Origin of the sequence: Sphingomonas pruni NBRC 15498, from assembly GCF_001598455.1 — a bacterium.
GTDB classification, from domain to species: Bacteria; Pseudomonadota; Alphaproteobacteria; order Sphingomonadales; family Sphingomonadaceae; genus Sphingomonas; species Sphingomonas pruni.
This window is the reverse complement of the sequence record NZ_BCYZ01000020.1, coordinates 1-57,671: the sequence shown is the minus strand read 5'-3', so window position 1 is coordinate 57,671 and position 57,671 is coordinate 1. Positions and strand designations below refer to the sequence as shown.

The following is a 57,671-nucleotide window of genomic DNA, read 5'->3' as shown; positions in this document are numbered from 1 at the left end:
CCGTATGGCAGCTTGAACAGATTGCCGCCCAGGTTGAGCGATGCGACCTGCATCTCCTGCTTGGAGTCGCGCACCAGATTGGTCTGGAGGTATTTCGCCGCGGCCGCCGAAATCTTCGAGGAGCCATCCGGGTTGAGACCATAAATGTCGACCGGCACACACCCCGCCGCACGGGCATTGGCATCGACGCACACCGCTTCGGTGGTGTTGCCGTTCTTATTATAGTCGAAGATGTCCGGCATGACCTGGAGCGCGTTGGCGAGGTTGTAGAGGTTCGCCAGCCCGGTCATTTCCTGGTGCTGCTTGGTGTAGCTATACTGGTAATAGCCATCGAGGCTCCAGCTGCCGCCAATGTCCCAGGATCCGCCGGCGGCGATCCGGAAATTGTCGCGCTCGGTCGGCGTCTTGCGGGAGCCGAAGGCGGTCGTGCGGATCAGCATGCTCAGGTCTTTCGACCCGATCGCGTCGTTGTTCGAACGGTTGGTAGCGGCATTGAAGACGGCCGTCGGGACCAGCGGGTTGTTGACGATCACCGTCGCGCCGGTGTTCGGATCGGTCACCGCATATTGGATCGGATAGAAGCCGCCAGTCCCCGGGAACGCGCCCAACGCACTATCGGTCCGCATCGGCGATGCTTCGCGCTCGCCATTGGTGCGCACGTTCACATAGGTCGTTTCGAGGAAGACGTTGACCTTGTCGGTCACGTCGAAATTGGTGCGCTGAGCGAAGGTCAGGCGCTTCGTCGGCGGCGCGATCTGGCCGTATTGCGCAGCATTGAAGCCGTCGGTCGCTGCGTTGTAGCTATGGAACGAACCGTCCGGGCTGATGATCTGGTTCGACTTGCTGCCGATCACGAAGGCGCCGCCCGGGCCGACGCTCGACGGCACATAAGCGCGCTTGAAGATATCCTGCGCCGCCTTGAGATTGAGGTCGGACTTGCCGGCGACGCGTTCAGTCGTACCCAGGCTCAGGGCCGAAAGGCGGCTGAAATCGCGATCGGCGGCAAACACGGCGCTGGCCTGATTCCAGCCGACATAAGCCATGACATTGCCGCGGCCGCCGGCGAAATTGGACCCGAACGTGACGTTGGCGTCGAGTTCGTGGTCGTCGCCCTTTTCGGAGATGCCGTCCTGGACGTTGAGCTGAATGCCCTCGAACTTCTTCTTGTAGATGAAGTTCACCACGCCCGCGATCGCGTCCGATCCATAGACCGCCGACGCGCCGCCGGTCAGCACATCGACGCGATCGACGAAGGACGGCGGGATCATCGACACGTCGACCTGCGCGGTGCCGGGAACGCCCGCCACCGTGCGGCGTCCGTCGATCAGCACTAGCGTGCGATCGGGGCCGAGATTGCGAAGGTTGATGGTCGCAAGGCCGGGATCGGTGTCGTTGCCGGTCGTGTTACGGCTCTTGCCCGGAATGCCGACTGCGGGATTGATCTGCAGGATGTCCTGGACGTTGGTCGTGCCCTGCTTGCGCAAGTCTTCGCTGGTGATGACCTGAAGCGGCGACGGCGAGGTCAAGGTCGGGCTCTTGATGCGGCTGCCAGTGACGACGATCTCGCCCTGCGGCGCTGCGGCCGTATCCTGGGGAACGTCCGCAGTCGGGGCCGGCGCGGGGGTCTCCTGCGCGAAGGCCGGGACCGCGATCATCGTCATCAGGCTCGCACCAGCAAGCAATGCGGCATGCGCGGCACGCCGTTCGAGTCCCGGTTTCTTCAGATATACCTTCATTGTCCCACTCCCTTTTGGTCCGTGTTCTTCGCAATCACACCAGCTTCCCGGATCTCCGCCCGGCGTTACGTCTCGCTCGATCCGGCCGAGCGCACCGCGCCGGCCACCGCCTCACGCCAGCGAGCAAGCAGCTTTTCGCGCTGCTCCGCCGGCATCACGGGATCGAAAAATTCCTTTTGCTCCTGGTTACTTGCCGGCAGCGTCACGACGGTCCCGTCCGCCGCCAGCCGCGCCACGCCGAGCGCGCTCGCTTCGGGAATGGCGGATCTGACGATGCGCCGGCCCGTCACATCTGCGAGCATTTGCATCAACAACGCGTTGCGCGCGGCGCCGCCGTCGATCGACAATTCGGCTACCGGGGCGCCGAGATCGGCATCGAGCGCCGCCACGACATCGCCGATCTGGAGCGCGATCGCTTCCAACGTCGCGCGGGCGATATGCGCCGGTTGCGTCGCCAACGAGAGACCGGTGATCGTGCCGCGGGCATCGCTGCACCAATGCGGTGCGCCGAGGCCGGCCAGCGCAGGCACGAACACGACGCCGCCGCTATCCTCCACACTCCCAGCCAGCGCCGTCAGTGCCGCCTCGTCGGGCAGTCCCAACATGGTGGTAGCGAAAGCGGCGGCGTGGCCCGAGACCAGGATATTGCCCTCGAGCGCATATTGAACGCGGTCGCTGCGACTCCACGCGATCGTGCTCGACAGGCCATGTGCCGAGTGCAACCGCTCCCGGGTCGCCGCCATCAGCGAACTGCCGGTACCGATCGTCACCTTGACCCGTTGCGTTCCGTCGGCGCTGTGCTCGAACAAGGCAGCGTGGCTGTCGCCCATCACCGCCAGGATCGGCGTGCCGTCGGCGAGCGCGGTCAGTCCGGGAGCGACGGCGCCGAACCGGCTGTCGGACGGCATCACCCTGGGCAGCAAGCCGAGCGGAACGTCGAACAGGCGGGCCAGTTCGGCATCCCATTCGAGCGTGTCGATGTTGAAGAGTTGCGTGCGCGAGGCGTTGCCGTAATCGGTCGCGTGCACCGCGCCGCCGGTCAGGTTCCACAACAGCCAGCTGTCGACCGTGCCGCACCGGAGTTCACCGCGCTCCGCCCGCTCCCGCGCATTGGGGATCGTGTCGAGCAGCCAGGCGATCTTGGCGGCGGGGAACAAGGGATCGATCCCAAGCCCGCTGCGCGCGACGATCTCCGCTTCATGCCCAGCAGCGCGCAAGGCGGCGCAGCGATCGGCCGAACGCCGGCATTGCCAGATGACCGCCGGACCGATGGGGCGGCCGGTCTCGGCGTCCCACAGCACGATCGTCTCGCGCTGGTTGGAGATCGCGACGCCGGCAATGGTCGAAGGGTCGACCGCGGCGGCCAGTTCCGCGATCAGCGCGGCGACGCCTGCCCAGATGTCCGAGGCCGATTGCTCGGCCCAGCCCGATTGCGGATAATCGACGCGCATCGCCCGCGACCGCGACAGGCGCACCGAACCGTCAGGCGCGACAAGCAGCGCCTTGGTGTTGGTCGTGCCCTGGTCGATCGCGAGGATGAGCCGATCGTCCATCAGCTTTTCCCGGCGACCAGTTCTTGCGCGGCCGCGGCGATGCCGGCGGCGTTGAGCCCGGCATGGTCCATCAGCCAGCTCGCCGATCCGGTCGGCGCGAAACCCTGAAAGCCGAGCATCCGCATCGGCACCGGCTTATGCTGCGCACAATATTCGGCGACCGCGCCGCCCAGTCCGCCGCGCGCCAGCCCCTCTTCCGCGGTGACGATCGCGCCGGTCGCGGCGGCAGCGGCAACGGCATCGGTATCGAGCGGCGAGATGGTCGCCATGTTGATCACGCGTGCGGCGATGCCCTGCCCCGCCAGCGCGTTGGCCGCATCGATCGCGCGATGGACCAAGGTGCCGCTGGCGATGATCGCGACGTCGCCGCCGTCGCGCAGCATTTCCGCCTTGCCGATAGCGAACGACGCGCCCTCCGGCCGCTCGATCGCCGGCACCGGCATGCGGCTGATACGGATGAAGACCGGACCGTCATGCGCGGCCGCGGCCTTGACCGCTTCGGCCGTTTCCCACGGATCGGACGGCACGATCACCGTCAGCTTATCGATCGCGCGCAACCACGCGACATCCTCGATACTGTGATGCGTCGCGCCGAGCTCACCATAAGCGACGCCGCTCGAAATGCCGCACAGCTTCACATTCGCCTGGCTATAGGCGCAGTCGACCTTGATCTGCTCCATCGCGCGCGCGGTCAGGAAGCAGGCAGCGCCACTGACGAACGGCACCTTGCCGCCATTGGCGAGGCCGGCGCCGACACCGACCATATTCTGTTCGGCGATGCCGACATTGACCAGCCGCGTCGGAAAGCGCTCGCGGAACTTGCCGAGCTTGGACGATCCGACCGAATCGTTGCACACGGCGACGATACGGTCGTCGGCCGCAGCAAGCTCCTCCAGCGCCGCAACATAAGCGTCGCGGCAGTCGAACATGCCGGGAAGGTTGGCCGGGGCGTTCACGCGCTCTTCTCCGCTTCGAGTTCGGCGATCGCCTGGGCAAGCTGGTCCGCATTGGGGACGCCATGATGCCAGCCGGCCTGGTCGCGCATGTAGCTGACGCCGTTGCCCTTGAACGTATTGGCAATCAGCACGCGCGGCGTGTCGCGCGGCTGCGCGGCGTCGTCGAACGCCTTGAGCAAAGCGCCGACGTCATGCCCGTCGATCTCTACCACGTCCCAGCCGAACGCGCGCCATTTGTCGGCGAGCGGCTCGAGCGCGTTGGTGTCTTCGGTGCGCGCGCCCTGTTGCAGGCGGTTGCGGTCGACGATCACGGTGAGGTTGCCGAGCTTGCGGTGGCCGGCGAACATCGCCGCTTCCCACATGCTGCCTTCCTGCAACTCGCCGTCGCCGGTCAGCACGAACACGCGATAGCCGGCGCCGTCGATCTGCCCCGCCACCGCGACGCCGACGCCGACCGGAAAACCATGGCCCAACGGCCCGGTATTGGTCTCCACCCCCGGCAGATAGACGCGATTGGGATGGCCGTTGAGCCGCGATTCGGGCTTGAGATAGGTGTCGAGCTCGGCCTCTGGGAAGAAGCCCGCCCCCGCCAGCGCAGTATAGAGCGCACCGGTGCAATGCCCCTTGGACAGGATGAAGCGGTCACGATCGGGCGCGTTCGGATTGGCGCTGTCGATGCGCAGAATATCGAAATAGAGGGACGCGACGATGTCGCTGGCCGAAAGGTCACCGCCGGGATGGCCCTGGCCGGCATCGACGATCATCTTGAGCAGCCGCTGACGCATCCAATTGGCGCGCGCACGGACGTGCGCGGCGCGCTCTTCCAGCGTATGAGCGTTCGCATCGGAAGACCGAAGCGCCTGATGATCCATTGATTAACCTCTCCTGCGAAGGGCTATAAGTGTGATTATATCCGAACACAAGCCATTTGCTTACGTTTGCTTTCGCTTTTACCGCCAAAAGACGAGGAGATTGACAAAAAGCGAAAACTCGACCTATCGAACTCGAAACTGGAAGCGAGCCAGCAGAAGACCATGGAGAGCCATGCCGATAAGGTCGCGTCGGGTGTCGAGCCCGGCGACAACAAGGAAGACCGGCCAGTGAGCGGGGGCTCGCGGTCGCGGCTGCTCGGCGAGGCGCGGCGCGCCCGGATTCTCGACTGGCTGCAGGAGGAAGGAAGCGCGCGCGTGCGCACCCTGGCCGAAGCATTCGAGGTGTCCGAGGTGACGATGCGCCAGGATCTCGAGAAGCTCGAGGCCGACGGATATATCGTGCGCGAACATGGCGGCGCCTTCCTCAAGTCGGTGACGCAGCAGGTGCGCTCGATGGCGCTCCAGCATCTCGACAATATGGACGCCAAACGCCGCATCGGCCGCGCCGCCGCGGCGCTGGCGAACGATGGCGAGACGATCATCCTCGATTCCGGATCGACCACGACCGAGGTGGCGGCGCAGTTGATCGGCAAGCGCGACATGACGGTGATCACCAACGCGCTCAACATCGCGCTGATGCTGGGCGCCGAGCCGGGATTCGAGGTCCATATGACCGGCGGCCATTTCAAGGCCCCTACCCTGTCGCTCTCGGGCGAGCGGTCGGCCGACTATTTCCGCGGCCTGTTCGTCCAGAAACTCTTCCTGGCGACCGCCGCCCTCGATCTCGAGGCAGGCCTGACCTATCCGGCGATGTCCGACATCGCGGTGAAGCGCGCGATGATCGACGCCGCGCAGACCGTCATCCTCGTCGCCGATTCGAGCAAGATCGGGCAGCGTTCGTTCACGGCGCTGGGCGGACTGGAACTGGTTCGCACGCTGGTGACCGACGACGCGATCCGCGACGAGGATCGCGCGGCAATCGAAGGCATTGGTGTGGAAGTGATCGTCGCATGAACTTTCGGGCGAGTGGTATTCGTAAGTTTTCGTAACAATTGGGTGAGGATCTGACGTGAGCAAGCAACGGTACGGCGCCGGCATCTGGCATTTCGCGACCTATGTCGACCGTTACGCGACCGACGGCTACGGGCCGCCACGCTCGCTGATCGAGATGATCGATCTCGCCGGCCAGGTCGACGATCTCTCGGTGGTCGACATCAACTACCCTTTTCCCGGCGGCGAAACGTCGTTCGACAAGGTCGAGGAAGCGCTCAAGCGCAATAACCTGTCGGTGATCGGCATCACCCCGGAAATCTACACGCGCCAATTCGCCAAGGGCGCCTTCACCAATCCCGATCCAGGCATACGCAAGCTGGCCAATGAGATGGTCAACGACGCCGCCAATGTCGTCCGCCGGTTTGGCGCCGATTACGTCAAGCTCTGGCCCGGCCAGGACGGCTGGGACTATCCGTTCCAGGTCGACCACAAGGCGCTGTGGCGGCACAGTATCGACGGCATCGGCGAACTCGCGTCGCAGAATCCCGACCTCAAGTTCGTTATCGAATACAAACCGCGCGAGCCGCGCGTGCACATGAGCTATGACAGCGTGGCGCGCACGCTGCTCGGGATCGAGAAGATGGGCGTGCCCAATGTCGGCATCCTGCTCGATTTCGGCCATTCGCTTTACGGCGGCGAGTCGCCGGCCGATGCGGCGCAACTTGCGATCGATCATGGCCGGCTGTTCGGCATGGACGTGAACGACAATTTCCGCAGCTGGGACGACGATCTGATCGCCGGGTCGGTCCACCCGATCGAGCTGTTCGAATTCTTCTACACGCTGCGCAAGAACAAATGGGAAGGCGTGTGGCAGCTCGACCAATTCCCCTTCCGTGAGGATTGCGTCGCCGTCGCCAATACGGCGATCGACTTCCTCAAGGTCGTCGAACGCGCCCTCGACAAGCTCGATTTCGCGGCGATGCAGAAGGCACAGGAAGAGCATGACGCTGTGACAGCGCTCAAGCTTGCGCGCGAGGCGCTGTTCACTTCTTATTGAGGGGGTGACGGCGCGGCGCATCGCCGCTAGGGAAATAATATGATTATTTCATCGGCCACCGATTTTCGAGAGGCGGCGCGGCGACGCTTGCCGCGCTTCCTGTTCGATTATGCCGATGGCGGCGCCTATGCCGAGGTGACGTTACGCCGCAACGTCGTTGATCTGGCCGGCATCGCGCTGCGCCAGCGCGTGCTCAAGGACGTCGCGACGATTGATCTGACCACCAGCCTGTTCGGGCGACAGCTCGGCCTGCCGGTCGCCTTGGGGCCGGTCGGGATCAGCGGCATGTATGCCCGGCGCGGCGAGATCCAGGCAGCGCGTGCCGCCCGTTCCGCGGGCATCCCGGCGTGTCTCTCGACCGTGTCGATCTGCTCGATCGAAGAAGTCGCGCGGGTCGCCGATCCATTCTGGTTCCAGCTCTACGTCATCCGCGACCGCGCCTTCATGAAGGACCTGATCGCGCGGGCAAAGGCAGCCGGCGCGAGCGCAATGGTGTTCACCGTCGACATGCCGGTGCCTGGCGCACGCTATCGCGATGCGCATTCGGGCATGTCGGGACCCAACGCACCGCTGCGCCGCGTACTGCAGGCGATGGGCAAGCCGGCCTGGTCATGGGACGTGGGCTTGCGCGGCCGGCCGCATACGCTCGGCAACCTGCTGCCGGTGCTGGGCAAGGATAGCGGGCTCAACGACTATATGGGCTGGCTCGGTGCCAATTTCGATCCGTCGATCCAGTGGCGCGACCTCGACTGGATCCGCGCCGAATGGGACGGACCGCTGATCATCAAGGGCATCCTCGACCCTGAGGATGCGCGCGAAGCGGCGGCGATCGGCGCCAATGGCATCGTCGTCTCCAATCATGGCGGACGCCAGCTCGACGGCGTGCTGTCGAGCGCACGCGCGCTTCCCGCGATCGCCGATGCGGTGGGCGACGCGCTGACCGTTCTGGCCGATGGCGGCGTGCGCAACGGGCTCGACGTCGTGCGGATGCTGGCGCTGGGCGCGAAGGGCGTGCTGCTCGGGCGCGCCTGGGTCTACGCGCTGGCGGCGCAAGGCGAGGCCGGCGTCGCCAAATTGCTGGAACTGATCGCCAGGGAAATGACGGTCGCGATGACCCTGACCGGGGTCAACCGGATCGATGCGATCGACCGGTCTATCCTGGCCGAGCCGGTCAAATAACGAGGAAACAGATGAAGCTTCTCGAGGGAAAGACGGTGCTGGTCACCGGCGGATCGACCGGTATCGGCCGCGCCGCGGCGATCGGTGCTGCGCAGCATGGCGCGAACGTCGCGATCAACTACGTGTCGAGCGACGACAAGGCGCATTCCTGCATCGCCGAGATCGAGGCGCTCGGGCAGCGCGGGATCGCGATCAAGGGCGATGTCGCGCTTCCCGAGACCGCGACCGATTTCGTCGCCCGCGCGGTCGCCGAGTTCGGCCGCGTCGACGTGATGGTGTCGAACGCCGGCATCTGCCCGTTCCACGCCTTTCTCGACATGCCGGTCGAGACGGTCGAGCGTACGTTCCGCGTCAATCTGCACGGCGCCTATTTCATGGTCCAGGCCGCCGCCAACCAGATGGTGAAGCAGGGCGATGGCGGCGCGATCGTCGCGGTGTCGTCGATCTCCGCATTGGTCGGCGGCGAGTTTCAGACGCATTACACCCCGACCAAGGCAGGCGTGCATTCGCTGATGCAATCCGCCGCGATAGCGCTCGGCAAGCACGGTATTCGCTGCAATTCGGTGCTGCCCGGCACGATCCTGACCGAGATCAACAAGGACGACCTCGCCGACGAGGAAAAGCGCAAGTACATGGAAGCGCGCACGCCACTCGGCCGGCTCGGCATGCCCGAGGATCTGGCCGGTCCGATCGTCTTCCTGGCGTCGGACATGGCGGCTTATGTCACCGGCGCGGCGCTGCTCGTCGATGGTGGCATGTACGTGAACCTGCAATAAGATCGGCAGCGATGTCGATCAAAATGCCTGCCCCCGACGAAACGGTGCTCGCGCGCCGCGGGGAGATCGTTGCCGCAATGCGCGCGATCGTGCCGGGCGAAGGGGTGATCGATAAGGCAGACGAACTGCGTCCGTACGAATCCGACGCGCTGACCGCCTATCGCCAGCCGCCGATGGTCGTGGTGCTGCCCGAGACGACCGGGCAGGTCGCCGCGATCCTGCGCTGGTGCCACGCCAATCGCGTCAAGGTCGTGCCTCGCGGAGCGGGCACCTCCCTGTCGGGCGGCGCGCTGCCGCTGGCCGACGGCGTGCTGCTCGGCATGGCGCGGTTCAACCGCATCCTCGATGTGGATTATGCCGACCGCCTGGTGGTGGTGCAGCCGGGTGTCACCAACCTGGCGATCACCCGCGCGGTCGAGGATGACGGCTTCTATTACGCGCCCGATCCGTCGAGCCAGATCGCCTGCACGATCGGCGGCAATGTCGCCGAGAATTCCGGTGGCGTGCATTGCCTCAAATACGGCCTCACCACCAACAACGTGCTCGGCGTCGAGTTCGTCACGATCGAAGGCGAGGTGCTGCGGGTCGGCGGGCGCGGGTTGGAGCCGGCGGGACTCGATCTGCTCGGCGTGATCGTCGGGTCGGAAGGACTGCTTGGCGTGGTGACCGAAGTGACGGTGCGCATCCTGCCTCGCCCCGAAACGGCGCGTGCGTTGCTGATCGGCTTCCCCGAGGTCGAAGGCGCCGGACGCTGCGTCGCCGACGTCATCGCCGCGGGGATCATCCCGGCCGGGATGGAGATGATGGACAAGCCCGCGGTCCATGCCGCCGAGGCCTTCGTCCAGGTCGGCTATCCGCTCGACGTCGAGGCGCTGCTGATCGTCGAGCTCGATGGCCCTGCCGCCGAATGCAGCCATTTGCTCGAGGAGGTCGAGACGATCGCGCGTGCCAATGGCGCGGTGTCGATCCGCATTTCGACCGACGATGCCGAACGCGTCGCCTTCTGGGCAGGGCGCAAGGCCGCCTTTCCCGCCGCCGGGCGGCTGGCACCCGATTATCTCTGCATGGACGGCACGATCCCGCGCCGCCGCCTGCCCGACGTTTTGGCGCGGATGCGGGCCCTGTCCGAGCAATATGGCCTGGGCGTGATCAACGTCTTCCATGCCGGTGACGGCAATCTGCACCCGCTGATCCTCTATGACGCCAACAAGCCCGGCGAGCTCGAGCAAGCCGAGGCGTTCGGCGCCGACATCTTGAGATTGTGCGTCGAGGTTGGCGGCGTGCTGACGGGCGAGCATGGCGTTGGCGTCGAGAAGCGCGACCTGATGCCCGTGATGTTCTCCGAAATCGATCTCGCACAACAGCAGCGCGTCAAATGCGCGTTCGACCCCGAATTGCTGCTCAACCCCGGCAAGATGTTCCCCGAACTGCATCGCTGCGCCGAACTCGGCCGGATGCATGTCCATCGCGGCGCCCTGCCCTTCCCCGATCTGCCGCGCTTCTGACCATGGCCGACCCGATCCGTCCCGACAGCGCCGATGCGCTCGCCACGATCATCGCCGATGCGGCAAGCGACGGTACGCGGTTACGTCTGCGTGGCGGCGGCAGCAAGGACGCGATCGGCGCGCCGACGCCCGAGGCGCGGATCGTCGACATGCGCGGCTTTTCCGGCGTGGTCGATTACGATCCGCCGGAACTGGTGCTGACGGTCAAGGCCGGGACGCCGCTCGCCGAAATCCAGGCTTTGGTCGCGGACCATGGCCAGATGCTGGCGTTCGACCCGTTCGATCACGGTGCGATGCTCGGCTGCGCCGACGGCGAGGCGACGATCGGCGGCATCGTCGCGGCGGGCGTGGCGGGACCGACCCGCGTCAGCCGCGGGGCTGCGCGCGACCATCTGCTCGGCTTCGTCGGCGTATCGGGACGCGGCGAACGCTTCGTCGCGGGTGCGAAAGTCGTCAAGAACGTCACCGGCTACGACCTCTCCAAGCTGGTCACAGGCAGCTGGGGCCGGCTCGTCGCGATCACCGAAGTGACGCTGAAGGTGCTGCCGGCGCCGCGCCTGCAACGCACGCTCGGCGTCGCCGGGCTGGATCCTGCCGCCGCCATCTCGGCGATGGCCCGCGCTATGGGATCGGCCGCCGAAGTGTCCGCGGCGGCACATCTGCAGGACTGGAACGGCGCCCCGCTCACCGCGATCCGGCTCGACGGTTTTCCGAGCTCGGTCGAAGCGCGCGCGGCGATCATCACGGCACTGATCGACGGCGTCGCGCCGGTCGCCGATGAGGAAGCCGCGCGCCTCTGGCCCGCGATCACGACCGCTGCACCATTGCCCACGGACGTGCCGCTGTGGCGGATCGTTGCCCCCGCCGCCCGGATGCCGGACGTGATCGCCGCGGTCGGCGGCAGGTGGCTGCTCGACTGGGCCGGCGGCCTGCTCTGGCTGGCGAGCACGGACGATGCGCAGGCCATCCGCGCCGCTGCCATGCAAGCGGGCGGACATGCCATGCTCGTTCGCGCTGACGCCGAAACCCGCGCTGCCGTGCCGGCGCTGCACCCCCAACCCAAAGCGCTCGCAACGCTGGAAGAGCGCGTACGCCGCGCCTTCGATCCGGCGGGTGTGTTCGAGACGGGACGCTTCTAGTGCAGACTCACTTCTCCCCCGCGCAATTGGCCGATCCGGCGATGGCGTCGTCCGAAGGCGTGATCCGCAAATGCGTCCATTGCGGCTTCTGCACTGCGACCTGTCCGACCTATGTCCTGCTCGGCGACGAGCTCGATAGCCCGCGCGGGCGGATCTACATGATCAAGGACATGCTCGAGAACGAGCGCGCGCCGAGCGCCGAGGTCGTCAAGCATGTCGATCGCTGCCTGTCCTGCCTGTCCTGCATGACGACCTGCCCGTCGGGCGTGAACTATATGCACCTGGTCGACCATGCCCGGGCCTATATCAACGAGCATTACGACCGCCCGTGGCACGAGCGAATGCTGCGCAGCATTCTGGCCTGGGTGCTCCCCTGCCCGGCCCGCTTCCGGACCGCCTTGCGGCTGGCGCAGGTCGGTCGACCGCTGGCGCCGCTGTTCGCCAAGGCCAGCGCATTGCGCCCTCTGGCGGCGATGCTCGCACTCGCACCGCGTCGTATTCCAGCCGCGCCGCCCACAGCCGCGCCGGGCACCGGAACGCGCCCACGGGTCGCGCTTCTGCAAGGGTGCGCGGAGCCGGTGCTGCGCCCCGAATTCCGCGCCGCGGCGATCCGCTTGCTCGATCGCGCGGGCTACGATGTCGTGCTGACGCCCGGCGAGCAATGCTGCGGGGCGTTGGTGCACCATATGGGGCGCGAGAAGGCCAGCCTTGAGGCCGCCCGACGCAATGTCGATGCGTGGACACGCGAGATCGAAATGGGCGGGCTCGCGGCGATCGTCGTCACCGCATCGGGCTGCGGCACAACGATCAAGGACTATGGGTTCATGCTGCGCGACGATACCGACTATGCCGCAAAGGCGGCGCGGGTCTCCGGCCTGGCGCGCGACATCAGCGAGGTGTTGATCGATGCCGAACTGCCGCTTGGCGACGGCCGCGGCCTGACGGTCGCCTATCACGCCGCCTGCTCGCTGCAGCATGGGCAGAAAGTGACCGACGCGCCGAAGCGCTTGCTGGCCGGCGCCGGCTATATCGTGCGCACGCCGATCGAGGCGCATCTCTGCTGCGGGTCGGCGGGCACCTACAATATCCTGCAGCCCGAAATCGCCGGCAAGCTCGGTGACCGCAAGGCGGCCAATCTGGCGCGGCTCGACGCCGACGTTATTGCCACGGGCAATATCGGCTGCGCGATGCAGCTCGCGCCGCGGCTCGGCATTCCGGTCGTCCATACGATCGAGCTGCTCGACTGGGCCACCGGCGGCCCCGTTCCGTCGCAACTTGCAGGGCGCGACATCGCCAAGACCGGTTGACTTCAATAGTCATATTATACAATCAGGCTCAGGCGATGCCGCTCAAGACGTCGCGGGGGAAGGATTCGGATGGGCCTGCCGAAGATCAAGCATGTTCGCGCGTTCACCGTCAGGGGCGGTGGCGCCGATTATCACGACCAGGGTGATGGTCACTGGATCGACGACCATATTTCGACGCCGATGGCGCGCTATCCCGAATATCGCCAGTCGCGTCAGAGCTTCGGCATCAATGTGCTCGGCACGTTGCTGGTCGAGCTCGAGGCCGATGACGGCACGATCGGCTTCGCGGTGACGACCGGCGGCGAGCCCGCCGCGTTCATCGTCGAGAAGCACCTCAGCCGTTTCCTGATCGGCCGCAGCCCGGCCGATTACGAGAAGATCTGGGACCAGATGTACTTCGCGACCCAATATTATGGGCGCAAGGGACTGGTGGTAAACGCCATTTCGGGCGTCGACCTCGCGCTCTGGGATCTGCTCGGCAAATTGCGTGGCGAGCCGGTCTATCACATGCTCGGCGGCGCGGTGCGCGACGAACTGCAATTCTACGCCACCGGTTCACGGCCCGACGTCGCCAAGGAACTCGGCTTCATCGGCGGCAAGCTCCCGCTCCATCACGGCCCGGCCGAAGGGCTGGAAGGCATGGAAAAGAACATCGCCTTGCTCACCGATATGCGCAGCAAGTGCGGCGACGATTTCTGGCTGATGTACGATTGCTGGATGAGCCTCGACCTCGATTACGCGACCCGGCTTGCGCAGCGCGCCTGGCACGAATGCGGGCTCAAGTGGATCGAGGAGGCGCTCAGCCCCGACGATTATTGGGGCTATGCCCAGCTCAAGAAGAACGCGCCCAAGGGCCTGCTCGTCACCACCGGCGAGCATGAGGCAACGCGCTGGGGCTTCCGCATGCTGATGGACATGGAATGCTGCGACATCATCCAGCCCGACGTCGGCTGGTGCGGCGGCGTCACCGAACTGATCAAGATCGCCAATTACGCCGACAGCCGCGGGGTGATGATGGTGCCGCACGGATCGTCGGTCTACAGCTACCACTTCGTGATCACGCGGCACAATTCGCCGTTCGCCGAGTTCCTGATGATGCATCCCGGCCCGACCGAAGTGGTGCCGATGTTCGCGCCGCAATTGCTCGGTGAGCCGGTACCGGTGAACGGCCGCATCCGTGCGAGCGAACTCGATAAACCGGGTTTTGGCGTGGAGCTCAATCGCGATATCGCGCTGCACCGTCCCTATTCAAACTGAGGAATAACCATGAAGCTCTGCCGTTATGGTGCCATGGGCGCCGAAAAGCCCGGCCTGATCGACGCCGAGGGTCGCATTCGCGACCTGTCGGGCCATGTCGCGGACATTGGTCCGGCCGAGCTGGGCAAGGACGCATTGGCCAAGCTGGCGGCGATCGACCCCGCCTCACTGCCGCTGGTCGAAGGTGACGTGCGCTACGGCGCCTGCGTGACCGGCACGCGCCAGTTCATCGCGATCGGCACCAACTTCGCCGACCACGCGGCGGAATCAAACCTGCCGGTGCCCGAGGAACCGGTCGTGTTCCAGAAGTGGGTGAGCTGCATCCAGGGGCCGAACGATCCCGTCACCATTCCCAAGGATTCCAAGAAGACCGACTGGGAAGTCGAGCTGGGCGTCGTAATCGGCACCGCCGCTTCGTACGTCAGCGAGGCCGATGCTCTCGATTACGTAGCCGGCTATTGCGTGGTCAACGACGTGTCCGAACGCCACTGGCAGATCGAGCGCGGCCTGACCTGGGACAAGGGTAAGGGCTTCCCGACCTTCGGCCCGATCGGCCCGTGGATGGTCACCGCCGACGAAGTGGGCGATCCGCAGAACCTCGCCATGTGGCTGTCGGTCAACGGCAAGAAGATGCAGAACGGCAGCAGCAAGACGATGATCTTCACCGTCGCGCAGATCGTGGCCTATTGCTCGCAGTTCATGACCTTGCTGCCCGGCGACGTCATCACCACCGGCACCCCCCCGGGCGTCGGTCTCGGCCAGAAGCCCGAGCCCTGGTATCTCAAGGCCGGCGACGTGGTCGAGCTCGGCATCGAGAAACTGGGCGAGCAGCGCCAGCAATTCGTCGCTTGGGACGCTGCGAAGTGAGCGTCTATGCGGGCCGCTTCGCCGGACGCGCGGCGATCGTCACCGGCGGCGCATCGGGTCTCGGCAAGGCCGTCGCCAAGCGCATCGTCGCCGAGGGCGGTACGGTAGCGTTGTGGGACCTCAACCCTGACGCACTGGCCGCCGCGAAGGACGAGGTCGGCGCGACCGACACGCAGGCGCTCGATGTCTCCGATCCTGCCGCGGTCGAGGCCGCGGCCAAGGCCAGCGCCGCCGCGCTCGGCAAGGTCGACGTGCTGGTCTGTTCGGCGGGCATCACCGGCGCGACCGTTCCAGTCCACGAATTCCCGATCGATAGCTGGCAGCGGGTGATCGACATCAACCTCAACGGCCTGTTCTACTGCAACCGCGCGGTCGTGCCGCTGATGCTGGCCAACGGCTATGGTCGCATCGTCAACATCGCGTCGGTCGCGGGCAAGGAAGGCAATCCCAATGCCAGCGCCTATTCGGCGTCCAAGGCAGGCGTGATCGGCTTCACCAAGAGCCTGGGCAAGGAACTCGCCGAGAAGGGCGTGATCGCCAACGCGCTGACCCCCGCCACCTTCGAAAGCCCGATCCTGGCGCAGTTGCCGCAGAGTCAGGTCGACTACATGCGCTCGAAGATTCCGATGGGACGACTGGGCGAAGTGAGCGAGTCCGCCGCAATGGTCTGTTTCATGGCGAGCGAGGAATGCAGCTTCACCACCGCATCCACCTTTGACACGTCCGGCGGCCGCACGACCTTCTGACATGACCGAGCGGCCGCCCTTCGTCGACGCGCACGTCCATCTGTGGGATCTGTCCCACATCCGCTATCCGTGGCTGATGCCGCCGTTCGCGGAAGGCGGCCCGAACGGCAGCGTCGAGCCGATCGCCAAGGATTACGGCCTCGACGACTATCTTGCCGACGCGCGCGGCTGGGACGTTCGCGGCATTGTCCATATCGATGCCGGCGCCGATCCGGCCGACGCGCTGAAGGAAACCGACTGGCTGCAGGCGATGGCCGACGCGCGCGGCATGCCCAACGCCATCATCGGTTTCGCCGCGCTCGACGATCCGAAGGTCGAAAGCCTGCTCGCTGCGCATGCGGAGCGACGGTCGGTGCGGGGCATCCGACATATCGTCAACTGGCACCCCGATCCGGCGCGCGCCTATACGCCGCGCGATGTAACCGGGGACGAAGCCTGGGCAGCAGGCTTCGCGTTGCTCGGCAAATATGGCTTGAGCTTCGATCTCCAGGCCTATCCCGGCCAGTTTCCCGCTCTAGCGCCGCTGCTCGAGCGCCATCCCGAGGTGCCGGTAATGATCAACCATGCCGGCATGATGGTCGGCGAGGCAGGCCGGGCCGAGTGGCGAACGGGAATGCGGGCGCTCGCAGCTATCCCGCATGTCGCGGTCAAGATCTCGGGCATCGGTTTCGCCTTCCGCCCGTGGACGATCGAGCAAATGCGCGCCTATGTGCTCGAGACGATCGAGCTGTTCGGCACCGATCGCGCGATGTTCGCCAGCGATTTTCCGACCGACAAATTGTTCGGCGGGTTCGATCAGCATCTCGACGCCTATAACGCCATCGTCGCCGATTTCAGCGACGACGAGCGCCGCGCCATGTTCGCGGGCAACGCCAATCGGCTCTACCGCCTCGGCCTGACGCTGTGATCATGCGCGTCGTCGACCTGCGCGCCGAATATACGAGTGACCTGCTCGGCACGGATGTCCAGCGTCCGCGCCTTTCGTGGCGGATCGAGAGCGACCGGGCGGGCGCGCGCCAGGCGCGTTATCGCGTCCGTGCCGCGGCCAATGCCGAGGCACTCGATGGCGGCGCACTGCTGTGGGACAGTGGCGAGATCGCCGGCGATACCAGCTTCGATATCGCTTATGGCGGCCCTGCCCTTGCCCCGATGCAGCGCATCTGGTGGTCGGTCGAAGCGACAGACGATATCGGCACCACCGCACGCTCGGCGCCGGCCTGGTTCGAGGCTGGACTGACCGCGCCCGATTCCTGGCACGCCGATTGGATCGAGGCGGAAGACGACAATGCCGCCGCCGACCGCGCCGCCGGGCTCGCCTGGGTGTGGAGCGAGACCGCACTCGACGATCGCCCCCACGCTTTCCGCATCGATTTCGATGCTCCCGAAGACCTGGTCCGAGCGGAAGTACTTCTGGCAGGCAAGGATCATTTGCGCGGCGTGTGGATCAACGGCGAAGCCTCGCCGCTCGACCGGCACTTCGATTGGGATACCTATCTTCCGTTCTGGGGCACGCTGGCGCCGTATCAGGGCGAGATACGTCCGGGCCGAAACAGCGTGTGCGCCTTGGTAGAGGCAGACACGACCGGCTTCTTCCCGGTCGATGGCGGCGCCTTCGCCGCGCTGATCCGGCTCCATCGCGCCGACGGCAGCGTCGAGCGACTGGTCAGCGGACCGTCGTGGAAAGTACGGCCCAGCCCGCCGGCCGACTGGACGTCACCCCAAGCCGATACTGCGGATTGGGCACCCGCTCGGCCAAGCGGCGCCAACGTCCACAACGATCCGCGCCCATCCGAACCGGCGATGCTGCTGCGCACCGAGTTCGACGCACGCGGACCGGTCGTTGCCGCGCGACTCTATGCCACCGCACTCGGCGCCTATGACGCGCGGATCAACGGCCGGAAAGTATCGGACGCGCTGCTCGCACCCGAGATGACGGTCGCCCGCGATCATATCCTGTACCAAACGTACGACGTGACCGACCTGATCGCGCCCGGCGCCAACGCCCTCGCCGCAACGGTCGGCGACGGCTGGTATGCGAGCCCGTTCGGGTGGCGGATCGAGCGTTATGGCTTCGGTCCCGCGCCGCGCCGGCTGCGCGCGCAGCTCCGGCTCGATTATGCCGACGGCAGCAGCGAGTGGATCGCAACGGGCTCCGATTGGCGGATCGCACAGTCGCCGATCCTGAAGTCGGAAATCTATGACGGCGAAACCTATGACGCTCGGCTGGAGCGCGCCGGTTGGGATCGGCCCGGATTCGACGACAGCGGCTGGGCACAGGCGAAAGTCGGTGGTGCGCCCAAAGCGCGGCTCGTCGCCCAGACATCGCCCGCACTGAAAGCCACCGGCACGTGCCGCGCGGTCGCGATCAGCGAGCCCAAGCCCGGTCGCTACATTTTCGATTTCGGCCAGAATTTCTCCGGCTGGGTGCGCATCCGCGCGGCCGGTCCTGCGGGCACCACGATCACCGCCAAATTCGCCGAATTGCTCAATCCCGACGGCACCGCCGACTTGTCCAACTTGCGGCTGGCCAAGGCAACCGACAGCTTCACGCTGGCCGGGTCGGGCGAGGAGACGTTCGAGCCGCACTTCACCTATCACGGCTTTCGCTATGTCGAAGTCGCAGGCTATCCCGGCGTGCCCACGGCGGACAATATCGAGGGTGTGGTGGTCCACAGCGCGTGCCGCGAAACCGGCACGATGACCTTCGCCGACGCGCCGCTGCTCCAGACGATCTGGCAGAACGCGCTCTGGAGCCAGCGCTCCAATTTCTTCTCGGTGCCGACCGATTGCCCGCAACGCGACGAACGGATGGGCTGGATGGGCGACATCCAGGTGTTCCTCGACGCCGCCGCGTTCAACATGGAGGTCGATCCCTTCATCCGCCGCTTCCTGCTCGAAGCGCGCGCCGCGCAGCGGCCCGACGGCGCCTATCCGATCGTAGTGCCGCAGCCCCTCTCCTTTCCCGACGTGGTGACGGCGGGCTGGAGCGAAGCGGGCATCATCCTGCCGTGGCAGCTATGGCAGCGTTACGGCGACACCGCGGTGATCGACGAGAATTGGGACGCGATGCAGGGCTGGATGGCTTTCGTCGCGCGCGGCAATCCCGATCATATCTGGCGCAACGACCGCGGGCTCGACCTCGGCGATTGGCTGTCGGTCGATGCCATCAAGCCCGACGACGAGACGACGCCACGCGTGCTGTGCGCAACGGCTTACTGGGCTTGGTCGGCGGCGCTGATGGCCGAAATGGCTGAAGCGACCGGCCGCGCCGCCGAGGCCCAACATTATCGGGCGCTGCGCGAGCGGATCGGACAAGCCTTTGCCGCCGAATTCGTCACCGCCGATGGCACGGCCGGCAATGGCAGCCAAGCCAGCCAGGTGCTCGCCTTGTTCATGAATCTGGTGCCCATCGACCGCCGCGACGCTGCCGCCGATGTGCTGGCGGCGGATATCCGCCGGCGAGGTATGAAACTGTCGACCGGCTTTCTCGGCACACCGTACATCCTCGACGTACTGGCCGATGCCGGACGCCTGGAGGAAGTCGCCGGGCTGCTGCTCCAGACCGGCTATCCGAGCTGGGGCTATATGCCGAGCAAGGGCGCGACCACGATGTGGGAGCGGTGGAACGGCGACACCGGCGACCTGTCGATGAACAGCTATAACCATTACGCGTTTGGGGCGATCGTCGGCTTTTTCTACCGCCGCCTCGCCGGAATCGCACCCGCCGCGCCGGGCTTCCGCCGGATCGCCGCGCGCCCGCTATGGCTGCCGCAGATCGGCCGCGTGTCCGCCCGCTACGACTCGCTGGTCGGTCCCATCGAGACGAGCACCGAAGGCGATGCCGAGCGGTTGACCCGGTTCACGCTGTCGATCCCGGCCAACACGGTCGCGGAGGTCGAACTGCCCGCGGGCGAATGGCGCGACAGCGGCCAGACGCTCAACGCGCACCCCGCCATTCGCGCGCTCACCAATGACGGCGAAACGACCCGCTTCGAGGTCGGCGCCGGACGCTACGATTTCACGACATAAGCTCTCGAGAGGAACTACCCGTGGCCACGCTAGGACTCATCCACAATTCGCCGATGCTGGCACCCGTGTTCAACGAGATCGCCGCGCGGCTGATGCCCGACGTCCGGCTGCTCCACTTCGTCGATGAGAGCACGATCAAGAACACGATCGCGGCCGGCCACCTCCAGAAAGCGACGATGCGTCAGGTCATCCGCCTCGTCGGCTCGTCGTTCGACGCCGGGTGTGACGTGGCCCTGGTGACCTGTTCGTCGATCGGGCGTGCGGTCGACATGGCCGCCGAACTCTACGACCAGCCGGTTCTGCGCGTCGATCGCGCCATGGCGGAAAAAGCCGTCGCGACCGGCAAGCGGATCGGCGTGGTGGCAACCCTGTCGACCACGCTCGAACCCACCGCAGAGCTGGTCCGCCGTGTCGCCGCCGAGCAGGGCAAGCAGATCGAGATCGTCGAGCATCTCTGCCAGGGCGCGTTCGACGCGGTGATGGCGGGCGACGGCGCGACCCACGACCGTATCGTCGCCGAAGGGCTGACCGAGGGCATGAAAGGCGTCGACGCGATCGTCCTCGCCCAGGCGTCGATGGCGCGTGTCGTCGCCGCCTTGCCCGAAGGCGCGGTATCGGCGCCGGTCTATTCGAGTCCCGAACTCGGCATGGAGCGAGCGCGCGACGTGCTGGCGAGCTTGGGCCGTTGAAGAAGCGCTACGCGGTCGTCGGGTTGCTCGCGCTCCTGTCGATCATCACCTTTCTCGATCGGATGGCGATCGCGGTTACCGGCACGTCGATCCAGAAGGATCTGAACATCGGCGCCGAGCAATGGGGCTGGATCCTCGGCGCTTATGTCATCGCCTACGCCGTGTTCGAAATCCCGTCGGGAGCGATGGGCGACGCGCATGGTTATCGCCGGGAACTGACGCGGATAACGATCTGGTGGTCGGTGTTCACTGCGGCGACCGCGGTGTGCCGCAACTTCTGGCAGCTCATGGGCGCCCGCTTCCTGTTCGGACTGGGTGCGGCGGGCGCCTATCCCAATATGTCGGGTGTGCTCTATCGCTGGTTGCCGGCGCGCGAACGCGCGCGCGGGCAAGGGGTGATCTGGGCAGCAAGCCGGTTCGGTGGCGCGCTGGCGCCGCTGTTGCTCGTCCCGATCAACAAATATTTCGGCTGGCACGCCGTGTTCATCGCGCTGGGCGCGATCGGGTTCTGCTGGGCGATCGCGTGGCGAAGCTGGTTCCGCGACCGACCCGCCGACCAGCCCGGCATCGCGCCGGAGGAAGTGGCCGACATCGGCAGTGACGATAGCGGCAGTCACCTCGGCACCCCTTGGCGTCGGCTGCTCGGCTTGCCGCAGCTCTGGCTGATCACGGCCGCCTATTTCTTCTACGCCTTCGGCAGCTGGTTCTTCTTCGGCTGGTTTCCGACCTGGATGGTCAAGGGCGCCCATTTCACCGAAGCCGAAATGGGACTGTACGGCGCGATCCCGTTCCTGCTCGGCGTGGTCGGCAATCTCGCGGGCGGGGTATTGTGCGACCGGCTGGCGACGCGGATCGGTATCCGGCGCGCCTACAAGATCATCGCCAGTATCTGCCTTACGCTGACCGCGATCCTGCTGGTCGCGCTCAGCCTCGCTGCCACCAAGACGGCGGTCGTATTGCTGTCAGGCTCCGCCTTCATGGTCATGGACCTGATGCTGCCGAGCGCCTGGGCGATGTGCATGGCGATCGGCGGGCGCTACGGCGGCACCGCGAGCGGGGTGATGAATACGGCGGGCAATATCGGCGGCTTCGTCTGCTCGGTTGCGTTCGGCCATGTCGTGGCGTCGACCGGCAATTACGCGCTGCCGCTTCAGGGCGTGGCAGCAATGGTGCTCGTCGCTGCCGGTATCTTCACGCTTGTCGACTGCACCAAAGGGTTCGATCACAAGATCGCGCCCGAAAAGGATCCGGTGGCCGCATGATCCGCAAGCTCTCTATCGCCCTTGCCGGCGTCGCGTTGATCGCCGGCGCCGTTCCGGTCGCGCCATCATTCGCCAAGCCGCCGGCAGCCGCGCCTCTTCCCGTCGCCCAAGAACGGCTGTGGCTCGGATCGGCCTGGTATCCCGAGCAATGGCCCGAAAGCGCCTGGCCCGAGGATCTCCGGCTGATGAAGGCGAGCGGCGCCAATGTCGTCCGGATCGGCGAATATGCCTGGAGCCGGATGGAGCCGAGCGAAGGCGAATATGATTTCGACTGGCTGGTCCGCGCCGTCCGGCTCGCCGCCAAATACGATATCAAGGTCGTGGTCGGAACGCCGACCGATACGCCGCCGGCCTGGCTGACCGGGAAATATCCCGACACGCTGCAAGTCGACGGCAGCGGCAAGAGGCTGGGGCATGGCGGGCGGCGGCAATTCTCGATCTCGTCGCAGCGTTATCGCGCGCTCGCCCGCGACATCGTCACGCGCATGGCGCAGGCGCTGAAGGATGAGCCCAACGTTATCGGCTGGCAGGTCGGCAACGAGCCGACCGACGAAAGTTACGATCCCGAGGCGCGTGCCGCCTGGGTCGCGTGGCTCAGGACGCGTTACGGCACGCTCGACAAGCTCAACGATGCGTGGACCACCGCGTACTGGTCGCAGACCTATACGGCCTGGGATCAGGTGCCGTTCAACAGCGACAAGGGCAATCCGGGCTGGATGCTCGAGCTCAAGCGCTTCATCACCGAGCAATGGGGCGAGTTCCATCGCAACCAGCGCGACGCCATCCGCGCGGTGGTCGGGCCGAAGCCGTTCATCACCGTCAATCTGGGCGGACTGGGATGGGCCGATCGCTTCGACCGTTATGCGATCAACCGCGACCTCGACCTCGCCTCGTGGGACGATTATGTCGGCACCGGGCACCTCAAGCCCTATCGCAACGGCGCGACGCATGACCTGGTCCGCGGCTGGAAACGGCGCAATTTCTGGGTGATGGAAACGCAGCCCGGCTTCGTGAACTGGGCGCCGGTCAGTAACATCCTCTATCCCGGCGAGACGCGGGCGATGGCCTGGCAGGCGGTCGGGCATGGCGCGGACGCAGTGCTCTATTGGCAGTGGCGCAATGCGTTGAACGGCCAGGAGACGATGCATGGATCGGTGGTCGGGCCCGACGGCAAGCCGCTGCCAATCTATCCCGAGATCCAGGCACTGGGACGCGAATTCGCCAAGGCCTCGCCTGTGCTGGCCGGTACCAGCCCGGTATCCCCCGTCGCCTTGCTGCAGGATTATCCCAGCCGCTGGGCAATCGATTTCCAGCTCCACCACCGCGATTACGACCAGATCGAGGTGCTGCTCGATTATTATCGCCCGCTGAAGGACGCGCTGGGCGCGGTCGACATCGTCGAGGCCGCCACGGCGCCGCTCGATGGCTACAAACTGGTCGTCGCGCCGAGCCTGAACGTGATTACCAACGCGATGGCAAAGCGGCTGGCCGATTACGTGCGTGGCGGCGGTCACCTGATCCTGGGGCCGCGATCGGGGATGAAGGACGAATTCAACCGCCTCGATCCACAGCGTCAGCCGGGACCGCTTGCCGCGTTGCTGGGCGGCCGCGTAGAGCAATTCTATGCGCTCGACGAAAAGGTCGCGGTCGGCGACGGCACCGCCTCGATCTGGGCCGAACAGTTGACGCCAACGACATCCGACACGCGGGTGCTGTTGTCGTACGGCAAGGTCAATGGCTGGCTCGACGGCAAGGCGGCGGCGATCACGCGCAAGGTCGGCAAGGGTAGCATCACCTATGTCGGCGCGCTGATCGATGACCATGTGATGGAGGGGCTGATCGGTAACGCGATGCGCGATGCCGGCGTGCTGCGCGATTTTGCCGTGCCCGCCGACGTCGAGCTGATGACGCGTCAAGGCAAGGGCCGGTCAATCGTGATCCTGATCAACCATGGGCGCGAGAGTCGGACGGTGACACTGCCCGAAGCGATGACCGAAGTGTTGGCGGGCGGCCAGGTGAAGTCGGTGACGTTGGGGACGCAGGGGGTTGCGGTTTTGTCTAGGGCAGTGCGCCCGAGACCGTAAATCCTCCCCGTTTACGGGGAGGATTTTGGGAGTCTCTACCCGCCTCGCCGTGCCGTCTCGAAGAACCCCTCGCCGCCCATCTGGCCGCCCTTCAGCACCAGTTCGAGCCCGTCTATCACCGGATCGACAGCGTGCGCGCGCACCAGCGGCGCGCCCCGCTCGATCGGTGCGGCCCAGGTCAGCGCATCGATACCCAACTGCGCGACGCCATGGCTCGACGTGTCGCCTCCCGCGAACAGGACGCGGCGCAAGCCGGCCTGCCGGATCGCCGCTCCAGCCACGCGGCCGAGCGCGGCACCGAGGCGATCGCCAGCCGCCGGGGCGACCGCCCCGAGCGGACCTTCCGCCGAATGGATCACCGCACGCCCGCCCTCGCCCAATTCACCGCCGGCGGCCTGAACCAACCGCACCTCTTCGCCACTTTCGCCGCGCAGCAAGGCATCGACATCAGCGCGGATCGTGGCGAAGCCGTCAGCCGTGCCGCGCGCGATCTGCGCCGCCGTCACTGGCGAGCAGCTTCCGCTCACGACGAGCAGCCGGTCGACTTCGGGGGCGCGGACCTGGCTCGGCTCGCCCTCGACGATCCCGACGGCGCGCCAGGCCAGCACCAGCGCGCGCGTAACGCCCGAACTGCCCACCGCGAATTTGACCTTGCGGCCGAGCAGGACCGCGCCGGTCGCGACAAGGTCCTCGACCGACAGCCCATCGAACAGGACGCCTGCGGCGTCGCCTGCCTCCGCGAACGCAGCGTCGGCTTCATCGGCATGAATGCGATCGATCGGCACCAGGGCAATCCGCGCGTCGGTCTGTTCGCCGAGATGGCGGATCAGGTCGGCTTCGTGCATCGGCGTCACCGGGTGGCACGACATGGTCGGATGGCGATCGATGCGGAACACCTCCGCCCCCGCCGCCGCGAAGAGATTGCCGAAAGCGACATAGCGGCGAAGATGCGGAGCACCGACAACGATCGCCGCCGGGCCGCCGAATGCGGCGACGCCAAGGTCCAGCGCGCGCCCGATCGAGCCGGTATGCGGGCTGGAATCGAAGGTCGAGCAAGTCTTGTAATGGACGAGGGCGGCGTCGCCGAGGCTGGCAAAGGCGCGCGGCAGATTGTCGTCCATCCATTCGGGCGAACGGCTGCGGCTGTCGCCGGCAAGACCGATCGCCCGAGCCTCGGGAAACCGCGCGCGCAATGCGGCATCGGGCTCGCGCAGGAACAAGACGGCCGGCACGCCACCTTCGGCGCATTGCTCCAGGACGTCGGTCGATCCGGTGAAATCGTCGCCATAGAAAGCGTAGAGTGGCGTCACCCCCCGAAGGCTCCCAGCGCCGCCGCCAGTTCGGGTGCATCGCGCGCGGCATCGGTTACCGGCACGCCGGCAACCGCCGCTTCCCAGGCTTGGCGCAAGGCGCGCACGCCCGCGGCCGGACCGCCGGGATGCGCCATGATGCCGCCGCCCGCCGCGAACATGCAGTCGACCGAACCGAGCGCGGCAAACGTCGGCGCGGCCTGTCTGGCCGACTGGCCCGAGGAGAAGACCGGCATGATTTCGCACCCGGGATGCGGCGGATCGAACATCGGCGTCAGGCATTCGCGCGCCGAGGCGATGACGCTCTCATTGCTCTCGCAGAATTTGTTGTCGATGCCGTTGACGTGCGTGTGGTCGATCCCGGCGAGGCGCCACAATTTCTGGAAAGCGATATAGCTCATCCCGATCGCCGGCGAGCGGCCGAGCATACCCCAGCCGTTGCGATGGCCATGGATCGGCAATTGCGAATGCGCCCGTAGCACCTTCATCGCCGGCAGGCCGATCGAATTCATGCTCGCCATGACGCAGGTACCGCCCTCGGCGACGACATGGTCGTGGCGGGCGAGCATTTCGTCGATCTCGCCGGTCAAGTTGGCGGCGTACATGACCTTCTTGCCGGTGCGCTGGGCATGGTCGTTGATCACGCGCATCACCGCCGAGATCCGCGCATCGAACGGGCAATGTGGACCATCGGCCTGGAGCTCGTCATCCTTGATGAAGTCGATCCCGGCGTCGACCAGGGTGCGGACCTGCTCGGCGGTCGCTTCCGGCGAAAGGCCGACGCTCGGCTTGATGATCGTACCGATGATCGGACGGTCGAACACGCCCGCCAGCCTGCGCGTGCCGTCTACGCCGAATTGCGGCCCCTGATAGCGATCGAGGAATTCGGGTGGCAGCTTCACATCGATCAGCCGGAGCCCGGAGAACGCCTTGAGCTCGCTGAGATTGCCGTTGATCGTCGCCAGCAGATTGGGAAGCGACAGGCCCATATTCGACACCGGCCAGGACAAGGTCACGCGCGCAGCGCGGCGCGTGGCGTCGCCCGACTTCGGCAGCCCCGACCCTGGAAGCGACGGCGCCGCGACCTCGCCCAGCTCGATCAGGTCCTCGACGCGCGCGGCATGCGCCTCGCGCAGTTCGTCGGTCTCGCCGGGCACGCGGACAAACGTGCCGGTCGATTGCTCACCGGCCATCGTCGCCGCCGCCTGCTGCAGCGGGAACGCCGTCTCGATCCAATAGGTTGCGCTGATCCGGGGTTCGGTCATCAGGCGGTCTTGAAGTAGGTGTTGTAGCGTTCGGTATCGACGTTGAAATACGGCACGAACACCAGATCCCGGCCGCCAACATGCGCACGATACGATTGGTTTTGGCCGGGCATAGGCTCCAGCACGGCCGGCAAGGCGATCGCTTGGTCGCCGATCCCCGCCCAGGGGTTGAGCCCGACATACATCACCGCGCCGCGCATCACCGCCGCCAGGTTCGGATTCTGGTCGTCGATCGGCAAGGTGCGCAGCGGCTGCGGAAGGGTCAGTTCGACCACGTCGCCAGCCTTCCACGTGCGGGCGACCGTTGCCAGCGTGCCGGGCGTGACCGGCTGCGACGTGCCGTTGACGCGCAGCGACGCGTTCCTGGTCCAGGCGGGGATGCGCAGCTTCAGCGCGAAGCGACCATTGCCCGGCTTGCGCACGGTCAGGCGAATATGGTCGGTGGCCGGATAATCGGTTTCCTGCACGACCTCGACCGCGCCGCCCGGGCGATCCCAGCGGACTTCAGAGCCCGCGTACATATTGACCATTAGGGCAGTGTCGTCGTGGAAATAGAGTCCCTGGACATAGTCGGCGACGCCCTGGACCAGAGTGCCCGAGCAGCATGGCCATTTCTTCTGATAATAGAGCTTTTCGGCGTCGCCGCCGTAATTCGAATAATAGGGATAGTCGCCGTCGCTGTCGGGCAGCCGCGTCGCGAGCATTGTATTGTAGAGCGTGCGTTCGAGCCCGTCGCCATAGACCGGCGCGCCGGTGAAACGGGTCAGATAGCGCGCCAGCTTCATGTCGGCGAAGCTGCCGCACGGCGTTTCGAAATGCGCCGTGGAGGTTTTGAGGCTGGCGGCGAGCTTGCCCTGATGGAGCGGCACGAACTGCTCCTCCGGCCCCCAGCCGCCGCTGGCGAAACGCTGCGGCTCCATGAACGTCCAGGCATTCTCCAGCGCCTTGCGGTATTTGGGATCGCCGAGATGGAGATAGGCCTGGCCGCCCGAGCTCAATGCGATCGTGTGGCTATAGGCATGTTTGGTTGGCAGCACGTCCTGGCCCGCCGCGAGCGGATCGAACCATTCCTTGTTGAGCAGGTAATGCACCGCCATCGCGCGATATTTGTCGTCGCCGGTGATGTCGGCGACGTGGAACAGATTCTCCGGCAGGACATAGGTCTCGTCATAAGGCGGGTCGACCTTGCCGACGCGGTCGCGCGAGATGGGCGAGATATACGGCATGCATTTGTCGATAATCATCGGCAGCAATGTCTTGGCCTGCTCGACTCCGCTCAGCCGATAGGCATCGACGAGGCCGACGACATATTTGTCCATGACATAGGCCGCCCACTGTTCCTGCGCCTTGGGTCCGGCATAGGGGTTCTTGGCAGCGACCATCGCCTTGCCGAAGCCGTCGACCAGCGCCGCGACCTTGGCGTGAACCGCCTTGTCGCCGGTCGTCGCGCCGATCCGCGCGAGCCCCGAGACATATTGGCCGAAAGCGAGGCCCGGCACGAAACCGTCGGCGTCATACCAGCCGCCCATATCGGGACCCGGCGCCGGCAACCCGGCATTCTGGCGGAAGACCTTGAGCAAGCGATCGTTGTCGAGCGCGAGATAGTGAGCCGCGATATGGTCGTAATGTTGCTTGATCCGCCCGCCGGTGAGACGGACGGCGCCGTACGGAAATTCGCGCACCGCTTCCTTGCCGCGCAACACCGCCTGCTGTGCGGCGAGCGCCATCGGCGATGCGGCGAGCGACCCCGCCGCCGCGGTCGCGCACGCCGCGCAATGAACGAAGTCGCGACGGGACATTTCGGCCTTTTTCAAGCCTGTCATGGCAATCCTCTCAAAACTCGGCGATCCGCGAACAGCGCGGCCAAAGCCGGTCCGATCTCCTAATATAATAGTATCATTAGCGCCGCAAGGCGGTGGAGTCGGGTCAAGGACTATTTCGCCGTTTTACGCTTGCGCGGCGCACTCGCGCGTTCGAGCCGGTCGAGGCCATGAGTGATGATCGCGCGCATCGCCTGGGCGGCGCCGGGACCGTCGCCCGCCTCGATCAGATCGACGATGCGGCTATGGCCCTGCACGCTCTCTTCGTGCACCTCCGCCTCGCGAACCGGCGAACTCAGCCGGAACGAGGCAAGCAACGCGGTTTCGATCACCGCCGCGAGCGACCGCATCAGCACGTTGCCCGAGGCATATCCGACCGCCTTGTGGAAATCGAGATCGGCATGGGCGAAGTCGCTGGCGCTGCTCGTCGCTTCCGCCATGCGGGAAAGGCAACCGCGCAGGATCTTTATGTCTTCCGGACTCGCCTGTTGGGCCGCGGCTTCGGCCGCCGCCGGCTCGATCGCCATGCGGATGGCCGCGACGTCGCGGATGAACTCCACATCGAGTCCCTGCGCGACCTTCCATGCCAGGATGTCGGCGTCGAAGAAATTCCAGTGCACGCTGTCGAGCACGGTAGTGCCGACGCGCGTCCGCGCGACGATCAGGCCTTTTGCGGTCAAGGTCTTGAACGCCTCGCGCAGCACCGTGCGCGACACGCCGAACCGCGCCAGCATCTCCGCCTCGGACGGCAATTTCGATCCGGGCGGAAAGACACCCGACAGGATATCGCTGCCGATCGAGCGCGCGACCTGATCCGCGTTCGACAAGGTCGCGTCGACGATCCTTCCGAAATCAGGACGGGGCTGCATCGTCATTGGTCTCCTCCGATCGCCCGGTGCCGGAAATCCGATCGGGGTCGTAAACCGTATGACAATAAGGGCCGGAACTCGTTGCGCGCAAGCGGCAGCCGCATGGCGGACCGGATGCCAAGCCACCAGATGGCCGTCACCTCAGTTCGATCTCGTCGGCGAACACCACGCGCACCGGACCGAGCAGGCCCGAATCCACCAACGGCTCGTCCTTGGCATAGAAGGTCCAGGGCGAGAAAGTCACGCGACCGCCCGGCGGCTTGGGTTGCCCAGCTTTGTACCAATCGGGGAACGCCGTGATCTTGCGCGCCATGATCGGTGTCTTCTTGCCATCGGCACCGACGCGCTCACCGATCGCCCAATCGCCGTCGACATATTTGCCCTCTTCGGGCAGCGCGGCGTCGGCGATCATGCGGTTGACCCACAGGTTGGTGACCGCGACCGAGACCGTGTTCGCGCCGGCATGGACGACATCGGTGATATCGACGCGATAGGGCTCTTTCCATACCACGCCGAGGTCCTTGCCGTTGACCGTGACTCCGGCCAGCACTTCCACGCGGCCGAGGTCGAGGAAGACGCGACGCCCCTCGCGCAACGCCGAGGCGGGAACGGCAATCTTGCGCTCGTAGGTGGCGGTGCCGGAAAAATGACGGATGCCGTCATCGGCGTTGTGGCTGAGCGATTCCAGGCGCGGCAGCGTGGTAGCCGCAGGCGCGCGCCTGCCCGGCTGAAAACGCACCGTCCACGGGCCGTTCACTGTGATCGGATCCGGCACGGCGGCCGTGAAGCTCGCGCCGCTGTCGGTCGTATATTTTCCGCCGCGCCAGGCGATCGCGTCGAGCTTTCCGCTGTCGCTCCGCGTCAACGTCACCGGCGAGGCATCGATGATCGGAAGCGGCGGCCCCTTCGCGGCATCCGCGGCGATTTCGGCCGGCGTCAAGGCGCGCGGCACGGTCGCGAGCGGAGTCGCATTGCCCTCGAAGAAATAGGTCACGCCGGTCGGCGATGGCGCGTCGCTGCCACCGGCATAGACGCGGCGTCCGCTCTTTAGGCCGGTGCGCACCAGCTTGCCGTTGAGATAGAGGTTCGGCACGCCCCGGTCATAGACCAGGGCGACGTGGGTCCAGCCGCTGATCGGGGTACGGCTGACCAGAACGGCCGGCACGACATCGGGCGAGACACGTTCGATCACCATCGCGCCGTTGCGGCCGATCGCGAGCCCGGCCACCGCCGTTCCCTCGCCGTGCAGGTCGCGTCCCGAGCGGGCGTTGATCAGATAATTCTTGCCGGTCTCGTTGATGCGCCCGTCGATCTTCTCGTCGGGCATCACGCGCAGATCGATGTCGGGCTTGGCCCATAGCGAGAGGGTGAAACTGTCCGAGGGCGCAGGCGGCGCCTTGACCGGCACGGCGTCGAGATCAGCGACGCGCTGGCCGTCGCGCGCAATCCACTTGACGCCCCGCGCCATGCTGCTCGGATCGAGCATGACGAAGGTCGAGCCGGCCGGCGACAAGTCGAACGATACGGCGGTAGTAGTTGCGCTACTCTCGAACAGGGCCGGGCGCGCGACCTTGCCCGTTTCGGCATCCCATAAGGCCGGCACGGCATTGCCGACGCGGAAGGTGCAGCGCACGGTTTCCGCGCGCCGCTGACGGTTGGCGACGAAATACATGTCGCTCGCGGACAATCGCCGGTGCAGCCATACCACCTGGCCATCCGGGCTGTCGGTGCGGCATTGCGCGTCGGGCGCCACCTTCAGGCCGGCGAGAGCGTCGGCAATGCTGCCGCTGGACAACACCCTGCCCTTGCCCACCGCACGGACCGACGATGCGGCGGGACCGCTGCCCCACAGCGCAGCGACCGCCGTACCGAAGGCACGGTCGCCCGCCGACTTGCCGACGAGCGTGAGCGAATGCTGCGGCCTCGGGCCCAGGATCGTCGCACCTTGCTCGACGAGGGTATGGAGCCGCTCGGCAAGCGCCGGCGTCATGCTCGACAAGGTCGCGGGCAGCACCAGCAAGCGGTAGCGCGCGCCGTTGGGCAGGACGATCGCGCCGTCCTCGACATGCGCGCGAGTCAGCAACACCTCGGCATTGACCAGGTCGTAATTATAGCCCGGCGGCATTTGCGGATCGAAATATAGTCCGATCTTCGGATTGGTGTCGGGCGAGACGTCGGGCCGGACATATTCCGCTTCATTGGGGCTTTCCTCACCGACGAAATAGAGCACGTCGGCGACATAGGTGCCCTGGCGCAGCAGATATTGGCTGCGCGCAAGATACTCCATCCATGGCTTCGACTGGGCGAACCAGGTGTTCGAGCGTTCGAGATTGATTCCCCACGGCCCCATGCTCATCCCCGGCACGGCGTTGGGATCGGGCTGGTGCGCGTAACGGTGGAAGAAGACCTGGTTGAATCCTTGCGCGAACATCTGGTCGCCCAACAGCTTCATCGCATAGGGATAGTCCTGCCACCGGCTGGTTTCCGCCTCGCCGGTAAATGCTTCCGCGGCGATGACCGGCTTGCCGTAAACATGCGCCGCCGACGACACCATCTTGACCGTGCGGTTGTCGGTCCACGGCGTCCGCGTCCAGAATTCGGTCATCGGCACTTGCGCGCGACCCGATACCTGGAGCTCGTCGAACGGTCCCGGACCGTAACCCTCGACATGAAACCGCAAGCCCGCCGCATTCGCATTGGTCTGCATCCGGCCGTAATAATTGTCGGCCATCAGGTCGGCGAGCGTGCGGCGGAAATCGAACAGGAAGCGGTTCGAAGTGTCGAGATCGCCGACGATCCGCCCGGTCAGCGCCGGCAGATAGGGCAGCATCGAATAGCCGTTACGCTTCTCGAAGTCGGCGGGCAGCGCGGCGGTCCAGTTCTGCAGCCCGGCCTCGTAGCTGTCGATCTCCAGCATGTCGAAGGTCGAGCCGGCGAGCGGCCCCGACGCCTTGACCAGTCGATCGACACTGTTCTTGAACTGGAAGTCCGTCGCGGCGGCGTCGAGTTTGTCGACTTCGAGCCCACGGCCGGAATCCGAGGCGGAGACGTTCAGGTGTCCGGTCGTAGTGTGGCCGAAGCGCAGGATCGTCCAGCGCCCCGGCGGCGGCGTCCAGCGCAACGTGCCGGCGGCGTCGACCTTCGCGGTCACGTCGACGATCGTCTTCGGGTCGATCGCGTAGCGCGCTAGCAGGTCGGACGGCCGGGGCTCGATAGCGGGCAGCATGTGGAACAGATGCTCGCCCTTGTTGCCCCAATCGTCGATCCGCGGCGTCGCGTAGAACAGGGCTTCGGCGAGCTTGAGCTTGTCCTTGGGCGTGACGCGGAAATAACGCGCGGTGACGGCGGGGAAATTGATGCTGCCGGGCGCTTCAATCCCGCGCTCGTGCTGGACCGGTGCCGATACCTCGCCGACCTTCTTCCAGTCCTTGCCGTCGTCCGACGCCTCGATCGTCGCGGAAAAGGCCTTGGCGTCGATATCGCCGTAGAGCGTGACCGCCTGCGCGGTGAACGGCGCCTTCATTTCGATCACCAGCGGCCTATCGGGCGCGATCTCGACCGAGCTGTGCAGGTCTCGGTCGGTCAGAACGCCCGACGCGACGGGGCCGCCGACGCGCATCGCGGCGATCGCGTCGCGATAGACGCTCTCGTCGCCGTCGCTCGCAGGGAAAGCGAGCACTGCTGCGTCCCGGTAGAAATCTTTCTTGGCATAGGGCCGGGCGAGCTTGATCGCGACCGGCTTGCCGCCCGCGATCGCTGTCTCATTCCAGACGATCTGCTGCATCGAACGGTCGGGCGTAATCCACGGGCCGCCCGACGACGACCAGCCTGGCGCATTGTGCAGTCCGACCTTGAGCCCAAGCGCCTTGGCCCGCTCCATCATATGCGTCATCAGGTCGAGCCATTGCGGGCTGAGATAGTCGACTGGCCCCTTGGGTACGTCGCTGCTGCCGTCGAACATCATCGCGCCGCCGAGCCCGGCATCGCGCATCGCCGCGAGATCAGCGTCGATCCCTTCCCTCGAGACGTTGCCGTTCATCCAGAAATAGAGCGTGTTCGGCCGGGCATCGGCGGGTGGATTGCGAAAGGTCGCCGGATCGGGAGTGGCCGGCGCGGCAGAGGGTGCGGCGTCGGGCGCCGGCGCATCTTTCGCCCAGGCCCCGGCTGCCAGCACCGCCAAGGCACATCCAGCCGCGAACCGCCCGATACCCGCCATTCCCGGTCCTCTCCCGATTGCCGCGATCGTCTTATCGAAGCGATTGCTGAAACATCATATAAACATATTATTTTGCGCAAGGCCATGATTTCGCTAGGATGATCCAGGTCGCACCCAGCGACGGCAAGAATAGTAGAAAATATCAAGGGGATGGGGATGTCGAATCGCGGAATCGCCGCCTTGTTGACCGCGGCTTTGTTGACCGGCGCGCCGGCCGTATCGGCACCGTCGCAAACATCGGCCCCGTTCCCCGAACGCGCGACAGCCTTTGCAAATCGTCCGGCGATCGCGGTCGGCACCGCCTGGTATCCCGAACAATGGCCCGAGGCGCGCTGGGACGTCGATCTCGCCATGATGAAGGCGACCGGGTTCAACACTGTGCGCATCGGCGAGTTCGCCTGGAGCCGGATGGAGCCCGAAGAGGGCCGGTTCGATTTCGCCTGGCTCGACCGCGCGATCGCCGCAGCCGCGCGGCATGGAATGATGGTGGTGCTTGGCACGCCGACCGCAGCGCCGCCGGCTTGGCTGACCCAGAAATACCCCGATGTCCTGCGCGTCGACGAGGACGGCGTGCGCGCCGGCCACGGAGGGCGGCGCCAGTTTTCCTTCGCCAGCAAGCGCTATCGCGACTTCTCCCGGCAGATCGCGACCGAGATGGCCAAACACTATGGCCACAATCCAGCGGTGGTCGGCTGGCAGATCGACAATGAGATCGGCCCGCCCTCGTTCGACGACGAAGCGGTGGTCGCGTGGCACGCTTTCCTCAAGACGCGTTATGGTACGGTCGACGTGCTCAACCGGCGCTGGGCGACCCAATATTGGAGCCAATATTACAACGATTTCGACCAGGTGCCGCTCCACGCCACCGGCCAGCAGAACCCGGCGCTGCTGCTAGACTTCAAGCATTTCGCCACCGCGACCTGGATCGATTACGTCCAGAACCAGGTGCAGGCAATCCGTCCGCTGATCGATCCGCGGATGTTCGTCACCACCAACACGATGTTCTGGAATGCGGGCTTCGACCATTTCGCGATGCATCGCGGCCTCGATATCGCGGCATGGGACAATTACATTCCCGACGGGCGGCCCGATTGGGTAGCGAACGGCGCCAATCACGACCTCGTCCGTGGGTACAAGCAACGCAATTTTTGGCTGATGGAAACGCAGCCTGGGCGCGTCGACTGGGTCCCGATCAACCGCGCACTCGATCCCGGCCAGGTACGCGAGATGGCATGGCAGGCGGTGGCGCATGGCGCCGATGCCGTACTTTATTGGCAATGGCGTCCGGCCGCGAACGGGCAGGAAACCTATCATGGCGCGATCCTGGGGCAGGACGGCGAGCCCAACCCGATCCAGCCCGAAATCGCGAAGACGGTCGGCGAACTGACCAAGGCCGCGTCCCTGCTCGCCGATACCCAGCCCGTCGCGAGCGTCGCGATGATCTTTTCTTATGACAGCCGCTGGGCGATCGACCTGCAGCGGCTCCACCGCGACTTCGATCCGGTCAAGGCCTTCACCGATTTCTACCGGCCGTTGCGGATCCAATCGCAGGGTGTGGCGATCATGCCGGCGGAGGCTGACCTGTCGCACTATCCATTGGTCGTCGCGCCCAATCTCAATGTGCTGACCGAGGATCAGGCCAAGGCGCTCGAACGCTATGTCCGCGACGGCGGGCATCTCGTGCTCGGCCCACGCTCGGGGATGAAGGACGAGGCCGACGCCTTGTGGCCGCAACGCCAGCCCGGGCCGCTGGTCGATCTGCTCGGCGCGCGCGTGGAGCAATTCTATGCGCTGGACCAGGCCGTCGGCATTGCCGGAAGTATCGACGGGAACGCCTCAATCTGGGCGGAAGCGCTGACGCCGATCGCGCCCGACGTCCGGACGCTCGCTACCTACCGTGATGCCGGCGGCTGGCTCGACGGCAAGCCGGCGATCGTCACGCGCGCCGTCGGCCGCGGCAGCATCACCTATGTTGGCGCCTGGCTCGACACCGCGACGATGGCGAAGCTTGCCGCCAACCTGCTCAGCGATGCCAGGATCGCACCGATCATCGCGGTCGCCGATCCCGATCTCGAGATTGCCGAGCGCGCCGGCGCGGGCAAGCGCCTGCTGATCGTCATCAATCATGGCAATGTCGCGCATCCGGTCGCCCTGCCTGCCGGCGCCTCTCCAGTCGGAGGTGACTGGGCCGAAGGCCGGATCGCCGCGCATGGCGTGGCCCTGTTCGAACTCGCTCGCGGAGGAAAATGATGAACCGTCGCCTCACCTGCGCCTTGCCGCTGATCGGCCTGCTCGCCGTCGCCGCTGCCGGAACGCCTGAGCGCTGGGTGCCCGGTTGGGCCGCGCCGCCGATCGGCTACGAACCCAAGATCAAGGAAGCGCTCGGCCGTCCGTTCAAGGACGAGAGCGTCCGGCAGGATCTCCGCGCCGGCATCGCCGGCCGGGCGATCCGCGTGCGCTTCTCGAACGAGCTATCGGATGAGCCTTTGCGTGTCGGCGCGGCGTCGATCGTACGGCTCGATGCGCAGGACAAACCGATCGCCGGCAGCTTGCGCTCGCTGACCTTCTCGGGCGCCACCGACACGGTCATCCCGGTGCGCGCACCCATGCTGTCCGATCCGATCGCCTATCCGGTCGCGGCCGGGGAACGGCTGGCCATCACGGTCTATTATCCGGAGGAAGCGGCGCCGCCGGCCCATGCCCAGATGGTCGATGTGGTCGCTGGCAACGCCACGAACTCAGTCGCGCTGACCAACCCGCAGCACGCACGTGCCCCCGGCGTGGTCAGCGGCCTGGAGGTGACCGGTACGGCCGCAACACGCGTGCTCGTCACGTTCGGCGATTCGATCACCGAGGGCGCCGGTGCATCCAAGGCAATGAGCTGGCCCGATCAGCTCGGCCGGCTGCTCGCTGCAAATCCGCGCGGACGCTGCTGGGCGATCGCCAATGAAGGGATTAGCGGCAATCGTCTGCTCAGCATGGGGCGCGGACCGGACGCCTTGTCGCGCTTCGACCGCGACGTGCTCGCGGTGCCCAACGCTACCCATGTCGTGATCCTTGAAGGCATCAACGATATCGGCAAGGTGCGCGACCCCAAGGACTGGCAGCCTCCCGCCGCCAACCTGATCGCGGCCTATGAGCAGATGCTGGCGCGGGCAAAGGCGCGTGGGCTCAAGGTGATCATCGGGACGCTGCTGCCATATGAGGGCGCCGCCTATGCCGACGCGGCAGGCGAGCAACGGCGCGAGACGGTCAATGCGTGGATCCGGGCGAATGCCAAGAGGTTCGATGGCGTGATCGACTTCGACGCGGCGATGGGCGAGCCCGGCAAGCCGACCGTGATGCGGCTGGCGGAGCAGATCGGGGATCATCTGCATCCGAACGATGCCGGCTATGCGCGGATGGCGAAGACGGCGCTGCCGGTGATTGTGGCGCAGGGTTGCCGGTAGACACGCGGGCGTCCATTTCTTCGTCACCCCGGCCTTGTGCCGGGGTCCGCTGCTCCACAACCGAGCTGAGGCGTTGTTGCGCGGTGGATGCCGGGACGAGCCCGGCATGACGACCAGCTAGGGACACAAGCTGCCGCGTTTGAGGCCATAGAGGTCGGCTTCAACGTTCGACGCGGATCAGATAGCTCGTCGTCGCCGGATTGCCGATCGGGATCTCCCAGCCGGGCTCGATCATCTTGCCGGATATCTCCTTGCCGATCGGGCGCGCCGAACCGTCGAGCGGCTGCGCGAACACGCCGATCGCGCCTTCCAAATCCTTGAGCGTCACCCAGCCGGTGATCGGCTCGATCAGTGTCGGGGCGGTGCCCCACACGGTCAGGTTCGATCCGCGCTCATCCCATTTCTGGCCGGTATTCTCGACGCGGCCGGTGGTGGTCAGCAGGATGCGGTTGGAGAGATTGAGCGGCTTTCCGTCGAGCGACGACAAGGTGATCACCGCGAACCGGTTTCTGATTTGCGCCGACAGGTTGCGCGTCTCGACCTTGTTGGCCGAAATGAAGCCAACTAAGGCTTGACTGCGCGGGCTGTCGACACTGACCAGCCCGTTCTTGCCGCCGTCGGTCAGCCAGCTGAGCTCGCCGGTATCCGAGACGATCGGGTTCATGGCCCCGAGCGGCGCCGGCAGGCTGGGTTTGCAGTCGAGGCACGATACGCGCGAGCCGTGGACCAGCGGGATGCGGACGTCGAAGCCGGGCGTGTAATAGGGCATCGCCGCGCGCGTCAGCCGCGCCGCCTCGCGGATCTGATCGGTCGAATAAGAGCGCGTCAGCATCGTCTTCGCCGCCGACACATCGCCGCGCAGGAAGATCATCGCGCCGACCGGCATCTGCGCCATCTTCACCGGATCGAGCGTCATGTCGAAATGGTCGGTGATCATCGGCGTCCACTCGCCCGCGACCTTGGTCTCGAACGTGTAGAAGAACACCGCATCCCAATCCTGCAGCGACGCATAGGAGGCCAGGATCGGGACCATCTCCGCGCCATAATCGGTCGGGAACGGCTCGTTGACCTCGCTGACCGTGAACGGTTTGCCCGCGACCGCGCTGCGCGCCAGCTTTAGGATGGTCGAGAGCTCGGGCGAATTGACCATCGGCTCGTTCCGCTGGCCGTAGATCGCCGGGTGCTGCCAATAGACATGCGCGTCGACGATGTCGGACTTGATCAGCGTGCGCAGCAGCGGCTGGTTGGCCATGAAATAGGTGTGATCGGCCATCGGGATGATCGGCACCTTCACCCCGACCTCATCCTTCAGGAACCGCTTCATCTCGTCGTGGAAGCCGATTTCGACCGAGGTCAGGAAGGCGATCTCGGCATCGAGCCGTAGGTGAGGCGCATCGGGATGATCGCCGCGGCGCATGAAAGGCACAGGCTGGTCGGAGGGGATGCCCGCCATGCGGTGCAGTTCGGCGACCTGAGCGGGCGTGCGATTCTTCGCCAGCCAGTCGTTGTACATCCTGACCAGCAACGCCTCGTAATGCGGCGTCATGTCGAGCTGATAGTTGAGCCCGTCCTTGGTCCGCTCGCCGCGCAACCAGTTGCGCGCCCAGAATTCGAGCAGCGAATTCTCGTTGACCACCTCGACCAGCGCCACCGCCGGATCGTCGGCATAACGCAGCCCCGTATAGGCGTTGCGGTGACCGAGCAGCTGCTTGGCGTAATCCTTTTGCAGCGCGACCAGCTCGGGCCCGAAATAGGTGAAGCCCTTGGCATTGTTGATCAGGTCGACATCGGGGACATTGTCGCCGGGTTTGAACACCCGCCCGACGTTCAGATTGAAGTCGGCATAGATGCCGTTCTTCTTGAGTTGGGCGATCCAGTAATCGAGGCGATCGAGCTGCTCGGGATTGAAATGCTGGCTATCGGGCAGGTCGCCGCGGATCAGTCCGCGCGGCGGATGGGTGAATGGCCCTGCGGTTGTCGAGATGCCGGCGCCTTCGTTGCGGATCGGGAAAGCTGTGTCGGGCCGGTCGAGGAAATGCAGCCGCACGCAATTGACGCCGAGCCGCGCCAATGCCGCAGCATAAGTCTCCGCCGCCTTGTGATCGGGAAGCTCGGCCGATCCCTTGGCCCAGCCGGTCATATTGAAACCCCAACACCGGAATCGCTTGCCGTCGCCGCGATAGAGATGCCCATCCTGGACGCGGATGAAGCCGTGGCTGCCGGCCGGACCGTCGTGCACGAAGCGCGCATCGGCCGCCGAATCGACGCGCACTTCGTGATCGATGGTGAAGGGCTGGAGCGCCGGCATATCCGACTGCGCACCCACCGCACTCGCGCCCAGCAATGCCGTGGCGATCGCCGCCCAACGGCTCCAGCGCACCACTCGCCGGTACTTTTTCATCACGTCCCCTGCTCTTCGGTATCGAATGCGGCACCGGCCCCGTGCCGGCAGCCGTCAGTACGGGATCAATGCGTCCGGATGCGTAGCGCGTAGGGGTATGACCCATCCGCCACCGGCGGCAGGCTGACCTTCAATCCTTCCGGCGTCTGCTGCCAGCTGATCTTGCCGCCATCGAGCAATTCGATGCTCTTGATCGGCGCATCGAGATAGGGCGTACCGGCATAGAGCGTCTTGATCAGCACCGCGCCGTCCTTGGGCCGTGCCAAGCCGAGCGCGTAGACAGCATTGCCCTTGGTGGTGAAGCGGATGTCGGCCGGCGTGAAGCCCTTGATCGCCGACTGCTCGACCTGACCGCCGACGCGGGTCTGGCCCGATTTGGTCGGGCCTTCGCCGAAATATTTGAACGGCCGCGTGCCGTAAATCGCCTCGCCATTGACCTTGAGCCAGCCGCCCATGCCCTTGAGCACCGAGACGATCTCGTCGGGGATCGTGCCGTCCGACTTCGGTCCGACATTGAGCAGCAGATTGCCGTTCTTGCTGACGATGTCGATCAGGTCGGCGATCAAGGATTGCGGGGTGCGATACGTGTCGTTCTTCGCATAGCCCCAACTCTTGAGGCTGACCGAGGTGTCCGATTGCCAAGGCGTCAACCGAAGCTGGTCGGTCTTGCCGCGTTCCATGTCGAACATGGCGCTGCCCTCGGCAAACTGGCCGCCCTTATAGGCGATGATCCCCGGCGCGCCCCAGCTCGCGCTGCGATTGTAATAATAGGCCGCGGTGTCGCGCATCCGCGATTCGAACATCGGCGCGGCGGTCCACCAGTCGAAATAGATCAATTCGGGATGGTATTTGTCGATCAGCTCCGACGTGCGCCCCATCCAGTCGTCCGTGAACGCCTTGCTCGGCGGCAACCATTCCTGGAGCTGATTGCCGTCTGGCCAATTGGTCGGCCCGTCCGCGGGGAGGCCCATCGGCGCGGCAGGGCCATAGAGGCCGGCATATTTCGGATCGTTCACGTCGGAATCGAACGTGCGGCCCATATAATACCACCACCAATGTTCGGCGCGGTGCGAGGACAGGCCGAAATGCATGCCCTTGGCACGCGCCGCCTTGGCGATCAGGCCGACGACGTCACGGTGCGGGCCCATCTCGGCCGCGTCCCATTCGGTCAGGTCGGACTGGTACATCGCGAAACCGTCGCAATGTTCGGCGACCGGGACGACGTAGCGTGCCCCCGCCTCGGAGAAGAGCTGGACCCAGGCGGCGGGATCGAACTTCTCCGCCTTGAACATCGGGATGAAGTCCTTGTAGCCGAACTTCGATTGCGGGCCGTAGGTCGCGACCTGGTGCTCGTAGGCAGCGTTGCCCGGCACGTACATGTTGCGCGAATACCATTCATTGGCGAAGGCTGGGACCGAATAGACGCCCCAATGGATGAAGATGCCGAACTTGGCGTCGCGAAACCAATTAGGCGTGCGGTAGCCGGCGCGAAGCGAGTCCCAATCGGACTTGAACGGCCCCTTCGCGATACCCGCTTTGACGTTGGCCAATTTGGTGGCGAGCTTCGCCTGATAGCCTGGGATTTCGGCCGACGCCGACGATGCCGCCAGGCCCAGCGCGGCACATGCCGCGGCCCCGCGCGCGATGCTCTTGAGCAACCTGGCCATCGCACTCTCTCCCGATCAAAGCGCGCGGCTCATGCCCGTCGCCAGAGTTTGGCGATCTAAATCACCGAACTTGGGACGATCAAGCTTTATTATCGTATCATACGATTAATTGATCGAGCGGACCGTTTACCATGGCTTGGATCGCGCCACCGCCAGGCCGCGCGTGTCGTTGGGCCAATTGCCGCAGACGGCGCAATAGAAGTGATAGAGCGCGCCGTCGTGATAGATCACGGCGGGCTTGTGAGCGAATTTCTCGTCGATCGACCCCGGCGCGCCGATGTCGATCACCACTTCGTCGACCTTCTTGAAGGCTGTCGGCGCGCGTCCGAGCGCGAGCATTTCGCGACACGGGCCGTCATTGGCGCGGCCGAAATAGAACATCCCCCACTCGCCGCGATGCTTCACAACGACCGGGTCGCTCGCGAAGCGCGCATCGGGGGCGCCGTTGGCGCCGTTGCGGATCAGCGGGTTGCCGGGGTGGCGCGTCCAGTTCTTGAGGTCCTTCGACGTGGCAACCCCGGTCTGCTCGAACCACGGCGTGCCCGTCGTCTTGGCATTGTAGTAGAGGTAGAAGGTGTCGCCTTCCTTGATGAGATAAGGCTTGTAGAGCCCGCCGCGTTCCCACTCCGCGCCGTCTTCCGGCCGCAGGATCACCGGGCCGCATTGCCAGTGAATGAAGTCGTCGCTCCAGGCGAGCCCGATCACCGCCGCGCCCTGCTCATAGCCTGCGCCGGGATAGGCGTGCCAGGCCGCGAGATACCGCCCGCCGATCTTGACCAGCCGTGCGGGCGACTGGAGTTCGTTTTCGCGCAGGATCGAGGCGCAGGCGACATTGTAACGGGTGACCGGGTCGTTGGGATCGCGCGCCAGGATTATGCCCTTGCGCGTCCAGTGCAGCAGGTCGGTCGACTCGCAGATCCCGGTCTGATAGCCCTGCCCGTCGAACCCGACATAGGTCAGATAGAATTTGCCATTGGCCGAGAAGACGAATGGACAATCGACCGATTTAGCGTCGAAATCGCCGGCAACGCCCGAGCCCCCCAGGATCAGCTTCGGATATTTGTACGGCGTGCGATAATCGGCGACCGGGTCGGTAGCGGTGCGCGCGAAGGCGGGAAGCGTCAGCGCGCCGGCAGCGCCCGCCGCCATACCGAGAATGCCACGGCGATCGAACTTGGCGCTTTCCATCATCCTGCTCCTGCATCGTGGCCGCGATCCGGCCGTGCAAGAATCACGGTATCGCCCCGCTGGCCGACGACCAAGCAAATTAATCATACGAATTGTGTTTTGTGGCGGCTCGCGCGGTTGCTTTATGCGCCATCGGCGTCATAGTCCGCGGGGGACAAGAACATGGGGACACGCGCTATTAAATTCCGGACCTCGGTCGATGTCTGACCGCGAGTTTCCCTATCAGGGCCGAGCCCGCGCCGCCTCGCGCAAGCCGGCAAGCCCGATGGAAGCCGAGATCAGCTTCCACAAATTCAACCGCAAGGCGCGATCGAACCACGACCAGGTCGCCCGCGCCTTGGGTATCGAGATCATGTCGGGCGTCTATCCGCCGGGCACGAGACTGCCCCACGAGGCCGATGTGCTCGAGCGGTTCGGAATCTCGCGCACCGTGCTGCGCGAGGCGCTGAAGACGCTGACCGCCAAGGGCCTGATCGCTTCCAAGTCGCGGGTCGGTACCAAAGTGCTCGACGCCACGCATTGGAACCTGTTCGACGCCGATGTGCTGTCGTGGAAGGTGGCGCAGGGATTCGACGAGAAGCTGAGCAACGACCTGGCCGAGATACGGCGGGCGATCGAGCCGCGCGCCGCCGCGCTGGCGGCGGAGCATGCCGATCGCGACATCATCGCTCAGCTGCGCCGCTGTATTGCCGACATGCGCGCCGCGACCGACAGCCGGCGGCAGTTCGCCGAAGCCGACCTGGAGTTCCACCGCGCGATCGGGGCCGCATCGGGCAACATGCTGATGCGCGCGCTGTCGGCGGTGATCGAGACGGCTCTGGTCGAGTCCTTCACCTTGAGTTCGCCGGTCCGCAATCTCGCCCAGCACGAGACGGTAGTGCGCAAGCACGAACTGATCGTCGACGCGATCGAAGCGCGCGATCCCCATTCCGCCGCGGTGGCGATGGACGCCGTGATCGTCCGCGGCGTCGGAGGCGTGGATGGTGGGCTGGTGACTTGATCTGGCAACTCCCCTCCCTGCCAGGGAGGGGAAACGGCTCAACCTCAGATGCTCCAACCGCCGTCGATGATCTGCACCTGTCCGGTCGTGTAGGTCGCTCCAGCCAGATAGACGACCAGATCGGCGATCTCCTCGGGCGAACCGATCCGGCCGATCGGCTGGCGTGCGATGAAGGCGGCGCGCGCGCCGTCATAATCGCCACCGGCGGACAGGCGATCCTGCAAGGACGGCGTCTCGACCGTTCCCGGACAAATCGCAGTGACGCGGATGTTGCTGCCGACGAAATCGGCGGCGATCGACTTGGTAAGCCCGACCACCGCTGCCTTCGTCACCGAATAAGCGAAGCGATTGGGCACCCCTTTCACGCTCGACGCCACCGACGACATGTTGATGATCGCGCCGCCCCCGCGCTCGACCATGCCCGGCAAAACCGCCTGGCAGGTCCGGGTCATCGCGACGACATTGAGCCGCCACGCAAAATCGAGATCGGCATCGCTCGTCTCGAGTACGTTTCCGCCATGGACAACCCCCGCGCAATTGAACAGCACGTCGATCGTCTCGTCGCCGAGCGCGGCGACCGCTTCGGGGTCGAGCACGTCGAGCCGACGCGTCTCGATCCGCTCGCCAGCCAAGCCCTCCAGCCCCGCTTCGTTGACGTCGGTCGCAATGACACGCGCTCCGGCGGCGGCGAGTGCCAACACCGAGGCGCGTCCAATGCCTTGTGCAGCGGCGGTGACGAGGGCGGTCTTTCCGGTCAGGTCGATCAACGTCTTGGTCCTCAAGGTTGGGGGATTGGCGTGCCGGGCACGTTGCCCGCGCTATAACAGGCTTCGACCAGCGCCATAGTGCGCCAGGCGTCATCGACGCGCGTCGCGAGTACCGTGTCCTCGCCCGCGGCGAAGCGCTGGAGATTGGCCATGGGGCCGATGAACGCGTCGGGAAACCAGGCGCCGGCAAGCGCGACTTGCTCCCAAGGTCCGCCACGCGGCGCCAGCCAGAGTTCGTCGGGTTCGCCTGCCGGATAATCGAGCAACACGCCCAACTTGGCCTGCGCCGCGCCGTCGGTACCCTCGACCCGGAAGCTCGCTTCCTGGTGGCGGCGGCCGAAATCGTGATGGTGGTTGATCGACAGCACCACCCGGAGCTTGTCGCCATAATCGAGCAGGATCGACGTGCGCGTGTCGGCAAGCTCGCTCGACGGATGGCCGAAGCTGCGCGCAAACACGCCGCGTGGATCGCCGACCAAGGCACGGATCGTGTCGAGATAATGGATCGAATGGCTGACGATCTCGACCCGCGGATTGGGCTTGAGGTGCGGGAACAGATGCCAGGGGGTGACGAGGTTGATGCGCACCTCAACCTCGACGAGTTCGCCCAGCCGGCCTTGCCTGATCGCGTCGGCAATCGCGAGCATCATCGCCGAATAACGCAGTTGGAAATTGACCGAGGCGGTCAGCCCGCGCGCCTGCGCCATATCGCGAATGGCGGTCGCTTCTGCGAGGTCGAGCCCCATCGGCTTCTGCAGCAGCACCGCGGCCCCTTTGGGCAGCGCTTCGAGGATCGCACGATGCGCGACCGGGGGTGCGGCGACGTCGAATACCGCATCGGCCCCTGCCGCTTCCTCGATCGAGGCGAAAACGTGCGGCACGTCCCATTGCGCGGCGAGCGCCCTAGCGCGATCCTGGTCGAGATCGAACAATCCAACGACCTCGAATCCCGCCTTGCGATGGGCGGGCAGATGCGCGTCGGCGACGATGCCGCCGGTCCCGATGATCACGATCGGCCGCGGCTTCGACGGCATCGGCCATTGCTGCTGGAGCGCAGTCATGGCGTCGCCCTCGCCTGTGCCTCGGCGAGCAGGTCGGCGGTCGTGCGGTCGGTCGTCACCGCCGCCGTCATCAGGTCGTCGACGATATGGCTGATCCGCGCCAGATCGGCCGTCAGCGGCATCTCGCGCGCATGTTCGTGGAGCCATTCGAGCTTGTGGTAATAGGGCATAAGCGCATTGATCTCAGTATCGGTCCAGGTCGAGCGCCGCACCCCGATCGCGCCTTCGGTCGTGGTCAGCCGATCCATCGGCGCGGTCGCGCAATGGCGCAGGAAATCCCAGGCGAGTTGCTTGTTCGCCGAACCCGATCCGATTGCGAGCACCCAGAAGACGTTGAGCGAGACGCTGCGCCCGCCCGGCCCCGCCGGCAGCGGTGCGACATCGACCAGCCCGCGCACCTTGCTGTCCGCGGCGGTGTCGGCATAGGCCGCGAAGCCGAACCAGTTCGCCATCAGCGCAACCTTGCCCTCGGCGAACAGCCCGCCCGATTGGACGCTGTCGAGCGACCTGCAGTCCGGCGCGATCGCCTGTTGGTCGGTTGCCAGCGTTCGCAGGAAGTCGAGCGCGGCATGCGCGACCGCCGAGGTGAAATCCGGCCGGCCCGCAGCGTCGAAAACTTCGCCGCCGCGCGACCAGATGTGAATGCAGAAATCGTAGAAACTGTTGTGCCCGTCGGGAAACAACGCCAGCACGGTGCCGTAGCGCCCGCTGGCGGGATCGTGGTGCCGCCGCGCGAGAGCGTGAAACTCCTCCCACGTTACCGGAGGTTTGGCGATCAAGTCCTTGCGATAGATCAGGCATTCCGGACCGTCGTGATAGGGCATTGCCCAAAAGCCGCCATCGAACCGCTGCAGCCCTGTCAGCGACGGGCTCCAGGCGTTGGGGAAGTCCGCGATCGGCGCGCGTGCCATGTGCGGCGTCAGATCCTCGAGCAGACCATCGGCGACCGCCTCGGCCAGCCAATCGGTGTTGAGGAAGGCGATGTCCCATGCGCCGGTCGCGAGCCCGCGCTCCGCGATCGCGCTTTCGTGCAGCGGATTGAGGTCCATCGCCACTGCTTCGAGCTCGGCTTCGACGCCATGACTGCGCGTGAAATCGGCGAATTGCGCGGCAATCGCGCTTTCGAACGGTCCAAAGCGGCGTACCGCGATGCGGAGCTTCGTCATCAACCGGCCTCCGCCACGGCCGGCGCTTGGGGTGCCGTGTCGACCGTAGCGCGGCGCGCGCGTCGGCGATCGCCGCCGACCGTGTAGATCGCCGCTGCGGCGATCACCACCGCGCCCTCGATCAGCCCCTGATAGCTCGCTCCGAGGTCGAGCACGTTGAACCCGTTGGTCAGGGTGAACAGCAGCAGGGCACCGATGACGGTCTTGAGCACGCTGCCCGCGCCGCCCAGCAGCGACGTGCCGCCCAGGATCGCGGCAGCGATCACGGTGAGCTCGGTGCCCTGAAGCGCGGTCGGGTTGATCGCACCCAACCGGCAACCGAACAGCACGCCGGCGAACCCGGCCGCTGCGCTCGACAGGACGAAGGCGCCGAGCTTGTAGGCGTGGACGTTGATCCCCGACAGCCGCGCCGCCTCGGCGTTGCCGCCGACCGCGTAGATTCGCCTCCCGATGACGGTGAAGCGCAATACCGCCCAGACCGCGAGGGTGAACAGCGCGAGATAGACGACTGGCGCCGCGACGGTGAAATCGCGACCCGCGAGCAGCGCCAACGCGCCGACGACAATGCCCGCCAACGCGTCCAGCGGCCGCCTCTTCCATGCCGCGAGCGCCAACAGCGTCGCCGCGAACAGCAGAGCCGCCCAGAAGATCGGCACGCGCGTGCTCTCGAACGCCAGCATCTGCTGGAGCACGTCGGGGCGCTCGACCATCAGCGAACGTCCGTCGGTGAGGACCAGCACCAGCCCCCTGACCGCGGTGAGCGTGCCGAGCGTGACGATGAAGGCATTGATCCCGACGAACTGCACTACTGCACCGTTGAAGATGCCGACCGCGATCGCGGTGATGATCGCGGCGCCGGCAGCCAGAGGGAAGCCGATGCTCGGCGCCAGGCCGACCAGCACCGCGGCGGCGAGCGCGGCGACCGAGGCCACCGACAAGTCGAACGCGCCGGTGATCAGCATCACCGTCATCGCCACGCCCATGATCCCGACCAAAGACGCCTGGTAGACGATGTTGCCGAGATTTTGCGGCGACAGATAATTGGGCAGGCCCCGCGAGTGCGCGATCGCCGCGAGCAAAGCGAGCAGGATCAGCAGCGCGTAATAGACGCCCGCTTCGCGTAACCCGAAGGTCCGGCGCCAGTCGATGGATCGGGTCATGCGGCGATTTCCGTTCTGGATTGGGTTCCACTGGCGAGTTGGATCAGCCCGGCCTCGTCAATCGTCGCCGGATCGACCTCGGCCACGATCGCGCCGTCGCGCAGCACCAGGATGCGGTCGGTGACGGCGAGCAATTCCTCGAATTCCGAACTGATCAGCAAGACCGCCAATCCCTGATCGGCAAGGCGACGGATCAGCCGCAGGATATCGGTACGTGCGCCGATATCGATCCCGGCGGTCGGCTCGTCGAGCAGCAGGACGCGGGTGCGCGGGGTTAGCCATTTGGCGATCACCACCTTTTGCGCATTGCCGCCGGACAGCTCGCCGACCAAAGCGTCGGCATCGGGTGCCTTGATCGCGAGATCGTCGATCGCGGCAATCGCCGCATCGTGTTCTCGGCGCGGCGCGATCAGCCAGCCGTCATGCGGCAGAGCTATGTTCTCGGCGATCGTCATGCCGGAAATGAATCCCTGTGCGGCGCGATCTTCCGGCACCAAGGCGACGCCCGCAGCCACCGCAGCGGCCGGCTCGCGCCCTATCTGTTCGCCGCCGACCAGAACCGAGCCCCGCGCTGCCGGATCGGCACCGAAGATCGCGTGGAGCAATTCGCTACGCCCCGAGCCGAGCATGCCGGCGATGCCGACGATCTCTCCGCCGGTAGCGGAGAAACTCGTCGGCGCGAGCTTTCCGGGCGACGTCAGGTTGCGGACGTCGAGCAAGGCTTCGCCCGTCGAACGCTGTCGCTCGACCCTCTCCAGGACGGTAACGGCGCGCCCGGCGATCGCCGCCGCGATTGCCGCTTCGTCGAGATCCGCAGTCCGGGCGCCAAGGACCGCGCGGCCGTCGCGCAGCACGGTGACTTCGTCGGTCAGCGCGACGATCTCGTCGAGGAAATGCGATACGAACAGCACCGCCCGCCCCTCGCCGGCCAGGCGGCGGATGGTGCGATAGACTTGCTCGCGCTCGTCCCCGGCCAGCGATGCGGTGGGCTCGTCCATGATCAGCAAGGCAGGATCGCTCATCAGTCCTTGCGCGACCGCAACCATCTGGCGCGTACCGATGGGCAGATCGCCCACGATCGCATCGAGGTCGAACGGATCGCCCAGCGACCGCGCGACCGTCGCGGCCCGATCGCGCGCGGCGCGGTCGATGCGCCATCCGCCGGCCTGTTCGAGAAGCATGTTCTCGAGCACCGACAATGTGGGGACGAGCGGGATATGCTGATAGATCGTCGCGATACCGCCGGCGCGGGCGGCACGCGGATTGGTCCACCGCACCGTCTGGCCGCGCCACGTGATGTCGCCGCCGCTCGCCGGGATCGCTCCGGCGAGGACCTTGATCAAGGTCGATTTGCCGGCACCGTTCGCTCCAAGCAATCCATGGACGCTGCCTGTATGCACGGTCAAATCGACCCCGCGCAAGGCGGCAGTGCCGTTGGGCCAGACCTTCTCCAGCCCGTGCAATTGGAGAAGCGGTGCCTCTACCATTGCCCGACGCATTCGCCGATCGTCGCGCGAGTAACGGCGGGGATCGGATAGGTGCGGAAGCGCGGTGCGGTGTCGTTCTTGTCATGGAGCGCCGCGAACACCAGGGCGCCGAGCGCTTCGGGCTTGAAGCAGACCGTGCCGTCGACCGCGCCGGCCTTGATCGATGCGATGCCGAGCTTCGATCCGCCGACTCCGATCAGCCGCGCCTGTGAACCGCCAGCGCGGACCGCGCGCGCGCAGCCGATCATCATGTCGTCGGCCTCGTTGTAGAACAGGTCGATATCGGGGTGCGCGGCGAGGATGTTCTGGCACGCCGCCTCGCCGCCCTCACTGGTCCAGTTGCCGGGCTGCGATGCGACGACGTCATAGCGTGCCCCCGCAGTATCGAGCGCCGCGCGGAAACCCCGCGCGCGCTGCTCGACCTCGGGGAACCCGGCGGCCCCTTCGATGATCGCGATCCGCGCCGGCCGGCCGTGGGGCAGCCAGCGCAATGCCAGGCTCCCCGCCGCGCGTCCCGCCGCCACTTCATCCTGCGAGGCGAGCGCGACGAGGCCCGGATAGACGTCCTCGACCGATCGCGTCTTGGGATCGCCGACCAGCGCCGCGACCGCCGCGATCGGCACGTTCTGCGCATTGGCGCGGCGCACCCAACCCTGGGCGACGACCGAGTCGAGCGGCATCACCGCGATCCCGGCAACGTGCTGCGCGATCAGATCGTCGATATCGTTGGCCTGTTTCTGGACGTCTCCCTTGGCGTCGAGCACCACCGCGCTCGCGCCTGCGCGGTTGGCGGCGTCGCTGAATCCCTTGGCGATCGCGGCGGCGAAGGGATAGCTCAGGCCGACCGTCGACAGGCCGTATCGCGGCCCGCCTTTATTGCTGCTGGTGACAACGCCCGCCTCTGCCTGTGCCGCTTGCCGCACCCCGATCAGCGACGCCGCCGCCACCCCGGCGACAGCCATGCTCAGAGCTATCGGGATCGGGCGCAGCCGCATCGATCAGTCGGCCGGGCGGCGCGCCACGAGGTAGAGATGCTCGCACGCCAGCACGGTCTCCCCGCGCTGGTTGCGGATGTCGACCGCCTCGGTGACGACGCCATGCGATGCCCGTTTGGGATGATCGCGCTTGTCGGCGATACGCGTGATCGTCGTGATCGTGTCGCCGATATGTACCGGGCGAATGAAGCGCAGCCGGTCATAGCCGTAGGACATTGCATGCGGGTTGATCGTCGTCGCGGTCAGCCCGATGCCGATGGCGAAGACCATCGTGCCATGAGCGATGCGCTGGCCGATGTCCTGCGTCGCGCACCATTCGGCATCCATGTGGTGCGGGAAGAAGTCGCCGGTGTGGCCGGCATGGACGACGAAGTCGGTCTCGGTGATGGTGCGGCCAAACGACGTGCGCTCGCTACCGACCTCATAGTCCTCGAAATATTGCTCGACGATCATTGGCCAAACTCCCGGTCGATGGATGCGCGGTCGGCTCCGAGCCGGGGTGCCGCGCGCGGGGACGTGAGGATCGCGCCGTCGACGCGGATCGGGCAGCGGGTCAGCGTCAGCGCCGCGCCATCGGGCGAGCGCACCTGTTGCGTCGCATCGAGCGCGGCGAAAGCCGGCTCCGCCATCAGCGCCGGCCAGTCGAGGACCGGCGCGGCCCAGATTCCGGCGGGTTCGAGCAAGGCCAGCCAATCGGCCGTCGCGCGTGTCGCGAGATGGTCGCGGATCAATGCCTTGATCGCGTCGCGATCGGCGAACCAACGGTCCGGCGCGAAGTCCGCCAGCGGAGGCAGATCGATCACGTCACTCAGCCGATCGACCGGCGTCATCGCCAGCGCGAGATAGTCGTCGGCGGTAGCGTAGATGCCGTAGGGCGCGGCGAGGTAGACGTTGCCATTGGCCACGTCGCTGCGCGCCGGCATCGCGCCGCCGCGGTTGAGATATACCGAGAGATGTTCGAACTGGAGATCGATTGCGGTCTCGATCAGGCTGACGTCGACCCGCCCGCCTTTGCCGGTCACACCGCGCCGCACGAGGAGAGCCAATATGCCCTGACAGAGCTGCGCGCCTGCCATCATGTCGGTGATCGACAGCCCCGCCGGCACCGGCGCGCCGCCGGCATCGCCCGACAACCAGGCGATGCCCGACAGCGACTGGACGAGGAGATCCTGTCCGGGACGATCGCGCCAAGGCCCATCCGGACCGTAGCCGCTGACGCCGGCATAGATCAGGCGCGGATTGAGCGCGCACACCCGATCCCAACCCAGGCCGAGCCGGTCCATGATGCCGGGGCGGAAATTGTGTATCAGGACGTCGGCGCGCGCGATCAGTGCCTTCACCGCGGCGAGATCGCCCTCGTGCTTGAGGTCAGCGGTATAGCTTTGCTTGCCGCGATTGATCGCGTGGAACAGCGCGCTGTCCTGGTCAAATGCCGTTTCGGCGAGGAACAGCGACCGACTGGCATCGCCTCCGTCGGGCCGCTCTACCTTGATCACGCGCGCGCCGAGATCGCCGAGGCGCAGCGCGCAGGACGGGCCGGCGAGGAACTGACTGAAATCGAGCACGACAACGCCGTCGAGCGGCAACGCGCCGGGCGATCCATCCTCGCCTTGGTGCCGCACCGCCGCTTCCACTCGATCATCTCCCAAAAGTATGACTATATTATCTTTGTCGAACTGCTATTGGCGGCCGTATGGCAAGTCAACCGTTTCCCGAACGCGCGACGATCAAATCAATGGAGCAAGGCGCGACATGCGCGGCATGACCTGGAACCATTCACGCGGCTTCGATCCTTTGGTCGCCGCATCGGCCGAGTGGAAGGCGCTGACCGGCGAGACGATCGAGTGGGACCAGCGCTCGCTCCAGGATTTCGAAAGCTATCCGGTCGAGGATCTCGCGCGGCGCTACGACCTCATAGTGATCGACCATCCCCATGTCGGACAAGTCGCCGCCAGCGGCTGCCTGTTGCCGATCGACGAGGCGATCGACTGCTCCACACTGGGAGGGATCGCGGCCGGCTCGATCGGCGGATCGTATGAGAGCTACACCTGGGCGGGACATCAATGGGCGCTGCCGATCGACGCCGCCGCGCAAGTACAGGCATGGGTGCCGTCGCGCATCGCAGCACCGGTGACCGACTGGCGTGCGCTTGCCGCACTCGCGGCGGACGGTCGCGCCTCGCTGCCGCTCAAGCCGCCGCACAGCTTGATGAGCCTGTTCACCTTGTGCGGCCTCGCCGGCCTGACACTCGACGACGCAGGCGACGACCTCTTCCCCGCCGAGGCCGCGCACGCTTATGATCTGCTCGCGACGATCGCCGGACAGGTCGACGAGCGGGCTTATGCGATGGATCCGATCGACATGCTCGAGGCAATGGCCGATCCCGCCGGCGAACTGGCAGTGGCGCCATTGATTTACGGCTATGTCAGCTATTCGATCGACGGCTTCCGGTCGGAGACCGTCCGCTTCGCCGACATTCCGGCGCTCGACAATGGCCCCACGGGATCGACGCTCGGCGGCACCGGGATGGCGGTGTCGGCCTATGGCAGCAATCCGCCCGCCGCGGCGCGCTTCGCCGCATGGGTTGCCAACGGCAAAGCGCAGCGCGACCTGATCGCGCCGCGTGGTGGCCAGCCCGGCCATGCCGATGCCTGGGACGCGGACAGCGTCAACGCCGCGACCAACGATTTCTATCGCGCCACCCGCGCGACGCTCGACCGGGCCTGGGTGCGGCCGCGGCATGACGGGTACATGCCGTTCCAGCATGCAGCGTCCGAACGGATAAACGACGCGTTGCGCGGCGGCGAGCCCGCGGTCGAGGCGATCGCGGCGCTCAACCAGCTCTATCGAGCGAGCCGATGACCGCACCGCTCGACGGCCTCCTCGTCATCGACATGGCCCAGTTCCTGTCGGGCCCGTCGGCGGCTTTGCGCCTCGCCGATCTTGGCGCGCGCGTGATCAAGGTCGAGCGGCCCGATGGCGGGGACATCTGCCGCACCTTGTATCTCAGCGACACCGATGTCGCGGGCGATTCCACGCTATTCCATGCGATCAACCGCAACAAGCAGAGCCTTGCCGCGGATCTCAAAGACCCCCTCGACGCGCGGCGCGTTCATCGACTGATCGACCGGGCCGACGTCGTCATCCAGAATTTCCGGCCCGGCGTCGCCGAACGTCTCGGCTTCGGACCGGCGGCACTCCGCGCACGCAATCCGCGGCTGATCGTCGGCAGCATCTCCGGTTACGGCGAGGGCGGACCATGGGCCGGTTTGCCGGGCCAGGACCTGCTCGCCCAGGCCGTGTCCGGCGCGATGTGGCTGAGCGGCAGCGCGTCGGATGGACCCGTCCCTTTCGGACTGTCGGTCGCCGACATGCTCGCCGGCCATATCCTGGTCGAAGGGATATTGGCCGCGCTGGTGCGGCGCGGGATCAGCGGCGACGGCGCCACGGTCGAGACCAGCCTGCTCGAGGCGATGGTCGACCTCCAGTTCGAGGTCCTGACCACGCATCTCAACGACGGTGGCCGGCTTCCGCAGCGCGCGGCAGTCGACAACGCCCATGCCTATCTGGCGGCACCCTATGGCGTCTATCGAACGGGCGACGGTTGGCTCGCGCTGGCGATGACTCCGCTCGACCTGCTCGGACGATCACTCGACCTTCCGCTCGCGGGGCGCGATGCCTTTGCCGAGCGCGACGCGATCAAGGCGGAGATCGCGACACGGCTCGAGGACGGCACGACCGGACAATGGATCGACCGACTGCGCGCCGACGGCATCTGGTGCGCGCCGGTCGACGACTGGCCGACCTTGCTCGGGGAAGAGGCGTTCACGCGGCTCGATATGCTCCAGCGCGTCGCGCGCGGCAGCACCCCGATCACCACCACGCGCGCGCCCGTTAGCGTGGATGGCGCGCGTGTCGGCGCTTCGACAGCGGCGCCTCGGATCGGCGAGCATAGCGACGCCATCATTCGCGAATTCTCGCTCGACGACTAAGTCGCGCAAAAAGATGGGCGCGAACGGGAAGGTTCGCGCCCAGTCGGAGGTCCGGGAAGTTACCGCCGAACCTCCGCCCTGCGCGAAGGTCCGGCTCGGTGGAGATGGTCTGGTTCAGTATTTGATGCGCACGCCGACCATGAACTGACGATCGTCGATCGTGAACTGACCCGGCTGCGTCGAGACCTGGTAATATTGCTGGATCTGCGTCCGCAGGATGTTCTGCGCGTCGAACGTCAAGGTGAAGTGCTTGCCGACATCCACGTTCAGCGAGGCATCGAGCCAACCATACCCCTTGGTGTAGACTGGGAACACATAGGAGACAGTCGTTCCACCCGGCGGGGTGTAGCCACCGGCCAGGATGCTCGACAGGAAGCTCGACCGGTAATTATAGGCGACGCGCGCCGAGACGCCGTATTTCTCGTAAATGCCGGCAATGTTGAAGCTGTTCTTCGACAATTGCGTCAGTGGCGCGGTAAAACCGACGAGCGAGCTCGGTGCCTTACTATCGGCATAGGTGTAATTGGCCTGCAGGCCGAGGCCCGACAACGCACCCGGCAGGAAATCGAAGAACTGCTGATACCCAACTTCGACGCCCTTTACCGTGCCGGGATCGGAGTTGATGGGAAGCGATACCGTATAGCCGGAAACGCCGTCGATCGTCTGTCCGGGCGTGGCGCGGGTGAAGATGAAGCCCTTCACGCGCTTATAGAAGCCCGCGACGTAGAGAGAGCTCGACTTGCCGAAATACCATTCCAGCGACGCGTCGGCGTTGGTCGACGTGATCGGCGACAGGTTCGGGTTTCCGCTCGACGCCGCCAATTGACCCGGAACGACGGTAACCGCCGGCGACAGCTGGCTGAAGTCCGGCCGCGTCAGCGTTTTCGAACCCGCCAGGCGAAGCTGCAGATTATGCGTGAGGTGAATGCGAATGTTCGCGCTCGGCAACCACTTGTCGTAGGAATTGTCGACGATCACCGGCTCGACCGCCTGTGGGTCGTCCAATACGTAAGTGGTGATGTTATTGACGATGACCTTGTGCCTCTTCAGCTGGAAGCCGTTGATGCTGTCCTCCGTGCGGACCCAGCGCACGCCGACATTGCCGTCGATCACATCGCCGAAGTTGAACTTCGCCATGACGTAACCGGCGTAGCTCTTCTCGTCCGCGGCGAAGCCCGCGAGCTGATTGCTGATCGAATTGGGGTTCGGCGCGGCCAAGCCCAGTGCGCTTACCACACCGCTGAAATTATTCTTCAGGTTCGCCGGCAGCGCGTATGGATAGTTGCGCTGGAAATCCAAGCCGGAACCGACGCCGGAATAGAAATCGCCGAACTGGTTCGCGGTGAACAGCGAAGGATAGAGAGCGGGATTGGTCGCCTTGGTCTGCCCCGTATAGCGCACCGGGTTTTGCTGTGCGACGGCGCGGTCCGAGAAACGGAAGCCGACGTCGATCGCCGTCAGCGGACCTGCGTCGAACTTATATTCGCCGTCCAGGCGGCCCGCCCATTCGTGACCGACATAATGGTTTTCGTTCCGCGTCAGGCCGCCGACCGTGTAGTTCGAGATGTTCGCCAGATCGAATCCCGGCGTCGACGAGGACGGCGGATTGGTGCCTACATATTGCGTGAACACCGGCGCATGCGTCACCAGATCGAGTTCGGTGTACCAGAGGTCGCTCTTCGACTTGGTATAGCTGCCGTCGCCGGTCAGCGTGAAATTGCCGCTGGTCCACTTGCCCTTGAGCGATAGCTGCTTGTTGACGTCGCGCAGGTCACGCTCCGTGCCGCCCGCCGTGATGATCTGGTTGCTGTAGCTGGCCTGGCTGACGTCGTTGGTGCTGCCGAAATAGCTGACGCTGCCGGGAATGTACGCCGAACCTGCCGTCGGAATGTTCGCCGAATATTGCTGCTGATTGGTACGGAAGCGCTGATATTGCCCCTCCAGCGAGAATTCGAGATTGGACGCCGGGCGCCATTGCAGCGCGGCATTGGCACCGATGCGCTGGCGGTTGCCGTTGATCAGCACCTGATAATTGCCGTTCGGCGCGAAGACCGTGCGCGTGGGATCGATCTGGCTGGCCAGCCCCGGCACGCGCGGCGTCGGCGCTCCGGTCGAGTCGAGATCCTGGCGGTAGGAGCGCTCTTGATACGAAACCGCTGCCAGGACGCCGATCTCGCCGATCCCGGTCTGCCACCGGTCGGACACGAGAAGCGACGCCATCGGCTCCGACTTCTTGATGCGGTCGGCATAGACATTGCGCAGCGTGGCACTGACCGTCGCGTGGGCGAAATCGAACGGCAAATGGGTGCGTATGTCCACGGTGCCGCCCAGACCGCCTTCGATGAGGTCGGCAGTCGGCGACTTGTAGACGTCGATGCGGCCGATCAGCTCGGCGGGAAGATCCTGAAGATTGAACGTGCGGCCGCCACCGGCAGTGAAGGTCTCGCGGCCATTCAGCGTGGTCTCGACTTGAGGAAGACCGCGGATGGCGATCGACCCGCCCTCACCGACGTCACGCGAAACCTGCACGCCGGTAATGCGCTGCAATGCCTCGGTCGCGTTGTTGTCAGGCAGCTTGCCGATATCCTCGGCGACGATCGAGTCGACGATCGACGCCGCGTTGCGCTTTACGTTCTGTGCCGACTGAAGACTGGCCCGAACGCCCGTGACAACGATCTCCGCGGGGGCCGATCCATCGGCAGTTTGCGGGGCGGCGTCAGCCGCTTGCGGCGCTGCCGTTGCCGCGTCCTGCGCATGGGCAACACCGGCGGCTAGGCCAGCGATCATCGCGCCAAGCGCGACTCCGCAACGAATCTGACGAGAATAGTTCATTCCTCTCCTCCCAACGCGATCTCGGCGTATTCGCCGCATTTTGATTTGTACTACTAATTTCGTGATATTGTATGATTATATGCTTGTCAATCGCCGTTGAAGAGGGCTCGCCGAGTGGCGAATGTGATATCATCATATTGATATTTAATGATATTATGGATTTGCGCCGGGCAGGGTTGATGCAATGGACCAACCTCGTTAATTATGTCTGAGTTATTGGAGATATCCCTTGATAGACGGTTCCATGCTGATCGGTGCCGAGGCGCGCCAGGCCGACGCCCGTTTCACCTCTGTCGACCCGGCGACCGGAGAGGCGATGCAGCCCGATTTCTCCTCTGCCGGGCCCGAGGCGGTAGACGCGGCTTGCGCGCTGGCCGAGGCGGCTCTCGCAGCCTATGCGGCGACCACACCCGAAAGCCGCGGCGCGTTCCTCGATGCCGCGGCGCAGGCGATTCTCGATATCGGCGATGAATTGATCGTCCGCGCTATGCAGGAAAGCGGCCTGCCCCGCGCAAGACTTGAGGGCGAACGCGCGCGAACCGTCGGACAGCTTCGCCTGTTCGCGTCCGTCGTCCGCCAGGGCGACTGGCTCGACGCGACGATCGACCCCGCCCTTCCCGACCGTCAGCCGTTACCGCGCCCCGATCTTCGGCGGATGAATCTCCCGCTGGGCCCCGTTGCGGTATTCGGCGCGTCGAATTTCCCGCTCGCCTTTTCGGTTGCCGGCGGCGACACCGCCTCGGCATTGGCGGCGGGCTGTCCGGTCGTGGTGAAAGGCCATCCCGCGCATCCCGGCACCGGCGAACTCGTGGCGCGCGCGATCGCCGCGGCGGTGGCGTCGAGCGGCTTGCCGGGGGGCGTCTTCTCCTACCTCCCCGGCGAGACCAATGCGCTGGGCGCGGCGCTGGTCGCCGATCCGCGGATCAAGGCGGTCGGCTTCACCGGATCGCGCGGCGGCGGGCTGGCGTTGGTACGGATCGCGGCGGCACGCGCCGAGCCGATCCCGGTCTATGCCGAGA

Annotated in this window: 42 protein-coding genes (1 of these 42 running past the window's edge); 21 read left to right on the top strand and 21 right to left on the bottom strand. The window is 65.7% G+C overall.

Annotated features, from left to right (window positions below; all coding sequences use genetic code 11):
- The 4 genes from SPR01S_RS08220 to SPR01S_RS08205 all read right to left on the bottom strand — a co-directional run.
- Positions 1 to 1,736, bottom strand: partial view of a TonB-dependent receptor domain-containing protein gene (locus SPR01S_RS08220; protein WP_066587764.1) — the 5' portion only. 1,321 nt of this gene lie to the left of the window's left edge; the window shows 1,736 of its 3,057 coding nt (coding positions 1–1,736); its start codon is at positions 1,734 to 1,736; its stop codon lies off the left edge, out of view.
- Positions 1,737 to 1,801: 65 nt separating this feature from the next.
- A complete protein-coding gene (locus tag SPR01S_RS08215; RefSeq protein ID WP_066587762.1) occupies positions 1,802 to 3,289 on the bottom strand; it encodes an FGGY family carbohydrate kinase in 1,488 nt (495 codons plus the stop codon).
- On the bottom strand, positions 3,289 to 4,245 hold the full coding sequence (locus SPR01S_RS08210; protein WP_066587761.1) for a transketolase family protein: 957 nt from the start codon (positions 4,243 to 4,245) through the stop codon (positions 3,289 to 3,291). The genes SPR01S_RS08215 and SPR01S_RS08210 overlap by 1 nt, the downstream gene beginning before the upstream one ends.
- Positions 4,242 to 5,117, bottom strand: a complete 876-nt coding sequence (locus tag SPR01S_RS08205) for a transketolase (RefSeq protein ID WP_084251037.1) — start codon at positions 5,115 to 5,117, stop codon at positions 4,242 to 4,244. Before SPR01S_RS08205 ends, SPR01S_RS08210 begins: the two co-directional genes overlap by 4 nt.
- Before the next feature lie 162 nt (positions 5,118 to 5,279).
- On the opposite strand from SPR01S_RS08205, the gene SPR01S_RS08200 reads away from it, so the two are divergent.
- The 15 genes from SPR01S_RS08200 to SPR01S_RS08130 all read left to right on the top strand — a co-directional run bounded on the left by SPR01S_RS08200 (position 5,280) and on the right by SPR01S_RS08130 (position 24,007).
- Entirely contained in the window at positions 5,280 to 6,131 is an 852-nt protein-coding gene (locus SPR01S_RS08200; protein ID WP_174531881.1) for a DeoR/GlpR family DNA-binding transcription regulator, read from the top strand.
- 55 nt (positions 6,132 to 6,186) lie between these two features.
- Positions 6,187 to 7,167, top strand: a complete 981-nt coding sequence (locus SPR01S_RS08195) for a sugar phosphate isomerase/epimerase family protein (protein WP_066587757.1) — start codon at positions 6,187 to 6,189, stop codon at positions 7,165 to 7,167.
- Between the two features lie 39 nt (positions 7,168 to 7,206).
- The gene (lldD, locus tag SPR01S_RS08190; protein ID WP_066587754.1) at positions 7,207 to 8,346 is read left to right on the top strand and encodes an FMN-dependent L-lactate dehydrogenase LldD; all 1,140 of its coding nucleotides are present in this window, start codon (positions 7,207 to 7,209) and stop codon (positions 8,344 to 8,346) included.
- An 11-nt stretch (positions 8,347 to 8,357) separates the two neighbouring features.
- On the top strand, positions 8,358 to 9,122 hold the full coding sequence (lra1, locus tag SPR01S_RS08185) for an L-rhamnose 1-dehydrogenase Lra1 (RefSeq protein WP_066587751.1): 765 nt from the start codon (positions 8,358 to 8,360) through the stop codon (positions 9,120 to 9,122).
- Positions 9,123 to 9,133: 11 nt separating this feature from the next.
- Positions 9,134 to 10,627: an FAD-linked oxidase C-terminal domain-containing protein gene (locus SPR01S_RS08180; RefSeq protein ID WP_066587750.1), complete on the top strand. Its 1,494-nt coding sequence runs from the start codon at positions 9,134 to 9,136 to the stop codon at positions 10,625 to 10,627.
- A gap of 2 nt (positions 10,628 to 10,629) precedes the next feature.
- Positions 10,630 to 11,766, top strand: a complete 1,137-nt coding sequence (gene glcE / locus SPR01S_RS08175; RefSeq protein ID WP_066587748.1) for a glycolate oxidase subunit GlcE — start codon at positions 10,630 to 10,632, stop codon at positions 11,764 to 11,766.
- Positions 11,766 to 13,073 (top strand): glycolate oxidase subunit GlcF, encoded by a 1,308-nt coding sequence (glcF, locus tag SPR01S_RS08170; protein ID WP_066587745.1) that lies wholly within the window; start codon positions 11,766 to 11,768, stop codon positions 13,071 to 13,073. The genes glcE and glcF overlap by 1 nt, the downstream gene beginning before the upstream one ends.
- Positions 13,074 to 13,142: 69 nt before the next feature.
- Positions 13,143 to 14,330: an L-rhamnonate dehydratase gene (rhmD, locus tag SPR01S_RS08165; RefSeq protein WP_066587742.1), complete on the top strand. Its 1,188-nt coding sequence runs from the start codon at positions 13,143 to 13,145 to the stop codon at positions 14,328 to 14,330.
- Positions 14,331 to 14,339: 9 nt separating this feature from the next.
- Entirely contained in the window at positions 14,340 to 15,197 is an 858-nt protein-coding gene (locus SPR01S_RS08160; protein WP_066587739.1) for a fumarylacetoacetate hydrolase family protein, read from the top strand.
- On the top strand, positions 15,194 to 15,943 hold the full coding sequence (locus SPR01S_RS08155; RefSeq protein ID WP_066587735.1) for an SDR family NAD(P)-dependent oxidoreductase: 750 nt from the start codon (positions 15,194 to 15,196) through the stop codon (positions 15,941 to 15,943). Before SPR01S_RS08160 ends, SPR01S_RS08155 begins: the two co-directional genes overlap by 4 nt.
- A gap of 1 nt (position 15,944) precedes the next feature.
- A complete protein-coding gene (locus SPR01S_RS08150; RefSeq protein ID WP_066587733.1) occupies positions 15,945 to 16,850 on the top strand; it encodes an amidohydrolase family protein in 906 nt (301 codons plus the stop codon).
- Between the two features lie 2 nt (positions 16,851 to 16,852).
- Positions 16,853 to 19,972, top strand: coding sequence for a family 78 glycoside hydrolase catalytic domain (locus tag SPR01S_RS08145; protein WP_066587731.1), 3,120 nt, complete (start codon positions 16,853 to 16,855; stop codon positions 19,970 to 19,972).
- Positions 19,973 to 19,992: 20 nt separating this feature from the next.
- Entirely contained in the window at positions 19,993 to 20,661 is a 669-nt protein-coding gene (locus SPR01S_RS08140; RefSeq protein WP_084251036.1) for an aspartate/glutamate racemase family protein, read from the top strand.
- Complete coding sequence (locus SPR01S_RS08135) at positions 20,658 to 21,923, top strand: MFS transporter (protein ID WP_066587719.1); 1,266 nt, start codon at positions 20,658 to 20,660, stop codon at positions 21,921 to 21,923. Before SPR01S_RS08140 ends, SPR01S_RS08135 begins: the two co-directional genes overlap by 4 nt.
- On the top strand, positions 21,920 to 24,007 hold the full coding sequence (locus tag SPR01S_RS08130) for a beta-galactosidase (protein WP_066587717.1): 2,088 nt from the start codon (positions 21,920 to 21,922) through the stop codon (positions 24,005 to 24,007). Before SPR01S_RS08135 ends, SPR01S_RS08130 begins: the two co-directional genes overlap by 4 nt.
- Before the next feature lie 35 nt (positions 24,008 to 24,042).
- On the opposite strand, the gene SPR01S_RS08125 is transcribed toward SPR01S_RS08130, so the two are convergent.
- From SPR01S_RS08125 to SPR01S_RS08105, 5 genes are all read right to left on the bottom strand, one after another.
- The gene (locus tag SPR01S_RS08125) at positions 24,043 to 25,317 is read right to left on the bottom strand and encodes a four-carbon acid sugar kinase family protein (RefSeq protein WP_066587714.1); all 1,275 of its coding nucleotides are present in this window, start codon (positions 25,315 to 25,317) and stop codon (positions 24,043 to 24,045) included.
- A complete protein-coding gene (locus tag SPR01S_RS08120) occupies positions 25,314 to 26,582 on the bottom strand; it encodes a ribulose-bisphosphate carboxylase large subunit family protein (RefSeq protein ID WP_066587706.1) in 1,269 nt (422 codons plus the stop codon). The genes SPR01S_RS08125 and SPR01S_RS08120 overlap by 4 nt, the downstream gene beginning before the upstream one ends.
- A complete protein-coding gene (locus SPR01S_RS08115; RefSeq protein WP_066587704.1) occupies positions 26,582 to 28,405 on the bottom strand; it encodes a beta-L-arabinofuranosidase domain-containing protein in 1,824 nt (607 codons plus the stop codon). Before SPR01S_RS08115 ends, SPR01S_RS08120 begins: the two co-directional genes overlap by 1 nt.
- A gap of 110 nt (positions 28,406 to 28,515) precedes the next feature.
- Positions 28,516 to 29,277 carry a FadR/GntR family transcriptional regulator gene (locus tag SPR01S_RS08110; RefSeq protein WP_245661918.1) on the bottom strand — a complete coding sequence of 254 codons (762 nt, stop codon included), beginning with the start codon at positions 29,275 to 29,277 and terminating at the stop codon, positions 28,516 to 28,518.
- 130 nt (positions 29,278 to 29,407) lie between these two features.
- A complete protein-coding gene (locus SPR01S_RS08105) occupies positions 29,408 to 33,487 on the bottom strand; it encodes a glycosyl hydrolase (RefSeq protein ID WP_066587701.1) in 4,080 nt (1,359 codons plus the stop codon).
- Positions 33,488 to 33,643: 156 nt separating this feature from the next.
- Here SPR01S_RS08105 and SPR01S_RS08100 point away from each other — a divergent pair, with 156 nt between their 5' ends.
- Together SPR01S_RS08100 and SPR01S_RS08095 are read left to right on the top strand one after the other, a co-directional pair.
- Complete coding sequence (locus SPR01S_RS08100) at positions 33,644 to 35,737, top strand: beta-galactosidase (RefSeq protein WP_066587782.1); 2,094 nt, start codon at positions 33,644 to 33,646, stop codon at positions 35,735 to 35,737.
- Entirely contained in the window at positions 35,737 to 36,936 is a 1,200-nt protein-coding gene (locus SPR01S_RS08095) for an SGNH/GDSL hydrolase family protein (RefSeq protein WP_066587698.1), read from the top strand. Before SPR01S_RS08100 ends, SPR01S_RS08095 begins: the two co-directional genes overlap by 1 nt.
- A gap of 160 nt (positions 36,937 to 37,096) precedes the next feature.
- Here SPR01S_RS08095 and SPR01S_RS08090 read toward each other — a convergent pair whose 3' ends face one another.
- The 3 genes from SPR01S_RS08090 to SPR01S_RS08080 form a co-directional block, all read right to left on the bottom strand.
- Complete coding sequence (locus SPR01S_RS08090) at positions 37,097 to 39,340, bottom strand: hypothetical protein (RefSeq protein WP_157082062.1); 2,244 nt, start codon at positions 39,338 to 39,340, stop codon at positions 37,097 to 37,099.
- A gap of 62 nt (positions 39,341 to 39,402) precedes the next feature.
- Positions 39,403 to 41,004: an alpha-L-fucosidase gene (locus SPR01S_RS08085; RefSeq protein WP_084251035.1), complete on the bottom strand. Its 1,602-nt coding sequence runs from the start codon at positions 41,002 to 41,004 to the stop codon at positions 39,403 to 39,405.
- Between the two features lie 126 nt (positions 41,005 to 41,130).
- On the bottom strand, positions 41,131 to 42,192 hold the full coding sequence (locus SPR01S_RS08080) for a glycoside hydrolase family protein (RefSeq protein ID WP_066587694.1): 1,062 nt from the start codon (positions 42,190 to 42,192) through the stop codon (positions 41,131 to 41,133).
- Positions 42,193 to 42,391: 199 nt separating this feature from the next.
- On the opposite strand from SPR01S_RS08080, the gene SPR01S_RS08075 reads away from it, so the two are divergent.
- A complete protein-coding gene (locus SPR01S_RS08075; protein ID WP_245661917.1) occupies positions 42,392 to 43,192 on the top strand; it encodes a FadR/GntR family transcriptional regulator in 801 nt (266 codons plus the stop codon).
- Positions 43,193 to 43,236: 44 nt separating this feature from the next.
- Here SPR01S_RS08075 and SPR01S_RS08070 read toward each other — a convergent pair whose 3' ends face one another.
- Genes SPR01S_RS08070 through SPR01S_RS08035 form a run of 8 tightly spaced genes read right to left on the bottom strand, consistent with a single transcriptional unit; the run spans position 43,237 to position 51,450 of the window.
- Complete coding sequence (locus tag SPR01S_RS08070; RefSeq protein WP_066587773.1) at positions 43,237 to 43,959, bottom strand: SDR family oxidoreductase; 723 nt, start codon at positions 43,957 to 43,959, stop codon at positions 43,237 to 43,239.
- Between the two features lie 11 nt (positions 43,960 to 43,970).
- Positions 43,971 to 45,020: a Gfo/Idh/MocA family protein gene (locus tag SPR01S_RS08065; RefSeq protein ID WP_066587691.1), complete on the bottom strand. Its 1,050-nt coding sequence runs from the start codon at positions 45,018 to 45,020 to the stop codon at positions 43,971 to 43,973.
- Complete coding sequence (locus SPR01S_RS08060; RefSeq protein WP_066587686.1) at positions 45,017 to 46,186, bottom strand: extracellular solute-binding protein; 1,170 nt, start codon at positions 46,184 to 46,186, stop codon at positions 45,017 to 45,019. The genes SPR01S_RS08065 and SPR01S_RS08060 overlap by 4 nt, the downstream gene beginning before the upstream one ends.
- A complete protein-coding gene (locus tag SPR01S_RS08055) occupies positions 46,186 to 47,346 on the bottom strand; it encodes an ABC transporter permease (protein WP_066587677.1) in 1,161 nt (386 codons plus the stop codon). Before SPR01S_RS08055 ends, SPR01S_RS08060 begins: the two co-directional genes overlap by 1 nt.
- Positions 47,343 to 48,845, bottom strand: coding sequence for a sugar ABC transporter ATP-binding protein (locus SPR01S_RS08050; RefSeq protein WP_245661916.1), 1,503 nt, complete (start codon positions 48,843 to 48,845; stop codon positions 47,343 to 47,345). Before SPR01S_RS08050 ends, SPR01S_RS08055 begins: the two co-directional genes overlap by 4 nt.
- Positions 48,827 to 49,795 carry a sugar ABC transporter substrate-binding protein gene (locus SPR01S_RS08045; protein WP_245661915.1) on the bottom strand — a complete coding sequence of 323 codons (969 nt, stop codon included), beginning with the start codon at positions 49,793 to 49,795 and terminating at the stop codon, positions 48,827 to 48,829. Before SPR01S_RS08045 ends, SPR01S_RS08050 begins: the two co-directional genes overlap by 19 nt.
- Before the next feature lie 36 nt (positions 49,796 to 49,831).
- Complete coding sequence (locus SPR01S_RS08040) at positions 49,832 to 50,281, bottom strand: MaoC family dehydratase (RefSeq protein ID WP_066587670.1); 450 nt, start codon at positions 50,279 to 50,281, stop codon at positions 49,832 to 49,834.
- A complete protein-coding gene (locus SPR01S_RS08035) occupies positions 50,278 to 51,450 on the bottom strand; it encodes a CaiB/BaiF CoA transferase family protein (RefSeq protein WP_245661914.1) in 1,173 nt (390 codons plus the stop codon). Before SPR01S_RS08035 ends, SPR01S_RS08040 begins: the two co-directional genes overlap by 4 nt.
- 130 nt (positions 51,451 to 51,580) lie before the next feature.
- On the opposite strand from SPR01S_RS08035, the gene SPR01S_RS08030 reads away from it, so the two are divergent.
- Positions 51,581 to 52,690, top strand: a complete 1,110-nt coding sequence (locus SPR01S_RS08030; RefSeq protein ID WP_066587668.1) for an extracellular solute-binding protein — start codon at positions 51,581 to 51,583, stop codon at positions 52,688 to 52,690.
- Positions 52,687 to 53,820: a CaiB/BaiF CoA transferase family protein gene (locus tag SPR01S_RS08025; protein WP_066587667.1), complete on the top strand. Its 1,134-nt coding sequence runs from the start codon at positions 52,687 to 52,689 to the stop codon at positions 53,818 to 53,820. Before SPR01S_RS08030 ends, SPR01S_RS08025 begins: the two co-directional genes overlap by 4 nt.
- Before the next feature lie 114 nt (positions 53,821 to 53,934).
- Here SPR01S_RS08025 and SPR01S_RS08020 read toward each other — a convergent pair whose 3' ends face one another.
- A complete protein-coding gene (locus tag SPR01S_RS08020; protein WP_066587664.1) occupies positions 53,935 to 56,652 on the bottom strand; it encodes a TonB-dependent receptor in 2,718 nt (905 codons plus the stop codon).
- Between the two features lie 229 nt (positions 56,653 to 56,881).
- Here SPR01S_RS08020 and SPR01S_RS08015 point away from each other — a divergent pair.
- The coding region (locus SPR01S_RS08015) for an aldehyde dehydrogenase family protein (RefSeq protein ID WP_157082058.1) at positions 56,882 to 57,671 on the top strand (790 nt) is incomplete at its 3' end.

Bases quoted from the DNA above. Each gene is read 5' to 3' on its own strand.
- SPR01S_RS08215 (WP_066587762.1), bottom strand. From the start codon at position 3,289: ATGGACGATCGGCTCATCCTCGCGATCGACCAGGGCACGACCAACACC.
- SPR01S_RS08205 (WP_084251037.1), bottom strand. From the start codon at position 5,117: ATGGATCATCAGGCGCTTCGGTCTTCCGATGCGAACGCTCATACGCTG.
- SPR01S_RS08200 (WP_174531881.1), top strand. From the start codon at position 5,280: ATGGAGAGCCATGCCGATAAGGTCGCGTCGGGTGTCGAGCCCGGCGAC.
- lldD (WP_066587754.1), top strand. From the start codon at position 7,207: ATGATTATTTCATCGGCCACCGATTTTCGAGAGGCGGCGCGGCGACGC.
- lra1 (WP_066587751.1), top strand. From the start codon at position 8,358: ATGAAGCTTCTCGAGGGAAAGACGGTGCTGGTCACCGGCGGATCGACC.
- SPR01S_RS08180 (WP_066587750.1), top strand. From the start codon at position 9,134: ATGTCGATCAAAATGCCTGCCCCCGACGAAACGGTGCTCGCGCGCCGC.
- glcE (WP_066587748.1), top strand. From the start codon at position 10,630: ATGGCCGACCCGATCCGTCCCGACAGCGCCGATGCGCTCGCCACGATC.
- rhmD (WP_066587742.1), top strand. From the start codon at position 13,143: ATGGGCCTGCCGAAGATCAAGCATGTTCGCGCGTTCACCGTCAGGGGC.
- SPR01S_RS08160 (WP_066587739.1), top strand. From the start codon at position 14,340: ATGAAGCTCTGCCGTTATGGTGCCATGGGCGCCGAAAAGCCCGGCCTG.
- SPR01S_RS08150 (WP_066587733.1), top strand. From the start codon at position 15,945: ATGACCGAGCGGCCGCCCTTCGTCGACGCGCACGTCCATCTGTGGGAT.
- SPR01S_RS08145 (WP_066587731.1), top strand. From the start codon at position 16,853: ATGCGCGTCGTCGACCTGCGCGCCGAATATACGAGTGACCTGCTCGGC.
- SPR01S_RS08130 (WP_066587717.1), top strand. From the start codon at position 21,920: ATGATCCGCAAGCTCTCTATCGCCCTTGCCGGCGTCGCGTTGATCGCC.
- SPR01S_RS08120 (WP_066587706.1), bottom strand. From the start codon at position 26,582: ATGACCGAACCCCGGATCAGCGCAACCTATTGGATCGAGACGGCGTTC.
- SPR01S_RS08115 (WP_066587704.1), bottom strand. From the start codon at position 28,405: ATGACAGGCTTGAAAAAGGCCGAAATGTCCCGTCGCGACTTCGTTCAT.
- SPR01S_RS08110 (WP_245661918.1), bottom strand. From the start codon at position 29,277: ATGACGATGCAGCCCCGTCCTGATTTCGGAAGGATCGTCGACGCGACC.
- SPR01S_RS08105 (WP_066587701.1), bottom strand. From the start codon at position 33,487: ATGGCGGGTATCGGGCGGTTCGCGGCTGGATGTGCCTTGGCGGTGCTG.
- SPR01S_RS08100 (WP_066587782.1), top strand. From the start codon at position 33,644: ATGTCGAATCGCGGAATCGCCGCCTTGTTGACCGCGGCTTTGTTGACC.
- SPR01S_RS08095 (WP_066587698.1), top strand. From the start codon at position 35,737: ATGAACCGTCGCCTCACCTGCGCCTTGCCGCTGATCGGCCTGCTCGCC.
- SPR01S_RS08085 (WP_084251035.1), bottom strand. From the start codon at position 41,004: ATGGCCAGGTTGCTCAAGAGCATCGCGCGCGGGGCCGCGGCATGTGCC.
- SPR01S_RS08080 (WP_066587694.1), bottom strand. From the start codon at position 42,192: ATGGAAAGCGCCAAGTTCGATCGCCGTGGCATTCTCGGTATGGCGGCG.
- SPR01S_RS08075 (WP_245661917.1), top strand. From the start codon at position 42,392: ATGTCTGACCGCGAGTTTCCCTATCAGGGCCGAGCCCGCGCCGCCTCG.
- SPR01S_RS08065 (WP_066587691.1), bottom strand. From the start codon at position 45,020: ATGACTGCGCTCCAGCAGCAATGGCCGATGCCGTCGAAGCCGCGGCCG.
- SPR01S_RS08060 (WP_066587686.1), bottom strand. From the start codon at position 46,186: ATGACGAAGCTCCGCATCGCGGTACGCCGCTTTGGACCGTTCGAAAGC.
- SPR01S_RS08055 (WP_066587677.1), bottom strand. From the start codon at position 47,346: ATGACCCGATCCATCGACTGGCGCCGGACCTTCGGGTTACGCGAAGCG.
- SPR01S_RS08050 (WP_245661916.1), bottom strand. From the start codon at position 48,845: ATGCGTCGGGCAATGGTAGAGGCACCGCTTCTCCAATTGCACGGGCTG.
- SPR01S_RS08045 (WP_245661915.1), bottom strand. From the start codon at position 49,795: ATGGCTGTCGCCGGGGTGGCGGCGGCGTCGCTGATCGGGGTGCGGCAA.
- SPR01S_RS08040 (WP_066587670.1), bottom strand. From the start codon at position 50,281: ATGATCGTCGAGCAATATTTCGAGGACTATGAGGTCGGTAGCGAGCGC.
- SPR01S_RS08030 (WP_066587668.1), top strand. From the start codon at position 51,581: ATGCGCGGCATGACCTGGAACCATTCACGCGGCTTCGATCCTTTGGTC.
- SPR01S_RS08025 (WP_066587667.1), top strand. From the start codon at position 52,687: ATGACCGCACCGCTCGACGGCCTCCTCGTCATCGACATGGCCCAGTTC.
- SPR01S_RS08020 (WP_066587664.1), bottom strand. From the start codon at position 56,652: ATGAACTATTCTCGTCAGATTCGTTGCGGAGTCGCGCTTGGCGCGATG.